Here is a 57,671-nt window from a genome sequence, read left to right on the forward strand (position 1 = left end):
TTGCGCGGGCGAGCTTGCGGATATTGCCGACCCACCCCTGGGAGAATGGCGCAGGCATCAGCTGGATCACCACTTCGCGCGAGGCCCCTTGCGCATCCGGGGCGAGCGTCATCACCAGCAAATCCTCTGGGGCAATTGTCACCCATTCAGCCTGCGACGCGGCATCAACGATCTCGTTCGGGGAGGGTGCGCCCTCCGGTGCTTCTTGGGCGAGCGCAGCGCTCGTGGGTATCGATATGGCGGCGGTAAGAAGGCTCGCGCAGAATAGGATTTGTGACTTCATAAACGCCACCGTGCCACTTCGCCGCTTGCGCGGCAAGCAGAGGGCAGCTAGAGGCGCGAGCCTGCCTAATTGAGGCGGGCGTAGACGGGCGCGCATGCGCCCTATGCGCACGCTTCTTTGTTTGTGCTAACACTTTGTTGTTTGAGCACGGTTGCGAAGCAAATTTCGCATCGTTAGGTGCATCCTGCTCGGATAGAGCATGAGGAGACGTGGCCGAGTGGTCGAAGGCGCACGCCTGGAAAGTGTGTAAAGGGGCAACTCTTTCGTGGGTTCGAATCCCACCGTCTCCGCCACCAACGTGTTTCGCTCTGTTTCCGGGTGCATCAAAATTACTTAAAATCATAGGGATGCTTGACAGGAGCGTTGCTATCTGTTTCGATCACTTCCGTTCTGTTTCATCGATGTGTGGGTAAGGATGTGGGTAAGAAGTGATGGGAAATCTTTCCGCCACTATGCTGCGCAGCTCTCTGGAAAAAGGGCGCTATCATGATGGCGACGGACTTTTTCTCAGTGTGACCGCCAAGGGGAGCCGGTCATGGATTTGCCGGGTCCAGAAAAATGGTCGCCGTAGAGATATAGGATTGGGCAGCGCAAAGAAAGTTTCTTTGGCTCAAGCTCGACAAAGAGCGGTGGAGGTTCGCTCGCAAGTTGAAGTAGGTCTAGATCCTGTGACCGAGCGCAAGAAGGCTGAGGGAATTCCGACTTTTCGAGAGGCGGCAGCGAAGGTCTTCGCCGAAAACCAGAAGAGCTGGCGAAACAAGAAGCATCGTGCTCAGTGGCTGACATCACTCGAGACCTACGCATTTCCAACGATTGGCGATATCTCGGTGAGCGAGATCGAAGGGCCAGAAGTGCGTGATGTGCTGGTTGCGATTTGGCTTGATAAGAACGAAACCGCTTGCCGGGTTCGCCAACGCATCGTTTCAGTGATCGATTGGGCCATCGCCCAAGGATATCGTGAACATCCTTTGCCAATGCCTGCGATCAACAAGTCGCTCCCACGTATCAAAAAGAAAACAAAGCATCATAGAGCGCTCCCTTTTACGGAAGTCCCTGGCTTTCTCGCGAAATTGAGAAAACGTGAGAGTGTTGGCCGCTTTGCGTTTGAAGCTTTGATCCTGACAGCCACTCGATCTGGAGAGATCCGCGGTGCGCGGTGGTCTGAGGTGGATTTGAAGCAGAGGGTATGGACCATCCCTGCGGAACGCATGAAAGCAGAGCGCGAGCATGTGATCCCCTTGTCTGACGCTGCCGTTGCGACCTTTCAGAAAGCTGTCCAACATCGCGAGACTGGCAATGATCTAGTCTTCCCTGGCACCCGCCGCAACAAGCCGATGTCGGACATGACTCTCACAAAGATTTGCCGGGACGCTGAAATTGCCGCTGTACCGCACGGGTTCAGAAGCAGCTTTCGCGACTGGGTGGCTGAAGAAACTGATTTCGATGGTGACATAGCCGAGATGGCCTTGGCCCACGCCATTTCGAACAAAGTGGAGGCTGCATACCGTCGCGGAAACCTCTTGGATAAGCGCCGCAGGCTTATGGATGCTTGGGCGGAGTATTGCGGCGGATAAATGACCTGGCAAGGTCGAGTTTGGGGGCGTGATGGCAGTTGATACAGAGCGGAGCGATAACATAGAGGTCATACCGATATTCGGCAGCTATCTCTCGTTGATAGACAGCAAACCGAACCAAAGCCCCGTATTTTTTTGGTCAGAGTTCTTTTGATTTGATGACCACACCGAAGCTAACACTAGATCCACCACGCGTTAGTACGCGAGGTATTAGCCTAGGGCTGGCGGGCGCCAGTGCAATTCTAGCTGGTCTAAAGTCGAGAAACTCGCAAGTTGCGGCACGAACACTACCTATTCTTGGAAGCGCGATAGCTGGATTTGCTCTTTGGCCACACCTTCGTAGTGCATTTCGTCGCAACCAAACAAGGCTGGAGGCAAGCCGTGAAGATCTGTTGGATGCACAGTCTAATCCAGCCAAGCAGCGGCAATTGATGGCCCTCGAAGAATTTAGGGAAAGGCTAGCAGCGCATGAATTCGAAGTGTTTGAACGCAAACCTGATGGGACGATGCGCAAACTCTCCGCAAACGAGCTTCGTGCCTTTCAAGCAGACTTCGGGCGCAATTTGATTATCTGCTCTGAACCAGACCAGCGTGAACTTGTACGCTCAACTGCCCGGCCCATAGGGGAACTATTTGTCAAAGCCAGTGATGCAAAAGCAGTCTCCATGTTTAGCTCCATCACATTGATCAACGAGCCCGATGAAGAGGTGTTCTCGGACCGTTTGAAGTGGTTGCGAGAGCAGGCGAGAGTCGCGGGAATTGACAGTGAGGGTTTCATCAGGAGTCTCGAACTGATCGAAGGTCTCCGTCATCCCGAGGTTCGGGTGGTGAAGACGGCAGCGGTCTGTGCCAAACTCAGCGAGTTAAACTTGAAGATTGCTAGCATGAGCGTGATTACAAAACTGCAATCAGGCAGCTACCCACCGTTTGAAACAGTTGTGCACAAGCTGCCCCTAAAAAGCTTACCTGGACCGCGAATGAAACGGCGTGAAAAATGATTGAAATGCGCAAAGCCTAGTTATCCACAATCGTTGAGTCCTCACTTTATAGGAGGATGATTCGATGACTGATCAAATGAATGATGGGTTACTAAAGACCGTTGATGTGGTCGCAATAACGCGGTTAAGCCGCACAACCCTGTATCGAAAGCGCCGCACTGACGCATTCCCTAAGCCATGCCAAATTGGCCATGGCCAACTACGCTGGCGCCGGTCTGACATCGATCAGTGGATCGAGCAATTACCTACTTTTGATCGGGCAGATGAAACTCTGGACTCGTCAAAAGCTATAGCAAAAAGCTCTTCACGCGCACGACGGTCAGTAAAGACCAAGGATCAACCGTCTCCCGAGCAAGGGAGGCTGTTGTGAGCAACTTTAGCTTCGGACAAATGGCGGTCGCGTTAAGTCCATCATTGCCGTGCTATTGCTTCAGTGTCAGAGGCAATTTCTCCGAGTTGTATGTCTATTTCGACGTTCTCGCTGATGGAAGCCGCCACTGCTGCGGCGGCAGTCTGCGGATGGCTGGCTCTACAATCGCACTACGTCCAGACCATGCATCGAATATTGCAGAGAGGATGCGCTACGGCATTGATGATCTGCTGTTGGGCTCAATGCCTCTTCCAACGCCAGGAGGCATACAATGACGCCTCCGAAGGACTACAGCCAGGGAACTCTGACACGGCCTTTGGTTCGGCCTATCGGCCGGCTCCGCCTAACTGGAAATCCAGATAGGTTTTCGAGGCAGACATCGCGGTTGTCCGATGGTTTCGGGATGGGGGAAGTAGGAGGGCACGCACCACGCTACGGTGTAGCCTGTTCCCAGGCTGCTGAAATCCGCAGAAATCTGCGGTTCTATGCTCGACGTAGAATTGTAGGTTGTCGCCAAAAGCTTGCTGAGTTGCAAGCGTATCGTAGAGCACCTGCCTATTCCCGCCGTAGAACGGCAGAAAACTGCGGTTTCGTTCCTAGGCCCTCACTTTTGGGAGGAACGGCATGGCCCAGGTAAATGTTGCTTATGACGATGCGCTTCTCGCCCATATCGACGCGGTCGCCGAGGACCGAGGAATGCCTCGGCCAGAGTTCTTGCGCGCGATTGCGGAAGAGACAGTTCGAGCGAATGAGCAGGGGCGTGCGATGTTCGAACCGCCCGAACTGCCGATCAATCCTGATATGGCTCTAACGCTGGCGACAAAGGTAGAGCAGATCAGCATTGATCTCGATCGGATCCTGCGTGCGGCCGAGCGGCGCGAGCACAAGATGCTTAAGGCTTTCAATGCGACTGAGGAAGCCAATCGCAATGCTGCGAAACGTCTTGGCGATGAGCTCAGCACGCGCTTTACCAATGGCGCCACGCCTTTTGCCGAGATGCTTTCCGAGCATCTCGAAGAGGTCGAACAGCTGCGCAAGGACATTCTGGCTGCTGTGCGTTCACCTGAATGGCTCACAGGAATTGAAGCAAAACTCGACGTCATTGAGGCCGCCGCGAAAGAACCACGCAGCGTGAACCGGTATGAGATTGCGCCCAATTGGAGGCTGCCCGCTTGGCAATGGTGCGCTGTCGCTGTCATTGGTCTGTTCGCTGCCGCCATGGTCATCACGACGCTGGCGCGGCTAACTCCTGACAGCTTGATCGCCACACCCATGTCGCGCGCGATGTATGGCTCAGCTGATAGAGGCATGTGCGAACTCTGGAAGGCGAAGAACAACTTTGATGCGTGCCCGGTATTGGTTGCACTGCCTGAGGAACCTGCGCCATGATGTCTCTGGGTAAAGTCGCTTCCTCGGGCGCGGCAGAGTATTATTCGCGTGATAACTACTTCTCGGTTGAGGCTGGCACCGATCTGAGCCGTTGGGAAGGCACTAGCGCGCATATGCTCGGGCTAGATGGAAAGGTCGATACCGCTGAGTTTGAGCGCATTCTGGAGGGCAGACTGCCCGACGGCAGCGAACTGGGTGCAGCGCGCGGCGACAGACGTCGAGGCCTCGACTCGACCTTTAGCGCTCCCAAATCGGTCAGCTTGATCGCGCTATTGGGCAAAGATGAGCGGGTAGTTCAGGCGTTCCGCGCTTCAGTGTCGCAAACGATCGCTTGGGCAGAGAAGAACCTTGCGCAAGCAAAAGTCTGGCAGGATGGTCGGCAGGTCACCGAGAATACCGGCAATCTGCTCGTTGCGAGTTTCTTGCATGATGTCAGTCGTGAACTCGACCCGCAACTTCATGTGCACGCGGTTCTCAACAACGCGACTCTTGCCAGCGATGGGAAATGGCATGCGCTGAAGAACGATCAGATTTATCAGCACCAGCGCACGCTTGGGGCGGTCCACAATGCCTATCTGCGCGGAGGACTCGAAAAGCTCGGTTACGAAACTGTGGCAGCCAAGAATCCGGTTTTGGGCGAGTTTGAAATTAAGGGCATCTCGCGTCAGCAGATTGAGGCGTTCTCTGACCGCCGCGCGCAGATCCTTAGTGCGCTTGAGAATGATGATCGCTCAAGTCCTCGTGAACGGGAGATTGCAGCTCTGGCAACCCGGCGTGAAAAAGAGTCCGACATGGACCGCAAAGAACGCGAAAAAGTGTGGGAGGCGAAAGCGACAAAGGTTGGGCTGAATCTGCAGCCGATCATTGCGGCGGCGGTAGAAAGATCAGCACGTGGGGAGACAATCTGGTCGCGGCTGATTGGTGGCGTCCGCGGTATTCACAACAAGGGCCTGGCAATTGCGGCAGCGATGGGACTGACACCGCGCTCGGGCGATGAATTGATTCCAGAACGAAAGGGCGCGCTGGCCCCGCAAGCTTTTGCCGCCGCGCAGGCGGTTGCTTCCGCTGTACGCGATCTGAGCGAGAATGAAGCCGGCTTCGACCGGCTCGATCTCGTACGCACTGCGCTCGAGAGGCGGGGACCGATCAATGCGGACCTTGTCGAAGAGCGCATCGCGCATTTGCACGAAAAGGGACTGCTTCTCGGCAATGAGCGAATGGTGACGCCTGCCAGCATGTTGGCGCTGGAGCGGGGTGCCGCGCGCGAGGTTGAGGAAGGGCGCGGCACGGTAAGGGCGTTTGCCGACCGACCGGTGGCGGCCTTGCGGACCCAGCAGGCGGCCATGGATCGTGGTATGCGGCCACTCAACAGCGGCCAGTTGCGCGCCGCAGTAGATATGCTTTCGACAAACGACCGCGTTCACCTCGTGCAAGGCGGTGCTGGAACGGGCAAATCGGCGGCGCTAATTCCGGTCGCCTCGCTGCTCCACGAAAAAGGCAGGCAGGTGCATGCGCTGGCCATTGCCACGCGGACTGCCCGCGAGTTCGGCGAGAAGCTGGGCGTTGAAGGCAAGTCTGTTGCTGCCTTCCTCGCGCGGCATCGTGCGGTGCTCGACGGCACTGCTACTCCAGAGCTGGCTGAAACTTCCAAACAAGAACTACGCAGCGCATGGATCATGGTCGACGAGACTTCGCTGGTGGGTACCGAACAGTTCGAGAAGCTAGCCCGCCTCGCCAATCTCGCAGGCGCAGAGCGTCTCGTGATGATCGGCGATACCAAGCAGCTGCAGGCGATAGCAGCGGGCAAGCCGTTCGAGCAGGCCCAGGAACATGGCACGCCGACATCCGCCGTCACCGAAAACCTGCGTGCCGCCTCGCCCCAAATGAAAGGCCTGGCTGAAGCACTGAATCGCGGAGATTTGCCTGGAGCATTTGCCGCATTGAAAGACCACACACTCGAATTGGAGCGCCGTGAAGGCGTCGAGACCGCAGCCGCATTCTGGGTCGGCAAGTCGCCGGCAGAACGTGCGCAAACACTGCTTCTCACCATGAGCCGCGCCATGCGAAGCGCGCTCAACCAGGCAGTACAGGAACAGCGCGCCGAAAAAGGCGAGCTTGGCGAGCGGGCTTATCACCAGACCGTACTTGACCGCGTGGCGGTCACGAAGGAAGGCGCGCGCCAGATGCGCGCCTATCGCGAGGGCCACATTGTCACCTTCAACAGTAATCTGCGTGTCCAAGGGATTGAACGTGGCGAGCGCGGCCGCGTCATCGAACATGACAGCAAAACGGTGAAGCTGCAGATGCAAGATGGCCGGATGCAGAGCTTCACGCCGGATAGGTTACCGCACAATCTCAAATACGATGCTGTTTCCGTCTTCGCCGAGAAGCAGATCGCGCTGCATGCTGGCGATCCAATTCGTTGGACTACCAATGATAATAAGCGCGGGCTCGCCAATAGCGATGTGGCGAAGGTGGAAGGCGTCAACAAGAACGGCATCAGCGTGTTGAACAAAGACGGCGAAGTGATCGGCCTCAAACATGGCGATCCGATGCTTGAGCGGCTCGATCTTGCCTATGCTGTCAACGCTCACATCGCCCAGGGCATGACCGCGAAGGACGGAATCATGGTGCTGAGTGAGAATGAAAAGATGCTCAACAGCGCGCGGGGCTTCCTGGTTGCCGCAACCCGGTTCACCGGCGAAGCCACCCTGATCGTCGACAATGCCCGCAATATCGAACGCGATGTCAGCCGCAACGCCGGCGACAAAACCAGCGCGATGGCGATTGCAGGCGGCGGAGCCAGGTTCCCCGAGCACTATCCTGGCTTCAAGGAAGACCTTAAGAAGCTCTATGAAAAGCTCGGCCCCGAGCACGCGATGTCTGTTCTGCATAAACGCGAACGCGACATCACGCTTGAAGGCCCTCTTGAGCGCAGCGGCGAGCCTACGCGGGACAAGGCTGAGCCAAAACGCCAGCTGGAGCGCGAGCGCGATTTCGACCGCGGGCGATAAGTTTGAGCGCCGCGTTGCAAAGAGGTGGTCACGTTAAATCGCTTCCTATTCCTCTTGGGCATGATTGGCAAAGAAGGTGCTGGTCTGCTCGATCAGCTCGCGCGTTACGGCAAAGCCTTGCGCTATCTCCTCGCGCCGTGCAGCGTCAAACTCCTGCACCAATGCGCCGTCATTTGCGCCCTGTGTATCCCGGCTGATCGTCTGGGCCAGCGAGACGCTGTCATCATCGCCGCCGGTGATCGTAATCCCGCCTGTCGCAATCGCGCTGAGCGTAGTGCCAGACTGATCGCCAGAGGCGTTCAGCACCGATGGTGCGCCCGCAGATAGAGTGCCGCCATTACCCAGAGCAATCCCGCCCGTGCTGCCGCCAGAACGGCTCGCATCGGCTTCTTGATTGTCATTCCGGCCAGCAGAGCCACGGCTGTTATCGCCGCCGCCAAGGCCAGCGAGAGAGCCAGACAGGTTCAATGACGAGGCATCATAGCTCTCGCTGTTCTCAATATCGCTGGCGGTCAGAGTGCCCGTGGTCAGCTGATTATCAGCCGGATCAGCGCTGGAGGCAATGACCCCGCCTACCAGATCGGTAGAGATCGGCTCGACCCTACTCAAGGTTACATAAGTGAAACCTCAGCTTTTGCCATCACTCGCCGCAAGACCCGCATTTGTGCGGGTTTGCGCGGATAGATAGCGCCAACGCCCACAAAGGCAGAACGCAACATTATTTCCTACAAAGTGCTTACGAGACGGATTGGGTGTAGCGCTACCGGAGTTCGCAGGAGTTAAGTATACTGTCCCTGGAACTTCAGAGGCACTTAGCGCCGATGATGCGCCAGTCTCGCCGAGGGGGCGCCGACCGAAAAGGGGGCTAAAAGACAAAGCTTCGCCAACAAGGTCATGAACCTTGCCAACGAATTGGCAGTTCCGGCACTTGTTCAGGCGAAATCCCGAGGCTTGTGTAGTCTTGTTTGAAGGTTGTGAAGTGTTTTATCATTCCATCACTAATCACCGAATTGCCGATCTGGATGATCTCTTTAAATTCAACGAAAGTTGATTTCGGTAAAAAGTAGGTCAAGCCCCAAGACAACTCTGAGAAAGCCAAAAGTTCCTTGGCCTGTGCTTGTGTACCGAGATCGCCATATAATTGAATGCCTCCATCATATGTATCTTTGAACAAGCAGAACCCATTTTCGTCGCCATAAACTTGAAAAAGTGGATCACAATCGAATTCACTCACTTCAAAAAATAGGCGACGCTCCGCCGCATATGAAATTGCGATCAAACTCCAGAATGCGATGTCGTCTTGAACGATGTATGAGTTTTCAAGAAGGGCACCTCCTGAAAAACGAATGATATACCGTTTTTCCTGAAATGGCAGTCTATCACTCTCGCCGACCTCTGATCTCAACCTCTCTAACAGTTCCATCTTTTCCCCTATATTTGACAGTCAGCACAGAGCCTTTGGGAAGCCTTTCAGCGATTTGTTTTCTGCAAACATTGCATGGCCCCAACGGATTGTTAATTGTGACAGTCATTTTCGTTAGCCCATTATCGATCATAATTCGAGCAGCATGTCCCTCGACATGGGTGGCAGACTGGTTGACAGGTATTTGATTGGGATCGTGATCCACCTTTCCAGGGCCTTCAACGCCAGATTTGAGATATATCGGCCCATAAGGTGTATCAATTATACCATGGGTTGGATCACCGGTGCTTCGTTGCGGAAGGCGGGGATCGACTGGTGCACCATCTTCTAATGCATGTGTTGGCTCATAGTTTGACTGGCTTGATGACCCACCGTTTTGGTTGCCTGAGTTAGCAGGCGTTTCAGTATCAGCTCCATCCGTATCAGGCGCATCGGCGCTACCACTGGGCGGATTGCTGGGATCAGTTTCGGGCGCGTTAACATCATTATCACCCACGCGGCCCGCATTCGGCGCATCAGGGGCTAAGCGCCCCAGTCCTTTCGAGCCGATTGTTTCGATACCGAGTATAGCGCCCGCTGCCAGCGCCTGTGCTTCGATCCGACCCTGTTCTTCGGGGCTGGCGTTGAGATAATCCTCGTAGCTTTGCCCGGCGCGTTCCAGATATTCGCGCACCGGAGTTTCGTTGCGAAGAACACCTTCATCAAACCCACGGATCAGAGCCTCTGCCGTCGCCGCGCCGACTTCAGCCGGATCAGCGCCCAAATCGCCGAAGAATTGCACCGAGCCGAGAATGGCTTCGTCAAGCAGGCGGTTGACCTCAGCCTCGCGTGTTTTCTCTCTTACAAAGGCATCGATATCTGCCTGCGATGCACCCTCGGCGCGAAGCTCAGCAACGCCTTCCTCGATATTCGCACTGACTGCAGCAAAGCGTTCATCTACGCTCTCTTTAAGAGCGGCAACCGTTTCGTCGAAAACGGCTTAACAGTCTTCGCTTGGTGCGCCTAATATGATCGGCTTATAAGAAAAGGACCTTTCAACGATTTCTTCAGGGCTTAGATCAACATGATAATCAATCATGTAATCCCAATAATTGGGGTCAGGCATAATCTTGTTTAGTTCTTCTGCAATATCAGATTGCCTGCCCTCTGACACTTCTTGACTTTTTAATTCCTTTATAAGCTCGACTGCTCTTTTTTTGTGTCAGTCATCATTTACCTCTTATGTGATTTAACGGTGTCCTAATCACAATATTATTCAAATCGAATACATTGCCACCTTCGGACAGGGGCTGATTGTGATCAAGTTCAAATTTTATCCGACCTCCTACTTGCTGGGAAGATACAGCAAACGGAGCTCTACCGGCTTTAATTTCGCGCAAACTATCTGACCCGAACTGCTTACTTAATACTGGATCATTGGCAACAGCCATCCAGAACTCCTGTCGGAAGTGGTCAAAGTCTCTAAACTGACGCCCTGCAAGTTGCTCAGCGATCTGCGCTGGGACTTTGCCTGCATTAGCCTGAGTTCCGCGCAGCCATGTTTCGCCTTCGCCAATCCGTGGCAGGGTCCCGTCATGCGAAGCAACGCCGGGCTGCGACCGTCGTCCCGAGGCTGTTGTACCCGACGAGGGTAATAGGCCAGAGACTTCTTCGTCAACAGTCGTGTCCGCAACAGAGTTATCAGCTCCATCCGTATCAGGCGCATCGGCGCTACGACTGGGCGGATTGCTGGGATCAGTTTCGGGCGCGTTAACATCATTATCACCCACGCGGCCCGCATTCGGCGCGTCTGGGGCAAGCCGTCCCAGTCCTTTCGAGCCGATTGTTTCGATACCGAGTATAGCGCCCGCTGCCAGCGCCTGTGCTTCGATCCGCCCCTGCTCTTCTGGGCTGGCGTTGAGATAATCATCGTAGCTTTGCCCGGCGCGTTCCAGATATTCGCGCGCCGGAGTTTCGTTGCGAAGGACACCTTCATCAAACCCACGGATCAGCGCCTAGATCTGATAAGGCTCGAGCTAATGCTGAAAACAAGGCCTTGTGGGACCACTCAACGGCAGAAGGATGCTTTAATATCAACTCCTTCCTCAGGGAAACTGTAGTCTTCCTTGATCGATGTGAGAACCTTCCGAAAATCGTCGAGGCTCATCACAACTTGCTTCTCTGGTGCAAAAACGTCGTGAATGAAGCAATCTTCGCCCCGAAATTTCCAAGCGAAGGTTTCCGAAGCCATATTGTGCGGATTGATCTTTTCACCTGCGCGATAACGATCAATTTGATCAACAATCCATTGCCCACGCTCGGCTTGCTTCATGTCATTAAAAGCGCTCCACAAGAATATTGCCGGATCAACGACTTCCTGGCCGAATAAGTGAGATTTGCTCGCATTGTTCTTGAGCCATTCGCCCCCCAGAAAATTTGATATTTTCATCATGGTCAAATCCTATTGCGGCCAATTCGGAAATGCTGTTCGCACGGAGCCATCTGGCCCAGTTCTGATTGTAACTTTTATGCCACTTGGTGTCACATAGCCGTCTTTCACACCAACAATAGGGTTTTTAAGAGCGCCAGCAATCTCATCCAAAACCCTCTGTGAATTCCATTCGCGCGGAAAGAAGGTTGATCGGCCGCCATTATTGGTCTTCTGCACGTAATTCCCCTGTGCATCGCAACAAATTTCTACTCTTGCTTGAAATACTCCGCTCCCTCCTGAATCTAGCGCGATGCTACTTTCATCAATATCGATGTTCTTAGAATTCGCGTAGTGCGCACCGGTCGAACTGCTACCACTCGCATTAACGTTACCCTCGATAATGTGTGTTTGGGTTGATGGATCAATATCCGGATTATTGGGGTCCGGCGTAAATCTTTCGGGACGCGGCGCGGGCGCACCATCACCAAGGCCCGCTTCCGCATCCGTATCCGGCGCATTGGCGCTGCCATTTGGCGGGTTGTTTGCGTCGCCACCTGTGTCAGAGTCTCCATTGGTCCGTGTATTGGGCGCGTCTGGGGCAAGCCGTCCCAGTCCTTTCGAGCCGATTGTTTCGATACCGAGTATAGCGCCCGCTGCCAGCGCCTGTGCTTCGATCCGACCCTGTTCTTCGGGGCTGGCGTTGAGATAATCCTCGTAGCTTTGCCCGGCGCGTTCCAGATATTCGCGCACCGGAGTTTCGTTGCGAAGAACACCTTCATCAAACCCACGGATCAGAGCCTCTGCCGTCGCCGCGCCGACTTCAGCCGGATCAGCGCCCAAATCGCCGAAGAATTGCACCGAGCCGAGAATGGCCTCGTCAAGCAGGCGGTTGACCTCAGCCTCGCGTGTTTTCTCTCTTTCAAAGGCATCGATATCTGCCTGCGATGCACCCTCGGCGCGAAGCTCAGCAACGCCTTCCTCGATATTCGCACTGGCTGCAGCAAAGCGTTCATCTACGCTCTCTTTAAGAGCGGCAACCGTTTCGTCGAAGATGCCAGTACGCGGCAATTCTCCTGCACGCTCCGCATCCTCATAGAGATTGCTGACATACAGGCTTACGATCTGCTCTTCGCTTAGAACGCTTTCCAGCGCCGAGATGCCAAGATCCGTTAGCGCACTGTTCTCGCCATCAGAGGTGTTGAGATCAGCCAAAGCGCGTGCGCGCACTGCATCTGGCGCATCGGCAAGTCTTTCACCCAATTCGCGAGCCAGAGGATCATCGCTATTGCGCAGTGCATCAATTTGAACTTTGGCTTGTTCCCTGCCGACGAGGTTCTGCTCGATGGCAATCAGCTCACCGATCTGCGTCGTTTCCTGAATCCGAGCGATGTCCTCTTCGCTTGCACCCAGCTCTTTCTCTCGCTCGATCAGCGTCTCTTTAAGTTCCGAAATCTTAGCATCGCAGTTTGCGTTGCCGCGGAAGCATTCTTCAAGGTCTGCTGTGGTGAAGCCAAACCGTTCCTTGAATTCCTGAACGTCTGGACGCGCTAGGAGCGCATCAAGAGCCTCTCTTTGTGTCACGCAATTTGGCCCGTCGGGTGACGAACAAGGCTGTAGAACGATACCAAGAACTTCATTATTCTCGGTTTCGATCTGCGCAGCGGTCACAGCGGCGGCGGCGTCGATGCCGGCGGCGGCGGCGATACCGCCAATGATGGTTGCGACCAGGTCTACGCGGGCCTGCTGGTCCGACAGCGTCGCATCATCGATAATCCGGCCATTCTCATCCAGCTTGACCGTATCTGGATCATACGTCGTGCTGTCTGCGTCCAGCGCGCTGTTGATCAGCGCATTGACGACCACGCTGGCCGATGCGCCCAAAGCGGCACTACCGCAATCGCCCTGACCGCTGGCCTGCGCGCCGCCGCATGCGACAATCCCTTGCAACACAGTCCGAACAGTCTCGCTCGTCTCATTGGCCGAGACCGTGACTGTACCGTCTTCATTGCGCGTTCTGGTCAGCAGGCTGTCGGCGATATCCTTCACCTCACTCACCGCCAGCGACTGAATCACATTGACCGCAGCGGAGCGGGCCAGATCGGTCAGACCGCCAGCGACATTGCCGCCAGCTGCGCCGTTAATGGCGGTGGCCGCGATCCGCGCAGGGGAGCCTGCACCGAACGTGTCTTTGATCGCATCTGCATCGCTGCGCAGCTTGTTGGCCCGATCGGTGTCGCCCGCCGCTTCTGCAGCGTCCGCTTCGGCGCGCAGGTCCGCCTCATCACTCGCACGATTGGCAAAGAAGGTGCTGGTCTGCTCGATCAGCTCGCGCGTTACGGCAAAGCCCTGCGCGATCTCCTCGCGCCGTGCAGCGTCAAACGCCTGCACCAATGCGCCGTCATTTGCGGCGTCGGTATCGCGGTTGATCGTCTGGGTGAGCGCTGCGCTGTCTTCATCGCCGCTGGTGATGGTAATCCCGCCCGCTGCAATCGCGCTGAGCGTGGTGCCGGACTGATCGCCCGAGGCCCCCAGCACGGACGGTGCGCCCGCAGACAGAGTGCCGCCATTACCCAGAGCAATCCCGCCCGTACTGCCGCCGGAACGGCTCGCATCGGCTTCTTGATTGTCATTCCGGCCAGCAGAACCCCGGCTGTTATCGCCGCCGCCAAGGCCAGCGAGAGAGCCAGACAGGTTGAGCGAGGAGGCATCATAGCTCTCGCTGTTCTCAATATCGCTGGCGGTCAGAGTGCCCGTGGTCAGCTGATTATCAGCCGGATCCGCAGTGGAGGCGATGACGCCGCCCACCAGATTGGTGGAGATCGGCTCAATCCTACTCAAGGTTACATAAGTGACACCTCAGCTTTTGCCGTCATCCGCCGCAAGCCCAGCATTTGTGCGGGTTTGCGCGGATGGATAGCGCCGGCGCCCACAGAGGCAGAACGCAACATGATTTCCTACAAGGGCTTGCAGGACGGGTCGTGTGTAGCGCCACCGGAGCTCGTGAGAGTTCAGTATACTGTCCCCGGAATTTGTTGCCCCAACTATTTCAACACCGACTAGCGTGACATTACCCGCAATCTTGCCAGCAATTTCCCCTGCTCTTCGGGACTAGCGTTGAGGTATTCTTCCACATGCGATCCAGCCTCCTCTAACGAGTCAAGAACGACTTCATCAATGTGCAGAAGAGTTTCGTCGAATAACGATGATTGCAGTGCAATTCACCCTCAAAGTTACGCTTTATAGTCTTCAAACTCCCAAGCAAAATGGCGGGCAAGAGCTTCATAGGTTTCTTCCCATGAGGGGCGTGCACATTCCGCAACCCTCTGTTCAATCATGTGCCTGATCGCCGCCGGGTCATAGTCTCGCACGATCATATGATGGCGCCCCCATTTAGGCCCATCTTTTTGTATTGCGTGATCAAACGCGCGCGGGGTGCCTAAAGTTAATTGATACATATGTCCGCCATCTACGCCGTCTTCGCCAATAAGTAGATCAATGCTACACCAAAAATTTTCCGGAATTTCCGGATTGAATTCATCAATTGAAAAGGCAGCATTGACGGAAAGTGATTTTATTTTTGGCTTCTGCAATTTAATTTCCAGTTATGTTGAGGTGACCGTTTGACAAAGTCTCACCTGTATTCGGATCTCGTGTTTGAAAGTTCGCTTGAACACCAGTTGGAGCTAAGCTCCTAGGGGAATTAGGTTTTGCCTTGGGATAACGATATACCCGAGTCCCGTCCGCGCTGATTAGTCCGCCACCATCACTAAGGGGTCTAGCGCCATCTCCAACAAAAATCTTTCCTAGGCGATCTGAATCCGCCCTTGAACCTGTGCCGATCGAAAAATTACCTTGCCCCGACAATGCACTAGCTAACCGTGCATCTTGGCGCGCAATATTTGCGAGGTTTTCCTCACGGAGTTGGTCGGACAATTGGGGAGAAGTCGCGGCATTAGCTGTTCCCTCAGCCGTTATCGGGTCGTTTGTTTCGACGTCTGGTGTCTCAGCATCAACATCAGGCCCATCTGCCCGGGTATTTGTGGCATCCGGAACCATGCGTCCCAGACCTTTTGCACCGATGACCTCAACACCGACTAGCGTAATATTACCCGCAATCTTACCGGCGATTTCTCCCTGCTTTTCCGGGCTGGCGTTGAGGTATTCTTCTACACTCGACCCAGCCTCCTCCAACGAGTCAAGAACGGCTTTATCATTGCGCAAGATACCTTCATCGATACCACGTATCGTAGCTTCCAAAGCATCATAACCGACATCACCCGGATCAGCCGTCAGGTCTGCAAAAAATTGGACTTGATCGGCAATGCCAACATTTACCGTATGTTCAAATTGAGCAATCGCAGTCGCCAATCTAACATAGTCAGCAATATCTTCGTCAGTCTCACCGCGATCACGCAAGATGTCAGCTTGCTTCTGGATTTCCGCCAAATCTGTCGCCAAATCGGCATCCTGATCGGCTCTGAAGCTCGCGATATTGTCGTCCACTGATCCGGTACGCGGGACTTCGCCGGCCCGCTCAGCGTCTTCGCGAAGATTGGCAAGGTAAATGTCGACGATATCTTCTTCGGAATAGATGCTGGTTATGAGCGAAATACCCAATTCCGTAACAATTCCCGTTTCACCGTCTGGTTCACTAAGTGCTGCATATGCGCGAGCACGCACAGCTGATGGCTGATCGAGCAGCTTCTCGGCCAAAAGTGGGTTGGCTATCTGAATCTGGGCTAAGTTGTTAAGCTCCTCATTTGACAGGTTCGCGAACTCAGCTGCACGGTCAGGGCTTGCTGCTATGATTGCATCGATGTTTTGTTGAACCGCATCGCGCGCTTCGTTGAAAACCCGTATTTGCTCCGCTCTCTCAGCAGTCGCAATCGCGGCAGAAAATGCCTTGGCCAACCTATCCAATGCGGGGTCAAAATTCACAACCTTCGAAGGGTCATCTCCTGCACCAACATATGCGTTGTAACGGGCAAGCAATTCTTCGTCAGTTTCACCATCCAAACGCGCTGCTTCTAAAGCTGCGCGAAGAGCTGGGTTGGCATCTGCAAGTGTTAAAAGGCTGAAGCTCGTTGGCACCGAACCAATGCGAACAATGTCGCCGTTGGGTAACTTGACTTCATTATTCTCCGTCTCGATCTGCGCAGCGGTCACGGCGGCGGCGGCGTCGATGCCGGCGGCGGCGGCGATACCGCCAATGATGGTTGCGACCAGGTCTACGCGGGCCTGCTGGTCCGACAGCGTCGCATCATCGATAATCCGGCCATTCTCATCCAGCTTGACCGTATCTGGATCATACGTCGTGCTGTCTGCGTCCAGCGCGCTGTTGATCAGCGCATTGACGACCACGCTGGCCGATGCGCCCAAAGCGGCACTACCGCAATCGCCCTGACCGCTGGCCTGCGCGCCGCCGCATGCGACAATCCCTTGCAACACAGTCCGAACAGTCTCGCTCGTCTCATTGGCCGAGACCGTGACTGTACCGTCTTCATTGCGCGTTCTGGTCAGCAGGCTGTCGGCGATATCCTTCACCTCACTCACCGCCAGCGACTGAATCACATTGACCGCAGCGGAGCGGGCCAGATCGGTCAGACCGCCAGCGACATTGCCGCCAGCTGCGCCGTTAATGGCGGTGGCCGCGATCCGCGCAGGGGAGCCTGCACCGAACGTGTCTTTGATCGCATCTGCATCGCTGCGCAGCTTGTTGGCCCGATCGGTGTCGCCCGCCGCTTCTGCAGCGTCCGCTTCGGCGCGCAGGTCCGCCTCATCACTCGCACGATTGGCAAAGAAGGTGCTGGTCTGCTCGATCAGCTCGCGCGTTACGGCAAAGCCCTGCGCGATCTCCTCGCGCCGTGCAGCGTCAAACGCCTGCACCAATGCGCCGTCATTTGCGGCGTCGGTATCGCGGTTGATCGTCTGGGTGAGCGCTGCGCTGTCTTCATCGCCGCTGGTGATGGTAATCCCGCCCGCTGCAATCGCGCTGAGCGTGGTGCCGGACTGATCGCCCGAGGCCCCCAGCACGGACGGTGCGCCCGCAGACAGAGTGCCGCCATTACCCAGAGCAATCCCGCCCGTACTGCCGCCGGAACGGCTCGCATCGGCTTCTTGATTGTCATTCCGGCCAGCAGAACCCCGGCTGTTATCGCCGCCGCCAAGGCCAGCGAGAGAGCCAGACAGGTTGAGCGAGGAGGCATCATAGCTCTCGCTGTTCTCAATATCGCTGGCGGTCAGAGTACCCGTTGTCAGCTGATTATCAGCCGGATCCGCAGTGGAGGCGATGACGCCGCCCACCAGATTGGTGTTGCCCGCAACAGTGATGTCAAAGCCGCTTGCTCCGGCGGTAATCCCGGCCTGCTCAGCGACAGAAGCAAAGGAACCATCTTCCCGTGTCCGGCCAACCGAAACAGAACCGCCAATGCCTTGGGATTGCCGGCCACTACCGCCCTCTGCCGAGCCAGTGTTGCCAAAGTCGGCGGAGACAGTAACGCTGATATTACTCTGCCGCGCACGGAAATCAGAGCTGTCTTGCAAGCTTTCAATGGCGAGCGAGCCCGCATCAATCTCCACACGTTTGCCGCTTACTTGGGAACCGATGATCTCCAGCGCATCTGGCGTCGCGATAGTGACTGTCTCGCCAGCGCCGACAATGCTCTCAATATTAGTGACATCACTGCCAGAGCTGTTGCCCTTGCCAAGATTCAGCGAGGCATTGGGTGTGATCCCTTGCGGGCCGAAGGTTACGCCGACGCTGACGCCGCTGCTGGAGTTGCTTGATTGCAGCGTGTCTATTTCTTGCGCGGCTTCGATCGTAATTGGACCTTGCGCAACGAGGCTGAGATCGCGGCCGGCCTCGACTGAAGAACCGGTGATATCGATCGTGCCATTTGCGCCTTCGCCAGTCGCGATGATCGCAACATCCCCGCCGCTAACCTGCGAGCCGATAACGGTTTCATCAACAGTGTTCGTTTCGCTATTCGACTTCGAGAAGCCAACTGAGACGGACACGCTCGGAGCAATTTTTCCACCAGCGAGCACATCTTTGGCGGCATCAACGGTGTTCGCCGCTGCCAATCCGCCAGCAAGACCGGCGACGGCCTTGGTTCGGTCGCTTTCGCTTGTTGCGATAGCTTGTGCAGTGTCAACAATCGCTTGGACGCCGGTGAGAACCGGAATGTTGGCAGAAGCTGTCACCCCAAAAGAGGAAGACTTGCTCTCTGTCCGGCCGATGGAGACGTCGGTAACGTTGGTGATGCCGACGCTTTCACCAATCAGCGCGACTGATCCCGGTGCCGCAACCTGACTGCCGGCGATCGATAGCGCTTCACCCGCGTTGATCGTAACATCGCCAGCGGCTGAACCGATCAGCGAGCCGAGGTTGGTTGTGGCAGTGTTTTCGGACGTATTGCGATTTTTCGATACACCGAGGAACAGCCCGCTGCCGCTGATTGACAGGCCGGATTTCTTCACCTTGACGCTCTGATTGGTAATATCCACCGTCGCCAGCGTTCCGATATCGATGGCGCCAAGAGCGGACAGATCGACATCATTGGTCGCAACGATGTTGCTACCGCGCACGTTGATATCACCGCCCGCGTTGACGACAACTTGATTGCCTTCAAGGGTAGACGCGATGGCCGTTTCGTCGATGATGTTGGTGGTCGTCGTAGTCTTCTTCGACGAGAGGAAACCGGACTTTTTCTTGCGAACGGTGCTGTCCTGCGTGGCCACATCAATGACGCCGGTAATGTTCACATTATTGGCACCAATGGCCGCAACGCCCCCAGCCGCCAGATTTGCACCGACGATATCGACGTCGCCAGGTGTAGTGACGACCAGATTGCCGCCAGCGCTCAATTCGGCGAGCTGATTGGTGACGGTGGTTTCGCTGGAGCGTGTTTTTGTCTTGCGGATATGTGTGCGCAAGTCGCTACTGCTGGTTGATTGAGCGGCCTCCAGCGTCACGCCGCCGCCTGCATCAATCGACAGATCGCCAATGGCCGCAATTTGCGAGCCGGTTACGCTCAGCTGATCACCAGCCGAGATCGAGAGATCTCCGCCAACGGCCACAGTTGAGCCGACGAATTGCGTCGTTTCCGTGGTGATCTCACCATTGTTGCGCCGCTTGCCGAAGAGCTTCTTGCGGTCCTTGTTCCATTCCTCGCTTAAGCTGCTGCTTTCGTTCGTGCCGGTAATATCGACATTGCGGCCCGCCTGAAGCACAGCGTCACCGCCAGCACCGATGGTTGCGGAAACCACATTGATGTCGCGCTGCGCATTCAGCAGCAGATTGTTTTCTGCGACGATTGAGCCGCCGGTGACAGTGGTTTGGCTGCTAGAGCTGCTTTCAAAACGGCGCTTACTCAGGCGTGTGTAAGAACTGTCGCTGGTCGTCTCGGTAACCGGCACGACCGAAATGTCGCGGCCAGCGGACAGCAGAATGTCCCCGCCTGCGATAGATGACGCACCGTTATTGATAATATCGCGAGCAGCGCTGGCGATGACGGTGCCCCCGCGAATGAGGCCGCCTTCTGAATTTACGATGTCATTGCCTGCTGTGAGGCTGACGACATTACGCGCCGAAATTTGACCGGTGTTGCGAATGTCGCCAGCAATATTGGCAACCACATTGGTGCCGGCAATGAGATGGCCGTTTTCAAGTGTTTTCTGATCGCTGGCAGCGAGATACAACACAGGCACCAGAACATCGCGGCCGTCAAGGTCAACATTGATCCACCAGACCAAGCTGGATGTCAGGTTCTCAAGTTGATCGTTGGTAAGTGCAATCCCCAGTTCAAGGCCAAGCGCGGCTTGCTGATCTACAGCGGACTGCATTAGCGCCTCAGCCTGTTCCATAGCGCTGCCATATTGTGGAAGCTGCGCCTGATTGGTTGCTTCCTGTACTTGTTGACTGATCAACTGCGTTTCAAAGAAGCCATCACCAAGCCTTAGGAAATTAGTTTCGCGGTCAATGTTCAGCTGGTCGAAGAAGAAATCGCTGTCGAAGAGGCCTGCAAGATCGCCAAAGCCCGGGTTAGTGGTGAACAGCACATCCGCGTCCGGCGCGTCATTGAAAGTGAACAGGCCGTTCCCATTGGCGAAGCCGAAGCCGCCATTGTCGTTCACAAGATCGAACTGCCCCAGGAAGCCGAGAAGAAACTCGCCTGCCAATCCATCGACGCCAAGAATGGAATTGATTGCAATGCCGCCAAATCCGTCGAGCACCATCGCTTCAGACGCCGATTGGCCGCCAGCAAGCATGCCAGCGTCGATCTGACCGGAGAGTCATTACCCCGGTTTGAGGCAGGTCCGCCATATCCGCTGACAAAATATCCGCGGCACCTGCCTGAGGGGCGGCAGCTGTAATCGACACCGCAGCCGGATTGTTGCTTTCTGCTGCGCCCTGAATTGTACCGCTAACTCCTGCGGTAGCGCCCAGAGCATCATTGGCAATAAGCGCCATTGACGTGCCCGAAACGTCAGCCTGTCCGGCAAGACCGCCAGCGGCAGATCGGTCACCAATGCCCTCGCGAGCGGTAGTTGTCACACCTAGCGGGCTCTGATTTGCGCCGCTGGTCGCGAGCGATACCGCACCCGGACCCACATTCCCGATGCCGCTGACATTGGCGATATTGACCAAGGCAGCGTCCGCCACGGTGTTGCCAGTCGCGCTCCTGCCAGCAGCAACAGCGTTGGTGCCACTTGTGAACGCCTGAGCACCCTGGCCATTGTTTTCGGTTGATCCAACTGCCCCGCCACCCAGCGCGCCGCCAATTGTCGGTGTCATGTTGCCAAGCATTGTCACCGCACCTGCACCATTGCCAGCAATTCCCGCTGCCTCACCGCTCACAAGCGGGGTAGTCTGGCCAGTAAAGTCAGGGCGGCTCCCCTGCGCGCTCGCAGCAGGTACGGACGTATCAGGCGAGGTATCGCCTCCGCCAGCAACCGTTGTGCCTTGAACAACTGTGCCATTGCCCAGTTCATTGGCCGTGATGGTGACTGTACCACCCGCCTGAATGATGGTAGGTAGTGGAACCTCTTCGATTACAGTTTCTTGGCCGGTTACTTGTCGCTCAATGACGCGATAGCGCGTTAGTAAAGCCGGTAGCGGCGCATTAGAACAGGAGCCCGGAACATAACCTGGTATTTGTGCGATGTCGGCGCATGATATGAATGCGTCTTCGACGTACGCGACCTCGACGTCCTCAACGATATCGCGCAACACCGTTTGCGTAAGCGTGCTGGCTACATTGTTCAGCGTGCCGGTGGTAATCGCAATGTTCCGTCCAGCGAGAATTGAGCTATTGCTATTCGTGATCGTTCCAGTTGCGCCGCCATTGATTGTTACGTCACGCGCCGCGACGATTTGCGAGGCTCCAGAGCTTTGAGTAACTGAGTCATTGCCAGAGCCATCAGGTGTGATCACCAGATTTTTAATCCGATTAGTGACATTACCGCTGTTAATCGTAACGTCGCCAGCCAACGCCTCTATGCGGGCGCTGTCATTCAACAGCTCTGTCGCGCTCAGCGTGATATTCCCGAAAGCTGACAGGATCAGGCCTTCGTCATTGTGGATGAGCCCGCGAGCATCCACCGAGAGGTTGTCACCGGCAAACAAAGTGCCTGTATTGATCACATCGCCGGTTGTGTTCAGCGTCAGATCAAAACCTGCTCCGATAAGGCCGCTATTGGTGATGTTAGGCGCATCGATCAGCAAGCTGCCATTGGCCACAAATGCGCCAGTATTATTGAGGTCTACGGCCTGGAAAATGCCCAGCGATCCCGCAGATACATTGCCATCATTCACAAAGCCGAACTGGTCAGCCTGCGTGATAACAGTACCGGCGGCAGTGATGCTTCCGCTGGCCCGGTTTGTTATGGTGGAGTTTGCACTTCTCAGGACAACCGACCCGGTTGAGAAGATGGTGCCGTCATTGCTCAGTGAGCCAGTGGTTTGCAGGTCGATATTGGCCGTCGCACCCTGATTACGGCCCAGCGAAATCACCTGAGCATTGCCCAGCGTCTCAATCTGTCCGCTGTTCAAGATTGTGATGGAGTTTCCAGCATTGGCCGCAACGCGCCGACCGGATTGGATCAGCCCGCCGACAGTGAGATCACGGCTTGCATCAAGAGCAATAAGGTCTCCCGCTGCGACAGTGCCTTGCGCAGTGATATCTGTCGCGGCGATAGCGATGCTGGTGTCGGAAACAAGCAGACCGGTTTCGCTGATCAAAGCAGTGCTATTGCTGCTAGCGCCCGTTATGGCAATCGCGCCGCCTGCCTGGACGCTGCCGGACACCGCAAAGGCGGGGAGGTCCGCATCTGGCGTGGTGAACTGGGCGCCATTGTTAATGGTCAGTGTGCCCGCCGCGAACACATCGCCCGCAACATACTGATTGAACGCCGTAATGCTGGCATTCCCGCCAGCGTATAGATACCCGCGATTACCCGCCGAGCTTTCGACAATAAATCCGCCTAGCACATTGACGGATACGTCCCCGCCAGCTGCCACGAAGCCGGTATCTTCAATCGTCAGACTGATAGGTGTTCCGGTCACGTTAGCAACAGGCACACCGAACGAGCCCGCATTGCTGAAATCGATCGTACCCAGTTGATAAGACTGGCTAGCAATCGTCAGATCGCCCTCAGCAAAAATCAGCCCGCCGACCGTAGTCGCGCCGCCCAAAAGGTCGATATTGTTGCTGGCCACGACTTCACCATTGATGGTGGTCGTGAGGCCGGTATTACCCGCAGCGCCTGTGAAATTGAGCGTGACATTGCCCTCGCCAGGTGCGGCGCTGATCGCTTCGATCCTTCCGGTAGCGCCGACAATCAGGGAGCTCGCATAATCCGCGGTCACCGCATCACTTGCGGAAATCAAGCCATCGACCGACAGGTTGGAAACGCGATTGAGCGTTACGTCACCGCCGAGGGCTTGCAGCGACCCAGCACTGCCCAGGGTCAGGTCTGCGTTCGCTGCGAGACCGTTATTAAAGGCGATGCCACCATCGGCAATGACGGCGCCATTGATAGCTGCATTTGTGGCTGCGCTAAGCGTGATATCGCCGAGCGCGCGTAATACACCGCCATCGACATTCAGGCTGTTGGATGACGCGCTGATATCTCCGCCATCGACACGGCCAGCAACCACGATGGCTTGACCCGCAGCGGTGCTCGTGGACAGATCAACCGCTGTCAAACCAACGACATTGCCGCTAATATCGATCGAGCCGCTGCTAGCGTTGATACCGACTGTAGCCCGGCTCGTCAGATCGCCCGCGATGGTGACATTTTGGGCCGCGAGAACCGCATTGTCAGCAGCATAAAGACTGCCGCTGTTCGCAACCGTGATCGCGCTATCGGCTGCCGAAACAGAAAGCGCACCTGTGCCATCGGACCCTGCGTCTACTGCGCCGCCAATCGTGATATTGCCATTGTTGGCCAAGAGAGTAACATCGCCGTTGGCAAGAATATCACCCGTCGCTGTGATCTCGCGCCCGGCAATAAGAGCATTGGTACCAGCCAAGGCGCTACCCGAGATAGCCACCACGCCATTGGCGCTTTGCACGTCGATGCTAGCATTGCTTTGCAGCGCGCCGCCGACGGTCACGCCGTCGCGCGCGGTGATAGTCGCATCGCCGACCGATTGAATTGTGCCGTTTGCAGTGATGGACTGCACCGCGCCTGTATTGGCAGCGAGCGTCAGCGCGCCCAGCGTTCTCAGAACGCTACTATTGTCAAAGGTGAAAGAGCCGCCCGAAATCGCCAGCGCACCGTCGCTTTCGATTGTCCCCACGACCATGCCCCCTAGCGCCGAGGCAATTGTCACACCGCCATTGATCGAGGCCAGTGTACCCGCCTGGTTGAAGCTATTGGTTGTGATATCGACCGCATTGGCTGCGACAACATCGCCCGCAAGATCGAGCGAGCCAGTCGTGACCAGGCTTAAGCCGCCGCCGACTTCGACTGCACCAGTTGCAGCAACTACACCCGTGGCTACATTGATATCGGCATTGCCAATCGCGCGCAGAGTTCCCGCTATGTCCAAGCTCTGGATATCGAGATCGAGCGCCCCATCGGACTGCAACAACCCACCGTTGCTGATGGCAAGACTGGTTCCCGCACGGTTGAGCGCAATAGAGCTATCGCTAACGACTTGGCCGCCGATAATGATCACGTCACTCTCAAGGTTCAGACCGGTCGCGCCTTGCGCGTACACTGCGCCATTCAGGTCCAGTTGCGTGCCTGAGAGGCCGAGCTGTCCCCCCGCTGCAAAGATGGTCCCGATATTGCTCAGCGACTGGCCGCTGGTGAGCGAAATAGTGTTCGTCGCTGCAATCGTGCCTGCATTGGTCAGATCGCCAGCCGCGCTGACGGTGACAGCCGAGAACTCGCTGCGCAGGGCGCCGATCGTATCAATCTGAACGAGCCCGCTGTTCGCATTTGCCGCGACTGAACCGCTGGCGTTCACTTCGCCGGTGATTGAGACCGAGCCAGCTGCATTCAGGTCAACGCGTCCATCGGTCAGGATCTGACCACTGGTGATCCCGCCGCTCGCGGTTGTGATGGCGACATCGCCAAGTGCCTCGATGCCCAAGGCGTTGCCTGAGCCATTAACGCCATTGCCGAGATTGATGAAGTCGATTGCTGCATCCGCCGAGAGGGTGCCCGTGGTCGCAACTCGGGCCGGTGTGCCGAGGGTGATTGAGCCATTGCTGGCGGTCAGACCGATGCCGACACCAGCATCGTTACCAGCCAGGATCAAGCCATTTAGCGTAATGTCATCACGCGCCGATAGCTTTGTATCGAGCGCGCTGTTGATCGACCCGGTAGCACCGAGAGCAACGGTGCCCGTCGCTGCATCCATCTCGACCGTACGGCCCGAAACTGCACCATCAAGTGCGAGGCCGCCGACATTGATCGTAACATCATTCGCGCTTCGGACGGTGCCGGTGATAAGACCGTTTGCACCAGCCAGATCAAGCGCGCCATTCGCCTCCAGCACGCCGCCAATGGTGAGATTGCCGCCAGGGTTAAGGCCTAGAGTTTCACCTGCGCTGACAAGCCCACCTGCCGTTTGGACAAAGTCACCGGCACGGCGCAAAGTGATCGAACGATTGGTCGCAACTGTTCCGCCGATGGTGAGCGCTGCGCCGCTGTCAATCACAATCGTATTGTCGCTGAGCACGCTGCCGCTAAGCGATACTCCCAGCCCAATTATGTCCACCGCTCCAGCGGATGAAATAATGCCAGCGAGATCAACGCCACCATTGCCATCTATCCGGGTTGTGCCGCCCGCAAACAGGATACTCAGAGCGGATTGCGTGATATCAGTCCCGGCAAGGGACAGCGCGGCGTTGGTCTCAATGGTTCCGTCGAGATCTAGATTGCCGTGCGCCGCGACCGAAATCGCACCGGTTGATGCGATCAACCCACCAAGGGAAGCAGCACCTGCGCTGTCCAGCGTGATGGAGGTAGCTGACAGCATTTCGCTGGTGTCCGCAGCATCAAGCGCATTGACGTTGAGGAGCAGCGCGTCTTGCGATGACAGCAGGCCAGTGAGGTTGAGATTATCGGCGGTCAGCGACAACGCATCTGCGGTGCGGATACCGCCGGAAACAGTCGTCGCTCCGCCAGTAAGGGTAATCGCCTGCAAGGCTGTGAGGTCGCCGCTAATATCGAGAGTGTCACCAGCAACTGCGCTCAATCCGCCAGCCGCTAACACATTGCCATCAACGGCGAGTTCAGTGTCCGCATCAAGCGTGACATCTGCATTGCTTTCAATCCGGCCGAGCACATTCTGGTTGGCCGCGGATACAGTGATCGCGCCATTCGCGCTCAGCGTTGACGCAGAGCCGAGGGTGAAGTCGCCCGCCAAATCAAACATTTGCGTCAGGTCTGAAAAAATCAGCCCGTCAGCCTGCACATTGCGACCCGTAAGGCTCGCCGAGCCACCAGAAATCAACTGGCCTGACTGGGTAAAATCGCGGAACTGTGCATCGATATTACCAGCGGCAGAAACCACACCTGCCAGCGAGAGATCATCAGTCAGTGTAAAATTAATCGTTCCGCCCGACAGTGTCTCGCCAGCCAAATTGCCAGATGCCGCAGCAATCGTGATGGCGCTGAGCGCCTCCAATCCAGTATCCGCCGTCGCAACAATCGCGCCATCGCTCGACAAATCGAGAGCATCGCGGCTCACGATCGAGCCGGTGCCCACTAGGTTAATCCCGCCAATGCCGGACAGCGTTGTGTCGCCCAATGCGAGCACATCGCCATCGATCTGCAAGATGTCGCTCGCCGTCAGGGTGAGCGCAACACCGCTTTGTACGCTGCCGCTATCGGTGATCGTGATCGCCCGTCCGGTTGCATCGAAGCCGGTCTGGCCGACCAGAATTCCAGCAACAGAAATGTCGCGCGCATCGAGATTGATCGCGCCGCCCGAAAAGAGGTTGCCTGTGAGAGCCAGGTCACCTGCTGTGCTGATGGCAAAATCGTCACCTGATGCGAGAGTGCCAGTGTTATTGAGCGCGCCAACAAAGCTCAAATTGAGGGCGTTGTCGCTGCTGATAACGCCCGTATTGGTTATGTCAGATGCAGAAGTGACTGTGAGGTCGCCAGTCGTGGCCAATGTGGCCGGATCTGCGCCCGCCAGCGTCTCAATGGTGACGGACCCCGCCGAGATGACACCTTCTGAAAGACCGGTCAGACGCCCGGTTACATCGAGCGCGCCGGGTGTAGTCACGTTTAGCAAGCCATTGGCCGCAACCGAACCAGCAATGCCGATCTGCGCGGCGTTCAATTCCGTGCTGCCAGCGCCCTCGACACTTCCGCCAATAGACAGCAGGTTGTCACTACTGATTAGCAAGGCACCGTTGCTGCCAGCCAGACCATCAATGGCGATGTCGCCCATGGCGTGCAGTGTTTGCGCGCCGCCCGAGAGCAGCTCGCCTGAGCCCGCGATCGTGAGGTCTTGCTGCGCTTCAACGGTCAGAGTTAAGTCCGACTGAATACCGCCCGAGAGCGACAGATTCCGGCCGGTGATGGTCAGGTTTTCGCCCGCGAGAACCCTCCCGCTGAGGCTACTGTCGTCCGAGCTTGTGAGAGCGATCGCAGCGTTGGTTTGAATAAGGCCAGCCAGATCAATGGCACCCGCATCAATGGTGATGTTTGCATTGCTCAGGACTTCTCCCGCTACGCCGCCTGCAAGGCCACCAGCAACCGATACTGCAATCGTGTCAAGCGCAGCCACACGCCCATCAAGTGATGCGCTTTCGGCTGTGATGCCAATCGCGTTGTCAGACTGGAGCGTACCAGAAAGCAGCAGACTGTTCGCCGCCGCCGCATCTACGTTGCCAACCGCAAAGAGATTGGCTGAAAGGTCAATGTCGCCCGCAATTGCGCTGAGCCGCGCCGCGCCATTGGAGACAACATCTGCCGCAATCGCGATCTCACCAGCCGTGAGCGCAAGGTCGCCCGTGGCTTCGATATTGCCGGTGACGTCAATCAGCCCGCCAGCGTCTACTGACAAAGTATCACCTGCCCTCAGGGCACCGCTGACCGCTGCATCGCCGATAGCGTTGAGGGTCAGTTCACCCACCGATATCACACGCGAGCCGAGCGCAACTGAACCTGCTGCATCAATCGTGGTGGCACCGCCGCTCAGCAATTCGCCTGACGCGTCAGTGCTGAGATCCGTGACGGCCAGCGACACACCGCCCAGTCCCAAAACGCTGCCTGTCACGGCCAGGTTTCTGGCCGTACCATCAAATGCTTGCGCCGCCTCGATAGTGCCGGAAACTGAGATATCTTCGGTCGTCGTAATGCTGATTGCGCCGGCAGAAACGAGTTCGCCAGCATTGCTCAAATTGATAGCCGAAAGCGCAATTGCCCCATCGGCATAAATGGTACCGAGATTGTCGAAAGACGCCGCGCTGTCTGCTGTCAGCGCCGCATTCGTGACCAATTGCGCAGTCGCACCAAGAGCAATCGCTCCTGTGGAGACATCAACCGCATCGACCACCGAAACGCTGCCATCAATCACAACCTCATTGAGCGCGGTGACGGTGAGGCCCGAGAGGCTGACGCTTGTCCCATCGATCAGGACTGAGCCGCCGCGCCAGTGCTGTGAGCCGCCGCTCTGGACCGTACCTGTACTGGTTAAAGCACCGCCACTTTCCAGACTGATACGCTGTTGGCTTGATACGACACCTGCATTGCTGAGTGTGCCCGAGCTCAGCAAGGACACATCGCCGTCGCTGCTCAGCTGAGCAGTGCCTGTGATCGTAATCGTATCGAGCGCTGCTACGTCCAGCGCGCCAGCACTCTGAACGAGCCCTGCCAGGCTGATTGCGGCTGCATCAAGCGCAAGATCGCCGCCAACCGAATACTGCCCTGCAAGCGAGAGCGTTTGCGCCGCAGCGACGCTAAGATTTCCGTCGCTTTGCAGGATGCCAGGGCTGGTAAAGTCTCCGCCAGATGTCAGGGTCAGACTGCCCGAACTGGCAATCGCGCCATTGCTGACAAAATCGCTGGCGGCGCTGATCACCGCGTCACCTGCGGTAAAGATTGTCCCGTCATTGACGAGAGAGCTGAGGTCCAGTGACAGGCTCGACCCGCTGGTGATGCCCGCATTGCTGCCGATAGCCAGGGCAGATCCATCTGAGGCACTAACGCCCGCTACGCCCAGCACATCGCCGCTTATGCCGATAGTGTCCGCCAACAGGGCAAGTTGAGCGTTGCTTTCAACTGATCCAGCAAGGGTTAGGTTACTTGCCGACACAAGTGTAATGTCGCCTTGCGCAGCTAGAGAGCCGGAGTAGTCGATACCGCCAGCAGCCACATCGGCCAGAAGGTCAGCATTGCTAGTGATCGCGCCTGCGCCAGTTAGGGCATTGGCGGTAAGCAGGACGGCACCATCGGCCAGGATCTGACCATCTTGAACTAGTAGACCCTCCACGGAAATAGAGCCCGCTGCGCCCAGCGTAATCGTGGCATCGGTCAGCAAATCGTTGCCGACGTCCAAAGTGGCAACATCGACGGACACAAGCGAACCGGAGAGGCTTGCGGAACCAGTTGTGCTTAGCGCGAATACGCTGCCGCTTTGCACATCACTCGATGCCGCAAATTCCAGCGTATCGGCGCTAATGGAAATGCCAGTGCCGCCGATGACACTGCCGGAGTTCCGCACACCGCTAGTGGCCGTGATAGTGAGATCTTCAATGCTTTGAAGGATCGCTGCGCTATTGAGTTCACCAGCAGTAAGGCTCAGCGTATTGGCACTGAAAAGGCCGTCCAGATTGACCGTGCCATTGGCTGATACCGCGATGTCGCCACTGGCAATAAGGCGGCTGTCTCCACCGGTGCCTAGCAACGCCGTATCGACCACAATCGAGCCAGCACTTTCAACAGTGCCATCAATAGTGATCGCTGAAACGGTATTGAGCGAGATCGATCGGCTAGCATTAAGATCGCCGCTAACAGTGAGGGTGTCGGCGCTGATATCGAGCGTGCTGTTGGTGGCGAGCAAACCGGGAAGCTCGGTATTCTCTGTGTCCACCGACACAGCGCCAAGGGCAGTGACGATGCCGTCCAACACTGCGCTATTGCCGGCAACCAGCGAAAGACTGTCATTCGAGGCAATCACGCCGCTGTTTGTCAAATCAGTGGCTGCGATTACGATCTCGTCCACCCGCCAAAATGCTGCCGGTATTGTCCAACCCTGTATCTACAGTGATCGTCAGTGCGTCGTCCGCAATCAAATCGCCTGCGAGAGATGCCATTTCAGCTTGCAGGGACAAAGTACCGCCAGCCTGCACCGCGCCGTTATCACCAAACGCGCCCAGGACCGTCAGATCGAGAGCCCCGTCCGAGGCAATCTGACCGAGGTTCTGAAAATCACCATTGATCGCCAGTGACAGCGCCTCTCCGGCAAAAAGAAGACCAGCATTGTCGAACTGATCGAGATCAAGCGTGATCGCCTGGGCAGACAAAAGCGCGGCATTTTCACTGATTGACAATCGATCAAGGTCATTGCCGGTGAGTGGGCCGAGCGCACTCACGGTGCCATTTACAAGCAGCGCGCTGGCGGCGAAATCAATCCCGTCATTGCTCTGTACAGTGCCGCCTACGGTCACTTGATCGGCGGCAAGCGTAACTGCGCCGTTGGCCGAAATTGTTCCATAGTTGGATAGCGTGCCGGCTGCAGTCAGCGATCCTGAAGCACCAAACGCGATCGTCGCGTTCTGAACAAGATTGCCAGCTGTCTGGAGGGTTGCATCCCCGACCGAGAGGATATTGCCCGAAAGTGTCAGGTCGTTATTGGTAGCAATGGACAGCGCCCCGCCGCTTTGCAGCTCGCTGCTTTCAGCAAGTGCGAGTGCCGATGCGTTCAGCGCGAGGTTTTCAACTGCGAAAACACCCCCGCTGTTGGCGATGCTGTCCGCGCCGATTTCAACATTGCGGCCGCTCAGCGTGCCCGAAATATCCACGAAGTCCTGCGCTGTAATCATGAGCGCATCATTCGTGGCGATAAAGCCTGCAATGTCGGTTTGCGTGCCACCTAGGCCAATTGTGCCGTTGGCCTGCAATTCGCCTGCCACCGAGAGGTTCTCGCTCGCGGTTAGCGTCGCCTCGCCGCCAACCGAGGTGACACCTGCAAGTGCAATATTTGTGGCCGCGAGATCGACATTGCCATCGGCCACTTGCACCGAGCCAGCATGACTAACAATGCCGGTGGCGCTCTGCATCGACAAATCGCCACTGGTCGAAATCTGACCTGAAAGAGCCACATCAGCGGCCATAAGATCGACATTGCCAACGGCTGCAACAGCACCGCCAAGGTTGGCTGTGCCATCGGTTTCGAGCGCAATCGCGCCATTTGCGCTGATAACACCGTCAGAAGACAGCGCCGCTGCCGCATCAAGCACAATATCGCTACCCGAAAGCACAGCACCGGCATTGCTCAGCTGACCTGTGGTCGTAAGGGCTACCCCTCCAACACCGAGCAGAGTGCCCTCATTGGCAATACTATCCGCGCTGCCATTCAGAACGCCGTTTGTCTGAGCCGACGCGCCATCAGCAATATCAAGAGATGTGCCTGCGCTAAGCGAGATAGATTCGAGTCCGATCGCATCGCCGGTAAGGGCGATGGCATCGCCGGAAATCGCGAGATTGCCATTGCCGGTGACTGCGCCCGCAAGGGTGATTTGATTGCCTGTCAGCGTCAGATCACTCTGCGATTGCAACTGGCCACTGATCGCCAAGTCGCCATCCGCGCTCAGCGCCAACGTGTTGGCAGACAATATGGCATTCTGACTAAAATCAATTGCGCCTGCGTCGACTACGGCGGCACCCGTTGCGAGAATCCGAGTCGCATTGACCGTAAGCGCCCCGCCAGCGGAGATGTTCAGCGCGCTTGTTCCATCGAGCTGACCCGATGGGTTGAGGCCTGCGTAAAGCCCTTGAGCTGCCAGATCAGTATTGCCGCCAGAAACAAGCGCAATGTTGCCACCAGCACCGACAAAACCGCCGCGCTGGGCAATATTGTCCCCGGCATTCAGCGTTAGATTACCAGCGCCATAGAGGCGCTCGTCAATAGTGATGTTGCCGTCTGTCGACCTTAGTTCCACGTCACCAGCACTAACCGCATTGCGTACAGCGATCGTGCCGTCAGCGGTGATCTCAAGCGGGCCGTCAAGCGCAGTCAGCGTTCCGCGAAGATTGATACCCATGCCATCGCCGGTACCGATCAAACGGATACGGTTGGCAAACATACCGCCAAGCAGGCTGGAATCGATCACTACTCGGGGCTGGCCAGTGCCGTTGCCAGATGCGGTGCGAGCATCGTAGTCAAATTGGCCATTCCCTGCCGCGATCACGAGATCTTGAGCAAACAAATCGGCGTTGAGGCTACTTGACGCGGTAACAATATCGAAAAAGTCAATATTTCCAGCCAGCAAACCGTCCCCTTCGATAAGCACGTCGCCGCGAGACGTCACAAATCCCGTAAACGATCCGTTCTCATCAAAGGTAATTCGACCCGTAGATAGAGAGACACGATTGATGTTGATAAAGCCACAGCCATTGCACGTGATGCCTGCTTCATTTGCCAAAACAAATGCGGCGGTCGGTCCAAAAATTTCGATCGGCCCGAACAGGTCAGAGCGATTGGAGCTGACAACCTCGCTCAGGATTAGTGAGGCATTATCGCTGCCGCGCAGATTTGGGTTTGCCAGCAACTGGCCACCCAGAACAGTATCGCCAATCTGCTTGCTATTATTGAGGATCAGCCCTTCGCGGTTGACGTTGAAACGATCAAACCGGTTGTAAGAGGTGCCGTCGCCATCTGGGGGCGCGATGTTGACAATTGGTGTGCCGGTCGGCGTGACATCCAGCGTAGTAGAATCATCGGCCGGTGCCACTGGCGGAGTAGCAACCGGAGGCGTCGACTGCGCACTGAGGCTGGCGCCCAGTCCAAGTACGAGGCCCATGGCAGTTGATGTTTTGAGAAACTTCATTGGTATGTAGCCCCGTTCAAATTCCAAGCCGCGCCGAAAACGCGAGTTCGACGTCTTTGCGCTCGACAAAGACAGGTGCGCTCAACGGTCGCGATGCAGAAAACTCCAAAATGACCCAGCGGCTCGCGTAGCGCAGGCCCAGGGTCGCAGAGTGGAGGAAGCCGCGCTCAAAACTGTCTTCGCCGCGACTGAATATGCCGCCCGCGTCGTAGCCGACATAAGTCGACAAACGTCCCTCCCAATCAGCGTTGTCAACAAAGGCAGTAATCACAGGCACTTCGGCTTGCTGGCGCACGGTGATGCCGCTGCGCCCGCTCAATCCGTCATCGCGAAAGCCGCGCACGGTTGAGCTGCCGCCCAGGTTGAAACGGTTTGCAGAGAACACGGCGTCCAACGCCGTTTGCCCGCGTGCGAAAGCCGAATAGCCAACTCGCAGATTGCCGATTTGAAACGGCTGGCGATAGCCGAGTGAGGCGTCGAGCACGGTAAAAGTCAGTCCCGGTCCGCTAGATCCAGTATCCGCGGCATTGGCGCCCAGAACGTCGAGCCCGCGCGTGATCCCCACACTCGCAGTTAACAGGCCGCGCTTGAGGAGCTGTTGTAGGCGCGCATCGACTGATCCAGTTGCCAAGCGAAATGAGCTGGTTGACAGGCGAATGCCCTGAATACGGTTTTCAGTGTCGGTGACCGCCAGCGTTGCAGAAACCGACGCTTTTGTGTCGGCGTCGCGGTAGACTAAGCGGTCAAGAGTGGCGGATGCGTTCCAGCTATCACCATCGCTCACAAAGCTTTGGCCGTTGGCATCGAGCACGCTTTCATATTCGAACCGTCCGGCATTGGCACTGAGCGTCCAATAACCATAGGGCACCGATACAAAGCCGCCGAACCCCTTGCTCCCACGGTTGCGGTCATCTTCGACAGATCGGGTCACATACAAAGACCAGAAGTCGGCAACTCCAAGAATGTTGTCGGCATCAAGGGCGATATTGCCCTGTATTCTGCCAGTCGCGATTGAACCGTCGTTGTTGGCAGATACGGATGGACGAATGATCGGCGCGAGCGCTTGTCGTGCTACTTTGACAGCGCTCGTACCTGGTAAGTTTCCGGGTTCGATATCGATTTTCGCTTCGTACGAGGGCAGCCGCGCGAGCTGGTCTACGCCTTGCTCAAGATCGCGCAGGTTGAGCAGATCGTTTTTGCGGCTTGGGAAGGCCGCACGCAGAGCAGCATCGCCATATCCATTGGCCTCTGCATCGCCAATGCCATCAAGCGTGCCCTCAACCACGGTGATGTCGAGCACGCCATCATTCAGATCTTGCGGGCCGACCACTGCTCGCGAGGTGATGTAACCATCCTCGATATAGGTGTTAGTTATGACGCGAAGAGCTTCGTTGATCGTGCCAAGGCTGGTGCAATCGCTGATCATCTTGGCCAGTTCTCTGGCAAACTTTGCCTCATCGTAAATCGTCATGCCGACGATGTTGACTTTGGTAACGGTGATGCACTGTTCGTTGTCATCAGTCGCAACGTCCGGCTGAGTAATTAGTTGTCCAGAAGGCGCCGTTTGTTGTCGCTCAAGTAGATCCTGCTCGCGCGCTCTCTGGCGCTCCAATTCGCGTTCTTGCAGCCGCTCAGCCTCGCGCACAACCGCGTCCGGCTGCGCCTGCGCAAGGGCTGGCCCTGAAAATAAAAAAAGCGCGCCAACCGGCAGAAAAATCCCAATAAAACGCACAGCGACCTCGAATTACTTTTATAACTCGAGCTATGCCGTTTTCAGTCTAAGAATTCGTAAATAGTTTTACGTGGATCTGTGTTTACCTGAATTAAACTATGATAAACGGGATCGGCCCATGGAGCGGCCCCTGTCATATCTCGGATTTCTTGGCGTTTGTGTGCAGCCTACCAGATATGAAGATGGTACTATGTGTACAAGGCGGACTCTTCTCTTGAGGGTTTCGAGGCCCCTACCTTTACCACGTCTCCAGTCGAGGGGTTCTGCCATTCAGCAAATTTGGCGGCTGACTAGGCTCAGAATTCGTAAAACTGTCTGCATAGCAGTGTTATTATTGATTCAACGGCTTTTCATATGAGTGCTGATTCCAGCCAACTTGACTCGTGTGCCCAACCGAGATTGCACTGGCCCTCTTTCCTACCTGACCGGTTTTTCACCGATCAGCCCCAAAAGCTGACAGTCCGGTTACGACCCAATAACGGACATGAGAGGTGAGCCCGTCCGGTTTCTTGACCGAGACGAGCTCCAACCGCTCTCGCATCAAAACTCTCCTGCGACACCTGCACGCACGCTGGTGGAATTGCCGCCTGCATAGGTAACCCCAGCGGTGATGGCGAAGTCGCCCTCGAACCGGTGCATTAGGCCTGCTGAGAAACCGACCTCGCCGCGGTAGGTCGCGACATTGGAGGTATAGCTGGTCTTACCCGCTGCGCTTGGGAAGTGCGGGCTGGCTTGCGCTGCGATGGAGGCAATGCCGCGCTGCGCATCACGGTCGATTGTGTCGGTTAGGTCAAACAATGTGCTGACCCGCCCGCTAAGCGCATCGAACTGCGCGGTGGAGACTTGAGCAACGGCATTGAGCGCCACACGGACATTGTCGACCGAGGCAGCGGTGGCCACGCTCTGTCGGCCCAGAGTGCCGTTGGCATCCACCGTAACGACGTCGACCGGCCCCTGCTGGGCCGCTGTGGAGGCATCGATATCGCCAATGCGCACCGATGATCCCGTACCGCCCAGCGCAACTTGGTTGGCCGCTGTCGTGGTCGCCTGAAAACCCACGGCGGTTGAGAAGTTCTCCGATGCGTTTGAGTTTGAACCCACCGCTGTGCTGTTGGACCCGGTGGCTGAGGCGAGCACGCCAACGCCGGTGGAGCGGTTGCCCGCTGTGCTGGCAAGGAAGCCAACCGCAGTGTTACCTGCGCCCGCTGCAGCGGCCTGAGAGCCAACCACAACCGCCTGACCGCCGGTGGCATTGGCCAGCTCACCAATAGCCGTGGAGTTGATCACCGCCGATGAGCGAACCCCAATCGCCACCGCATCGGTTCCGCCAGCATTGGCGCGGTTACCCAGCGCCGTTGCGTTCACGCCCAGCGCCTGAGCATCCGAGCCAAACGCGCTCGCACGATCAAACGTCGCCTGCGCGCCGCGGCCATCAGCATCATTGCCATCGCCGCCCACGGCAACCGCACCGATCCCCGTCGCATCAGCCCGCGCGCCCAGCGCCAACGCATCCTGCGCCAGAGCATTGGCATTGTTGCCGAAAGCCGCCGCCCGAACGCCCGTGGCATTGGCCAGCACACCAGTGGCAATGGCATTGGCTTGATCAGCTATCGCACCGCGACCTTGTGCCAACGAGCTAGCTCCAGAAGCCGTAACATCCACGCCAATCGCAATTGCATTAACGGCGGTCGCTTGCGCGCCCAATGCGTCCGCATCGTCGCCATTACTCCCAACCGCGATCGCGCCAACGGAACTGGCTACGGAGCCTGCACCAACGGCCACTGCGCTCGCTCCTGATGCAGTAGCGCTCGGACCGAAAGCACTGGAAAAGTCTCCACTTGCGGTTGTCTGACTACCGACCGCTGCTGAAGCGAAGCCTGCAACTGTTCGTCTGCCAAGTGCAACCGAACCGGCTCCGGTTGCACGCGCCGCTGCGCCCAAAGCAGTTGCTTCAAATCCATTCACTTGAACGGACGTTCCAATTCCTATGGCTTCGGTGCCTACTACGCTCGCTACGGACCCTAACGCCAAAGCTTGTACACCGTCACTGGAAGCTTGTGCACCGAGACTAATTGCGCTTGTGCCGAAAGCGACCGCATCCTGGCCGAATGCGATGGCGAAATTACCTGATGCCGATGAGTTGGCACCCACCGCAACGCTACCATCAGCAGTTGCTTGAGCGTTATTACCCAGTGCGACTGCTTCAACATCTCCTGCAATTGAACCAGTGCCAAGCGCGATTGAGAGGAAACCAGAGGCGTTGGCTTCTTCTCCAAATGCGGAGCTAAAATTACCCGACGCGATGGAACTAGCACCTACCGCAACAGATCCATTGGCAGATGCGAGGCTGGCAACTCCCAACGCCAAAGATTGCCCACCTGTGGCCTGAGCTCTGGAACCAACAGCGACTGTGTTTTCGTTCAAAGCTAAGGTTTCATCGCCTATTGCAATACCGTTGAAAGAATTGGCCTCAGCGTCCAAGCCGATGCTGATTGTCCGGTTCTGACTGGCGATAGACCCAGCTCCAATCGCAATTGCCGAAAAGCCACTTGAATTGGCAAGCTGACCGATAGCGGTACTGCTCGTACCAGTCGCGCTGCTATCCCTGCCAATAGCAGTAGCGCCAGAGCCAGAACCTCTTGCATCGACGCCGATCGCAATCGAGTCCGTACCGCTGGCCAATGCTCCAACGTCAAAGTTGTTTGACGCATCGCCACCGTCACCGCCAATCGCGATTGCGCGCAGCCCTGTACCACTTGCGAAAGAACCTATAGCGACTGCCTGATCATTGCGGGCCTCGGACAGCACACCGACTGAGACACTAAATCTTGAGACGGAATCCGATAGCTCTCCAATCGCGATTGCGGACTCTCCCGTTGCTTGGGCGAAAGTACCCAGAGCAAGGCTATCTATTCCTTCGGCCTGAGCCTGTTGTCCGACAGCGACAGCTCGCGTCGCAGATGCTTCCGAGCTAACGCCTATTGCAGTGGCTGCGCTGCCGCTCGCCAATGAGAATAAGCCTATCGCTGTGGCTGAGCTTTCCGTTGCTCGTGCGCGCGAGCCAACGGCTATCGATGATTCTCCTGAGGCAACCGTGGCACTGGTACCGCCGGTCGCATCGCGATCACCGCCGATGGCGGTCGCAAAGTCTGCTGTGGCCTGAGCGCCGCTGCCTACCGCCGTGGCCCCTTGCTGCGTCGCATCGGAATCTTCGCCCACTGCAACGCTTTCACCGCCGCTCGCTGTAGCGAATTCGCCCACCGCCGTTGACGCTACGCCGCTTGCCTCGGCATCGCCGCCAACTGCCGTTGCTCCATTGGCTCCGCTGGCATCTGAGCCAACTCCGCATTCAACCGACTGGCTGCCGCCAGTTGGGTTTGTGTTGCATTCTGCCGTACCATCGGCGCGTGCTTGCGGGGCGGCAATCACAAACGAGCCCATCACGGCCAGCATCGCAGTGCTGGCAAAGAACATTGTCTTCGTCATTGTTCATCTCCAAATTTTTAAGAGTTCTCAGCGCTGGCTCGGTTCGAGCATTTCGCCTGGGAACTGCGCATCGTCGTCATCGCTCAGCGAAGGATTTTCGTCCGGCGTTTGATCCGGGATCGTGATGTTCTGCCCGCTGGGACGCTGAATGACAGGACGCTTGGGTGATAGCGCTAGAAGCGCGGTAGGGGCCGTACCGCTGCGCGAAGGCAATCGCGATTTGCGCGGCACACTCATGCGCGCCTTGCTGCCCGAGAGGTATCCTACTTGAGTGCTGGCCGTCAGTGCCCCATTCTTCGAGAACAGGGTGCATTCAGCCGGTGCCGCCTTGGGCAGAACAGTGCGCGGCTTGTAAGTAAAGCCAGTGCAGCTTCCATCGCGATAACACGCATCGGAGCACGCGATGAGATCATCATTATTGATCTTCATCGTTCCCATGACTGTTCCGCCTGTAATGGCTCGACCTGGATAGGGATTCAGCTTTGAAACATTGGGAAGGAAACTCAGCTTCGTGCCCGAAACCGCCTGAATGTAGCCGTGGCTACGCGTCGCCCTATGAGGCAGTGCGATCATACGCAATTGGCAGATCGGTTTGCGGTTTGATGCTTCCTGAACATAGGAATATGCGTTGCAATTACTGTCCGCGTCGCAGGCCTTGCGGCATGTTGCGGCGTTCTGGCCGCTATTGCTCATCGTGATCGTCTTGATGATATTGCCAGAACGAACGAGGTTGCCTTCCTCGATATAGCCGCTTGAAACTGAACCGATGGTCTGCGCGACAACCGCGCCGCCTAGCCCGATGCCGATAAGCGCCAAGCATAGTGTAAGAAACTTACGCATGATTTCCTCCCTTTGAGGTGAGATCTATTGCTTTGTGATTTGAACGTTTGTGTCGCCGGTCATCTGCGCTTGAGCGACAATCCGACATGCGCCCTGATCACCAAGTGTGAGCTGAATTTCAGCAAAGCCCGGAGGGCCGCTAGCCTCAGCGCTGCCGCCGCGTGTTTCGGCCGCAGCCGTATAAAATGCAGCGACCTGTTCGGGAGTGCTGGCAGTCGTGAAGGTCTTTCCCTCGACATTCATCGGCTGCGCGCTGCTCGCATCGGGGAGCGCGGGTAGATCGCATGGCATGTCGCCGCCTTGCGATGCTGCCTCACGTAATTCCGGCGAGAGCTCTGTTGACGCCTGTTCAATGCCCGCCGCCATATCACTGGCGTCGTTGACTATATCATCGGCAGACGGCTCCGCGCCGTTGCAACTGGCCATTAGAATGGCCGGAATACAGCACAGCAGAGTGCAAGTCTTTTTCATCGGTATTTCCCCTGAACAGTGTGATGGATCACGACCTTGTTTTGTGGGGATGCCAATTGGAGCGCGCGGCGAGCGCTGTCATACACCAGATGGTGTATGCGCGTATTTTCCTGTAGTTTGTTGAGCGGTGGCTGCTGCTTTGCGCAGCGATAGCGCTGGTTTAGTCGGCGGCTGCGTGGGCCGGCACAGGCTTAGAAATATAGCCAGGACAGCTGGCCTCAATATGCTGGATCACACGGCGAGCGATCTCTTCTGAGCGTTTGTAGAAATACATTTCACCGCAATCGGGCAGCTCGGCGAATTGCGCCGCGTCGCCAAAGCTCAGCCCTTGCTGAAAATCCTCAAACGGGTGCACGCGGTCTTGATCCGGCACCAGAAATAAAGACGGGCATTGGCCCTTCTCAAGCAAGCGCAGGATAGGATCGCGCGAAATGGTGAGCTCCCGCGTGTAGACCTCCGGCCCTTGAACCAGCAGATGGTGCGAGGCCGCGCGGATCAGGCCGGCGTTCTTGCCGCTGCGGAAGAATGCCCGGTCAACGCCGTCATCCCCCATCAGCTTATCGATGTACCAATCCACCCCCACGCTTTGCATATTGCGATAGGCGATGCGGCTGAACGCCTTGAACAGGCGCGGTGCGCGGTGGGACACCCGAAACACCATCCTTTGGTAACGGCGCATGCTGGGGTCGAGCGGCAAATGTGCAAACCAAATGTATCCCAGGCTGGTCAGCGAACTGATCAGATCGGGGCGCTGCTCGACAGCTAGGCTGAGGGAAACAAGCCCGCTGCTCGCGGTGATGGCGGGCACTTGCTTCAGTCCCAGATGCTCACAAAACTCGGTGATCGCAAAGGCGCTGTCATCCGCTGTGCTGAGCTCAGGATCATATTCGCTGTGACCAAACCCGGGGCGCGAGGGGATCAGCACTTTCAGACCGGCATCACGGAACAACCGCTCGGCTTCCGGCGGAAAGATATGGCCCAGAGTGTGGCCATGGATAAACAGAACCGGCTTGCCGTCTTCAGCGCCTTGCCAGCTGTAGGCGATCTCTCGGCCATCGCTGCGCGTGAATGTGGCTTCTCGCCCGATGGGATTGGACCAACTAGCGAGCCGAGACTTGGTGTCGATAGCGGCGCGTGCGCACAGCAGGGAGAGGATCTGGAGCAATTGCGCCTGACTAGCGGATTGCGTCTTGCCAAAGACCGATTTCAATTGGGTTTGCACCGTCGCCAAAGTGGTGCCGCGATGGCTTGCAACGGCGCCAGTGTCACGCAGCTCGTAAAACTGACGGGAGATTTCGCACTCGGCCCGGGTTAGGCCAAAGGCTTCCTGCAATTGCAGATCGACCGTGCCCGTCCACGGAATATCGAGCATGCGCAGCGCGATGCAGCCATGATCGCGATTGGTGGTCTCCACAATGATGGCTTCAGCCAGTTGCAATGGGCCCGGTGCATCGTCGTCTTCGGCGTCGCCCAAGCTGTCGAGTCGCAAGATGATCCGCCGGCCATTGCCCTTTAAGCGAGCGCTGGCGGTGAAGTCGCGAAACTGCGTGCGATAGGCCGGGTCGATCATGTCAAAGTCGAAGCTTTGACCGGGCCGGGCGCCAAACAAATCCGCGCCATATTCGTTGGTGAGGATGACCTTACCAAACGGATCGATCACGATTGCCGCGGTCGGCACTTCCTCGACCGCCCGCTCCAACGGATCACGCGAAAGGCTATTCGATTGGCCATCCACAATGGTCTCGATCGTATCGAGTTCCCGAACCACTGCGTCGCGCAGGCCTTCACCGTTCACAGGACTTTGTGAATTGTAGCGGCTCTCCAACGTTGCAACCAAATTATCGAGGGCGTCTGGCTCACCGGCAGCGCGGTACAAAGCAGACACCAGAGCAATATCGAGCTCCGCCAACAAGTCTTTGTGATTACTGGCTTTGGCCCTCATCCGGCGAGACTATAACGCCGCCGCGCAAATACAAGGGCGAAGGGCACTTGTTCACCGATTGGGAACGCGTGCTTAACGGAGTGTGGTGTCAGTCTAATCGCAATTAGCCTTTTGCTGGCGCTGCTATTCCCTACGCCTTTCAGCTCACGCCATCAGGGTTTGCCACCAAACAAGGTTGGTTGAAAGGTCGGCCTGGTAGGTTTCTCCGTCAGTCAGGCGTAAATGCCCGTTCAACAGCAAGTATTGAGCACGGAAAGCAGCCTCTTTGCGCTCAATCAAGTGCAGCTCCATGAGTTGATCGACTTTTGCGTTGCGTTTGCTTGTGACTGGCTGTGCGCCAATGTAGAATAGAATTTGCCAACGAAGTTTGGCGTTGCATGTCCGCTTTCACCCCCAAAAGCGGACGCTGGGTCATGCGAGTCCAGCGCCCAACTCCAGTCAGATCTCGGTCTTCTCAGCAAGTGTGAGAGCGTCTTCAATATCGACGCCCAGGTATCGGACCGTATTTTCAATTTTTGAATGACCAAGCAAAATTTGGATCGCTCGGATGTTACCTGTGGCCTTGTAGATGATCGAGGCCTTCGTTCGACGAAGCGAATGTGTGCCATATTCCTCTGGACGCAGGCCAATCGCTTCAACCCACTCGTCGACAAGTCGAGCGTATTGCCGGGTGCTCAAATGACGGGTGTGATCAACACGGCTGGGGAAGACAAAGTCCTCGACGTCACCACCCCTAAGTTCCAACCAGGCAAACAGGCTTGCACGCGCGTCTGATGCGATCTCAAACTGAACAGGCCGACCGGTCTTTCGCTGGGTAATTGTCGCTCGCGTTCTGATTTCCGGACCACTCACCAAGTCAGCGATCTTAAGCTCGACGAGATCGCAGCCTCGCAGCTTGCTATCAATCGCCAAGTCGAACAGCGCCCTGTCTCTGATACGCTCTTCTCGATCCAGGAAGAAGCGGATCGCCCATATTTGTTTCTGATTGAATGGCCGCTTGGGGCCGATCTTCGCGCCAAAGTTCCACGGCACTCGGTTCTGAGTAGCAGGGTCAAAGTGTGAGTAAGTCATTGTCATTCTCCTTGGCCGGAATGGCCTCGGGGAATGTCTGCTTTCGGACGCTAAGATCTCGAATGGCTATGTCTTGGACTGGGGCGCAAAGCGGACGTATCTGAGAACAGCGAGTTAGTTGGCGAAGAGCAAGCGTTGCATTTGATGGCCATCGCTTGGTTTCGGTCATCTGCCTACTATCAAAGTATGCGTATAAATTCGGACAAGTCGCGTGCGGTTGCCCGTAAAGCTTTTGAGCTGTTCGGTCGCAGTTGGACTGAGATACGTAAGCACGCTGTCCGTAAAGATGGTGTGCTGATTATCAACAGCTCAAAAGCACCAAAAAGGCGCAAAAGGAACCCATAGTCTGCACCAGTAGGATGGCGTGAACAGGTCAATAGAGGCCTGCGCTTTTGAGGCGGCTAGGCGCATCTTGATCTCTAGCCAGTGAGTAACGCCATACTAGTGTGCGTTCTCTGATTGCCACTTGCCCATACAATTGTAATCGGACATGGAAGCACTGCCTGCTGGTCTGTCCCGGCAGGTGAGGTGTGGAAACCTCAGATCGTCATCGCCGTTCAGCAAGTATGCTGGCCGGGTGGCCGTCGCGTATGTCCAAGGTTCCGCCTAAAGGTGGCGGCGCCTTGTGGTGACGCAGGGTTTCCAACACCCGGCTTCGGGCCGCCTCCGATCCTTTATGGAGGTTGTTAATGAACGAGACGCCGGTTTTTACACGCATCACTTATGCGCCTGAAAGGCCATCCACCGAACCTCTTCGCCAGGTTCACGCAACGAAAGAAGAAAACGCGCGTCTAGATCGGTCTTTGAGGAAAAAACCGGGTCGAAAGCCGAGCCCGCGCACGTATCAGATTCACCCGAAGCTGGTTCCTGAAGTAGGCGAAGCTATCGTAGAGGAAGCAGCGAGGAGGGGATTACTCAAGGCCATCTCATAGAGATGCTCTGGCGCGGCGAACTGGAGCGCTAAATACGAGAACTAAAACCTAGGGAGCCAAGGTCACATCTTATTTCATTCCAAAGGCCTGATGCGGCAGTAGTTCGCGGACCGCGCCCTTTAGAAAAGGGGACGCAACCGTTACAGCGGTGCGTCCCCCGATGATTACCTAAGCAACCTCCAATGCATTTTTCTGTTGGCGTGAAATCGATTGCATTGCAATCAAATTATAAGACTCGACAAGCTCTTGCGTGAGTCAGTCATCTGATTAGAACTGTAACTGGAGTTTTCCAAGCAACCCACAGGGATGGCCTTCCCAGCGCTTCAAGCAAACTAGGTTGAATTGGCCTCTAAAGGCCTTGTGAAGGCACAAGTGTGCTTCAGCAGCATATCCCGACTTCTTCAATCGGCCCCTTTCTCATCTTGTCAGTGAGGACTATTTGACTAACTTGGATTCTGATATGCCCCCACAGATCGATCCAGAAGAAATGACGCCAGAAGAGCAGATGGCAAGCATTCGGCGATGGATGGCTGAAATCAACCATCGATGGACCGAGGAAAATGAGGAACCGTGGAAGTTCTATGCTTGGGGCTTGATATCCGGTGCTGCTCTTGTTGCGGCGTCGGTGATCTTAACAAAGCTGTTCTTATAATGGACTATCCGACGAAACTATGGAGAACGGCGCGGGAGTTCTCAGCTTCCTTCTAGCGCAGTTTCTTTCGGCGCAAGTTTGTCATCCGATTATTTGGCTGAGGTGCGGCCTAGTGGCCAACCAAGCCGCGACGGTAGGACCGGATCTTGAATTTGGGCACAACGTCTGGAGATTGTCCGCTGCTTATCAATCGATGGAAGCAGCTAAAGCTCGACGCTCAATGCAGTGAAGCGACTCGTGTTCATTAGAGCCTGTTTCGGTAAGAGTCGTCAGACAGGCTAGAATCAAACGGTGATGGACGCTTATGCACAGGTAGAGAAGTGGAGCCTATAGGGAGCCTAATTCGAGATATTAGGCTCCACAAATCAATTGGGCAGCTAAGAAGGTGTATAACATTTTGAAATTATAAGAGTATTTGGTGGACGCACTAGGGTTCGAACCTAGGACCCGCTGATTAAGAGCCAGAGCAGCAGTGGGCCCAGATATGTAACGAGACATCATCGCAATTCTATGAAACTGCTTGAAACATGTTGGGGCAATTACGAGCTCCTTGGATCTCGATTGCGTGAAGTTTGAAAGCCTATGTCGCATAGTTTTGACGAAACAATGCAAACCCGCTGATTGCGATTGGCACGTTAACTGACGCACTTGCTACCGCCTTGGGAAAGTAACTCAAGGCTCTTGTGCGAACGAGCCATGGCGCGATGTGGGGAAATTCGTGGGTTAAAAAATAAAAGATATCGAAATTCAGCTATAATTCAATTTATTAAAAGACATATTAGGAAGACACCGTCTCCGCCATTTCTCTATGAGTGTCCAAGAGATACAAAGCACCCATTCCGCATTCGACGCAATTTTCGGATCCTCAACCGTACCCTTGGCAACGAGCAAAGAAGGGCACTTCAAAAGCCATCTACAGGGTTCCCGATAGTAATGACGCCATCGCCCGCGCGAACGGGTGGTCCTCGGAGGCCATAAAGAGCATATCCGTCTATGGGTGAATGCAGGCGTTCGACTTCGCGCCCTGAATAGTCGCGGATCGTGCCGATCAGATCGCCTTCAAAGAAATAGCGACGTTCCGGGTCGGCCGGATAGAAGAGACCAGAATGTGACGCGCTAACACCAGTCGTGCTCTCAAACAATCGCAACACCGGTGGCACGTTTTGGCGCGGCTTGTTCCAGATGCCCAAGGTCCCGAGTGCATTCTCAACCCCGGTCACAATCGCCTCAATATGCTCTTCCTTACGGCTGCCATTCTGTCCGATCTCCACCAGGATTGTTGGAATGCCGGCAGCGACGCCCTGACGGTTGAGCGAGCGGCGTGTGTCGACTTGCTCCTGCGTGTTCATTTTGTAGCGCACGACATTTGGAAAGCCGAAGCCACGCGCCACTTCCAGCGCTTGCTCGAAATCGGTTGATAGAGGACCTCCATAGACACCGATGAACGCCTCCAGGAATTCTGCGCCGTCACCGCTGTGTATGTCCATTAGGAAGTCGGCGTGGGCTATGACCTCGCGCGACAACATATCCGCGATCCGTTCGGTTGAACTGCCTTGTGCGCTGCCGGGAAAGGAGCGGTTGAGGTTTTTTCGGTCGATCGGGTTCACATAGGGTGATCGCGCTTCAAAAGCGGGGATATTGGCGATGCGAACGATGATCAGCGTGCCGGAGAGGTCTTTGGGATCAATTCGATCGGCCAAGCGGTCCGCCGCAAGGATCGGCGCAAACTCGTATCCATGCACACCGGAAACTGCCGCGAGTACAGGCCCGTCTTCGTTGCCATGAATGACCGTGATGGGGATGAAAGTTGCTGGCTCATCCTCCGCAGCACCGATTGCCAATCGCAGGTCCACCCGCGATCCTGGCTGGACTTCTTCTTGCCCAATTATAAATGGAGCCGCCGGAGCAGCCAATGCGACCGATGCATAAAGCGCTAAACCAGCGGCAGCGACCAATCGAGAGACAAAACCAATCATGGCGACCCGTTACGACGCAGGAGTATAACTGGGCAAGTCATCCAGTAGCTCGCTATCATACGGCTCCTCAGGAAACATCAGCGGATAGTAAAAGGCCCGCAGATCAGCGTGGTAATCGCGAACGCGGTCTTCATATGCGATCATGGAGCGGGCATCGGTCTCGGCCAGCTGCTCAAAAGCGCGCTCGACCAGCGACGTTGGGGACAATAGCGAAGCGGTCCCGGCCTGCCGGTCCCGCGTGAGGCGCGCATCGCGGTATTCCTTTACGAGCGGTTCTGTCACTTGGTCGCCGACTTGTTGAAAGGCGTAGTACCACTTCCATTCAAAGCCTTCTTCGATCTCGGTGTGGTCAGCGAGTTCGGGATGCCGCTCAACGAAGGGCTTCATCGTTGCTTCCTTGGATAAATCCCACGCATCGTTCACCATCTCGCGCTGTAGCAGCAGAATTTCGCCGCCGTCGGGCACAGGGTTGCCCGCTTCGATGGCCGCCTTTGAAACAGCAGGAATGACGATCGCGAGTGCAAGCCACAGGCCGATCAGTGACGTCAGAAGGATGGATGGCGACGCGTCTACGCGGCTAACCAGATCAACAATCAGCCACCAGATCAGCAGTGAGCCGACCATTATGACCGTCGCCTGCAGAGCAAGCCCCATTGCAGCCCCTTCGATCAAGGTTCCTATCCAGAGGGGTATGAGCAGTAGCAATGCCAGCGCAGCGACACGCACCAGCGCGCGCGGCAGCCAAAGCGATCGCGGTGATCCGGCGGTCGCCACCAGCAGGTCGTGGCGACGCATGGTCCGCTCCGATGCGCGCAGGTCATAGAGCAGTAGGATCAGCAGCAGCGGGGCAACCGACGCCGCAAGGAAAGCGAAATCGAACCGTCCGACGAGTCCAAAATCCGCATTGCGTGTATCGGCCTCATGGATTTGCCCTTCCAATGCGAGCATGCGCACGCGGTGCTTCCACGGGCTGCTATCGCGCTGCCCCATCGCTGCAAATGCAAAGTCAGATGGTGGCGCATAGGTCAGGTGGAACGCGTAATAGGCGGCGCTGCCCCAATCTTCTTGCCCTTCGAGTGCATTTGCGCGGTCGGCCGCGTCCTCTTCGAGCAGGGCCGCGATGGTTTCACGTTGTTCACGAACCTCTGCGACGCCGAAAGACACCGCCACGACCGAGAGGAGGAAAGCGAGAAGCAGCCAGAAAATTGCGCCGCGATCCTTTGCGAGGAAGCGGGTTTCGCGGATGAGATTTCTAACCATCAGAGCCTCACTCGGCGTGCTGCACCATACACGATCCCGCCAGCAGCGGTGAGCCAGGCGAGCAGTATGACAAACGATAGCAATGCCCGTTCCAGGCGCGCGTCTGCGCCATCCGGCTCAAAACGGAACTCGTCGAGTACCTGCCATGCACCGGCATTTACGCGCGCCCGGCGGGAAGCCTCAGCGTCAGCGTTGCGGTTTATGTCCACCGCATAATCGAGCTCTGTCGCGTGTTTTTCATTGAGCGCCTGAACGAAGCCAAATCGTAGCGCCTCGCTTTCGCGAAGAAACCGGTGGTGGGTGGCGAGATCAGTTCCAGCCAGCGTGCGCGAAGCCGAGCTGATCGCGATGGTCGGCGACGCTAGCCCGAACAGTCCGAAAATGCGCGACTGGCTCGCCTCTAGCCCCATGCGCTCTTCAGCGTAGGAATTGAGCAGATCGGTCAGTTCAGCTTCCGAATAGGAGGCGACGACGCCGCGCCAATTGATCGGCAGTTCCTCAATGGTCTCCACATCATATTGCTCCAACACCTCAGCCTGAAGCTGCATGAAGGCGGGGTCCGCGGCATTATGCCCGTCACCCAGCTTTCGCTGCTCGGCGAGCATCACGAGGTCACTCTCGATCTTGCCGGGAGCATCGATAGCAGCGCTGCTGGCGTTGATTGCGAAGCGCGGCACGATGAGCGCAGCAAACAGCCACACAAAAATCAGAGCGCCAAGCGAAACCGAGCGCTGTTTGAGCAGGATCGAGGCGGCAAGGACAATCGCGCCCCAAATACAGAGGTAGACGAAGTATCCAGCGACCATTGAGCCCGCGGCGAGCGCGCTTTCGCCGAGGCTGATCGAATAGACAGCCACAAAGACCAACGGGACCATGAATATGGCGATCACAGCAAGCAAAGCTGCGGCCTTACCCAACGCAAGCTTCGTACCTGATTGCCCCTGCGCGAGCATGACCGCCAGTGTCCCGCTCTCCCGCTCGCGCAGGAACATGGCATGCCCCAAGACAATCAGCAGCAAAGGTAGAAGCAATTGATACAGGCTTGCCGGGGTCAGTGCCGCAAACCCGCCCAGATCGGCCGCCGCCTTGGTGTCGGCGAACATGGCGGTGTTCTGGCGGTGTCCTTCTAGGAAGATTGATTGACCTGTTACCGCATCCACGCCCGGCTCGAACACCGCGAGTGGGGGCGGCGGACGGAATGCATAGTGGCCGTAGTGGACCATGCGGTGCGGATGGCGGTCCGGTTGCGCGAAGAATGTTTGCTCCGCTGCGATCTGTTGCTGGGTGCGCTGAGACTGCTCATCGGCGATGCGGCCCGCCGTCAGCATGCTGGTGGCAGCAATCAGCACCGCGACGATCAGCGCGGCAGCGACCACAACCCGTGAACGCAGCCATAGTCGCCATTCCTCGCGCGCTATGCGCGTGACCGTGCTCATACCGCTTGCCTCTCTGCGAATGCAGCATGCACCGTTTCTGTATCGATCCGCTTGCCGTTCTCTGCCGCGAAGCTGCCGACCAGCTTGCCGTGGCGGAGCAAGCCAACCCTATCGGCAACCTGGCAGGCCCCATAAACATCGTGGGTCACCATCAGGACGGTCTGCCCGCCCTCGGCCAGCGTCTTCACCAGATCGTGAAATTCATCGATCGCAACCGGGTCGAGGCCAGACGTCGGCTCATCAAGGAGCAGGATCGGGGTCTCACGAAGCAAAGCGAGGGCGATGGCGGTCTTTTGGCGCATCCCCTTGGAATAGGATTGCAACCGGCGGGTGCGAGCCTCTTGCGGTAGAGCCACGCGATCAAGCGCGGCGTCGATCTCATCCATGCTCGCCGACTTCCCCGCAAGATCAAGGAAATAGTCGAGATTTTCGTAGGCTGTCATATGTCCATAGAGCGACGCGGCCTCGGGAAGGTATGCGATCGCATTCCGGGCGGCGGCAATGTCACTTGTCACGCTTGTACCATTCACCAACACTTCGCCGCCGGACGGGTCAAGAAAGCCGAGGAAGGTGAGCAATGTGCTGGATTTGCCGGCACCATTGCCGCCGAGCAGAGCAAAAATTTCGCCTTGCTCGGCTGTGAAAGAAACACCGTCGACCACGGTGTTCCCCTCACGCACCAAGACCAGTGAACGGGCTTCAAGCGGAGATGTCATGGTCAACCTTACCTGTGCTTAGAACGAGAACCGTGCCGAAACGCGCGCCGTAGTAGGGGCGCCAGGCTGCACCCACACATCGGCGAATGAATTGGTGAAATAGGTTTCATTAAACAGGTTTTCGATGTCCCCGCGAATAATGAAGCCATCGGCAACCTCGACTTCTCCGAACAGGCCGAAGATCGTGTAGTCAGGCAGGAAGAAATCGAAACCGGTGAAGCCAAGGCGTTCGCCCACATGCAGCATCCGGCCGCCGATCGTGACTGGCACGTCCGAAACGTCAAAGTCCTGGCTCATCAGAATGCTGAGCTGGTGATCAGGGAGTTGATCAGCGGGTCACCAGCCTCAATCAATGCGCCAAAATCGGCGTCGGGCTGCGACGTCTGGAAATCGGCGTCGGTGTAGGCATAGGACAGGAAGAGATTGAAACCGCTGTCGAAGGCGAGATTGGCGTCGAATTCGATGCCTCTGCTGCGTGCTTCACCCGCATCGATGGAAAAGAAGCCTGCTGCTGTCGCCGCCGGACTGTCATCATTCACCAAGATATTGCTCTGATCGACTTGGAATGCGGTCAACGTGACAATTCCTTGGACGTTATCGAGATAGGTGCCGAGGTCGGCCTTCACGCCGAATTCGAACGATTCGGTGATGTTCGGCGCGAACTGATTGCCTTCAAAGTTCGAGCCGGTCTGTTGGCGGAAACCCTCACCGTAAGACGCGTAGATGCTGAACCCGTCGTCGACTTGATAGACCGCGCCAACTTGCGGAGAAAAGCGATCATCATTGGTCGTGATTGTGGTTGCTGGTGTCGCCCGCAGATTGGTCAGGTCCTGCTCAAAATCATCGAAGCGCCCACCGATACGGATCTGGAAGCGATCGGTAATCTCAATCTGATCCTGGATGTAGAAACCAAAGCCTTTGAGCACTTCCTCTCGGTCCGTGTTTGGTCCCGGCACGGGCGTCGGAAACTGGCCAAAGACCGGGTTAAAGGCATCGAGCAGCAGGAATTCTGCCGGATCAAGATCGCTGATTGGTCTTCCACCGATGCTGCCAGACCGGAAACGCAGGATAAACAGGCTGTTCTCGAAGCGGTCATAATCCGCACCAACGATAAGGTTGTGGCGGAGCGAGCCGGTGTCGAATTGACCGGCCAGCTCCGCCCGCGCGACGAAGTATTCGGAGTCGAAATCACGGAATCGGAAGAAACGCGAAATCGTCTGCCCATCGATGAAAAAGGTTTGGCGGCCACCGAAATTGTTTTCAGAGGCGTTCCCGGTGAGCGAGGTGTCGCGATAGCCAATACCCGCCAGCAAGCTCCAATTGTCCGAGAAATTATGTTGTAATTCAAGTTGATGGCCGAGGACTTCGGTCTCAATCGGACCGTCGCCGGGTTCGCCTGTGAAGGTGCGGCGCGGGCTGAAACCGAACTCATCTGAGAAAACGACGCCTCGATCAAATGGAATGTCCTGCGCGGTGTATTCCAGTTCGTATGTCAGCGCGGTGCTCTCGCCCAGACGTGCTGTGACCGACGGATAGATGCCAAAGCGTTCGGTCTCCACTGTCTCACGGAAACTGCCCGCATCCTCGTAAAAGCCCGCAACACGGACGCCGACATTGTCACCCAATGTCGTTTGCAGATCGACATCGCCGCGATAGAAATCGAACGAGCCGCCTTGGAACTGCACGTATCCAGACGTCTCGAACTGTGGGCGCTTGGTAATCAGATTGACCGTGCCCCCCGGTTCGCCGCGGCCATACAGTGCAGAGCGTGGCCCCTTGAGGACTTCAACCGCTTCGATACCGGCCAGATCACGCGGACCACCAAATCCGCGTCCGGCATTAAAGCCATTGACCAGGAAGCCGCTCGGCAGATTGATGTCACCCTGGAAGCCGCGAACAGAGAACGAATTCCATAGCCCGCCGAAATTGTTTTGACGCGCGACTGAGGCCGATAGATCGAGCGCCTGGCTTAGATCGAGCGCGTTGGCATCCCTAAGCAGATCTTCATCAATGATCTGGTCCGCATTTGGCGTTTCCAGCGGCTCAAAATCGCCGCGATACGCCCGGCGATCGGTGACGATGATCTCGCTGCCTTCCGCCTCGGCACTTTCGGACGTCTCAAAGTCCTGAGCAATCGCCGGAGCACTGGCCACGCCAAGGATGATGACCGAGCAGGAGGTAAGAAGTCGATTGATACGCATTAGAATATCCGTTCAGAATTGAATTAGTGATTTCGGGAAAGTCGATAGAGGTGCGCGCCAGCCAAAAGCATGGCGCCGGAAACTGTTGGAGCGGTTTCGCCCAGGCCCAAAGATTCTGAGACAAGCGCAAGCAGCAGCAAGCCAATCCCGATAGATGCTGGAATCATGAAGGACGGCGCGCGCGCATCGTGCGCGATTAAGGCAATTGTGATCGCTGCAAGGATTGAGAGCGACACAAATAACCAATGGACCCACTCTGCGTCCGCCAGCAAGCCAAGCATTGGCAGGCTGATCGCGGCCACGGGTAGGAGCGCGCAATGCACTACACAGACCAAGCTAAAGCCTATCGCCGCCCGGTCGATCTTTGCTGTGCTGTCCATGTTAATTGTCCTCTGTGGGATTGAGGACCAAAAGGAGGCGCTTCTCGCCCGTTCCGGCGATCGGTGGTGAGCGGTGAATGGCTGCGTTGGTCGTTGCAAGCTTGCCCTTGAAGATGCCAACATCGCCCGCCGACATGGAGTTGATACGGACGGGCTCCGCTTCGTTCTTGACCCGGTCAGAATCTGCAGAGTTCAACCATTGAGTGCCAGAGCCAACATAGGTCGTGATCAGGCGTGCTTTGACATAGTCAGCATGCCATTTGCGGCAGGAATTGGTGGTTACAATCTCAAGCCTCACCTCGAGGTCACTGAGACTAAGGGCACTGCAATAGTGGCCTGCCAATATCACAATGTCGGCAATCAATTCATCTCGTTCAATCTGATTTACATATCCGGCGTCGCTCAAGGCTTGTTCGAGGCGGTCGCGTAAATGCGACAAGGATGCTTCGAAACGCACATCGTCCAATTCATCCGACAACAGGTTTGCTAAGCTGCTTGAGGTTTCGCGTTCCCAGATCGCCAGATTGCACTCGGGGTCACGCACCGCGCTAAAAACGTCGCAGGAGGCAGAAACCGCCGCGTAGGATTCCAATATTTCGGACAATTTGGAGATTAGCTCTCATACAAAACGTTACAACATATCATTTCGGTTAACCCAGAGAATTGTTCCTTGCAAATGGTTTCTTGGCAGGATTGTCCTTTTGTCATCGCGAAGGGCGATCTCTCCGGGTGAGAGCGCACTTGAAGTCAGCAATCTGACCGGCCCAACCGCGTTGTATATCTGTGGGCATGCCTCTGGTCTCGCCCTTCACGGTTAAACAGACGAACTGGTGGTGTTGGCCGCGCCTACACTCCATCACTTGCTAATGCAAGTGATTCGCATTTGCGATCCTGGAAGGGGGTGGCGCAAACGAATGGCGGTCAGGGTATCGCCAGTTGATGGAGCTATTTATGCTTGATGGTGGGGCGGCGGGCAACGTGGCGACGGACAATCTGCTGCGTGCAGACTAGCATTTACGTTAGGTTTGAACCTAAGCCTGTCGGTGCTGGTCATCGATCGGGCTTGGTCGCTAGATTGAAACTGGACTAGCCTATTCGTCTCACTCCAGATGCCCAACGCCACACACTCTCGCGATATCTTTGTTGTCACCCCCGCCCATCATCAGAAAGCAAATTGCTCTTGATGCAGTTTGGATTCGTTGACGCCGAGCTCGCGAAGCGCGTCCTTGCTCCAGTCCATCAAGGGATCCGGCCCACACAGAAATACCTCTGTATCGGTTAAGCCCTTGATTGCTTCTAAGTCAGAGAGTTGAACACGCCTTTGTTCAATGTTCAACGGAGCATCGGGGAAGCCCTGGATTAGGGTATCCAGCGCAGTTTCATCCTCGGACGAGGCATGGCTTGCGCTTTGGAAAGCGAGGATGCGAAGGTTGAGGCTTTCTGGCAATGGGCTGCTGGTCGCCAGAAAATGCCTCAAGACGTTGATGTCATCGCCGCGTCCAGAAAATACCAAAACGATTTCGGAAGACATCTGTTCTGGGTGCACTTTTGCGACACTCTTTATCCCGTCCCACATCGCCATGAATGGCGTGATACCAACGCCACCCGCAATCCAGATCATCTTCGCCGGTATAGTTAGGGCTCCGCCCGCAGGATCTGCAGTCAGGCAACTGAACCCGACGCCAGCGCCTTTAAAGTCCACCTGCATTGGTTGCTCGATCTGTTGGGCCACGTACTCGTGTAAGAAGTTGGACATGAGGCCGCCGCGTTTGCGTTTGACCGTGACGCTGACCTGATTGGCCCGCCGGAACAGGTTTTTCTCTGCATCAAATTCTGGCGTGCTTGAGAGGGTCCAGGTGCGAACAAAGTCTTCGTTCACCAATTGAGGATTGGCCTCATTCATATGGCTATACCCAGAATCCAGCATGCTGGAAAAATCGAAGATGCCGAATCCACCGGGAATGGGCGCTTCAATCGTTTCCGACAATTCAAAGGTGAACGTGCGAATTGTAGCGGAAATCTGCTCGGTTGAAACGAGCGTTGCTCCAATCGGGTTAGACGTTTCGAGCGCGTCAATCGCATGGCCCATCGCGTCCAATTCAGATCGAAGATATCGTACTGGCGGGTTGTAAGGAGAATACTGTTCTTCTGACACTAGTCGCAAGTTGAGCGCGCCTTTTACAAACACCGCTCCGGTCACTTGGATGCGGGTCAGCAGGCCAACCCTCGGCATGATTGCTTCTGCTTCTGTATCGTACAGATTCTCAGCATCGCCGGTAACATAGAGAACATCACCCGTGGTGAAATCCGGGAACGCCAACCCGACCTGCTTGTCAGTTTCGATATTGCCCAATGACTGATAAAAACGGTTTCCAGAATGGTCTGGTAGGATCAGATAGGTGGTGACGCCGTCACCGCTCGTTTCTTCATACATCCGGACAAAACCTGGCGCCCCGCCGCGGTGATTGAGGCCCATATCGCCTTGGTCCAGAGACGCATCCTCAGCGTTCTCACGGTGTTTTGTCGCCAGAAACACGGTGCTTGCCCGAGCAATCAGGTCTTTTGAAGCCTGTGGCAAAGCCGCGGTGAGCGCATCAAAGCTATCGAGGGCCAGCTCAGCCTCCCGGCTTTCATGCACCAGCGAGCGAACCGTGATATATTTGGGGCAATTGCCCAGATGCTGATCGGAGATCAGTCGCAGGCTAACTTTGCCGATAGTGCTGAGTGAAATGGGCTCGATGAGTCCTGCCAGTTTGTTGCGGCGACTATTGGAGAAATCGACCCCGACTCCGGCAAAAAGACGGCGATCATTGTCGGCGGGTTTCTGGTCCGGTCCCAGTGATTGAACAAAGGGATCATAAGGGTTCACCTCGGCGATAATATCGGTCTGGTTGGGGCCAGATGTTGTGATGCCAATTGAAGGATCACTATCCGACATGGTGACCAGAACACTCACCCACGGCCGCCCCCGCTTATCCAGCGTCGCCAATGGCAGGTAAGGCAGTCCAGCAAAGAACTCCGCGTGCTGTTGCGGCATATCCCTTTCGATATAATCTGGCACCGAGAGTACAATGTTGCTCGGTGTGCCACGGCGCTTTTGAACCAGCGCCTCGCCATTATGCCATGGATGCCCTGCGGTCATTTTCGATCCTTTCATCGGCGATGTTGGGCGCGGCTGACCGTGCGATCAGCCGCGCTCGCGAGGAAATTAGCCCTGATTGGCTTAAGCCGCCACAGGAATGGGCGACGTTGCCATTCCGACGAAGCGATCCTGGGCTTCAATCCTGCCAAGCCAGGTGCGGATGTTGGGGTAGGCATCCAAGCTGACACCACCTTCGGGTGCATGCGCGATATAGCTGTAACCAGCGACATCAGCGAGCGTCAGGCGTTCGGCGACGAGGAAGCTTTTGCCTTCAAGATGCTTTTCCATAACCTCAAACAGGGCATGGGACTTTGCAATGCAGGCCTCATGATCGAACGGCGCTCCAAAAACGGTGACGAGACGGGCACAGCATGGGCCAGCGAAAATCTCACCCGCTGCGACGGAAAGCCAGCGCTGGATCTGGGCCGTCTCGACCGGATCGCGCCCGGCCCATTCAGCGGTGTCGCCATAGCGGTCTGCCAGATAGGCAATGATCCCGTTGGAATCCGACAACATTGTGCCGTTATCGTCGATTGCTGGAACTTGCCCGAATGGGCTGATGGCAAGAAATTCAGGTGCTTTGTGAGCGCCATTCGCCATGTCCACTTCAACCGTTTCGTATGGCAGGTCGAGAAGGGCAAGCATCAGTTCGGCCCGGTGGCTGTGGCCAGATTTGGCCACGCGGTGAAGCTTGATTGGGGCTGCGTTGGCAGGGAAGTTGGTGTTCATAGGTAATTCCTTTTTCAAAATGTTGATTGGTTGACTGGTTAAAGGCCAAGATCGGACAGGCCCGGATGGTCGTTGGGTCGACGGCCAAGTGGCCAGCGAAACTTGCGGTCTTCTTCAGCAATCGGATGTTCGTTGATGCTGGCGTGGCGCACGGCCATGTATCCGTTTGCATCAAACTCCCAGTTCTCGTTGCCATAGGCGCGGAACCAGTTGCCGCTATCGTCGCGATATTCGTAGGCATAGCGAACAGCGATGAGGTCCGTATCGAATGCCCAGAGCTCCTTGATCAGACGATAGTCGAGCTCCTTGGCCCATTTTCTGGTCAGGAACTCTTGGATTTCCTTGCGGCCTTGCGGAAACTCGGCGCGATTGCGCCATTTGCTATCGGGTGTGTAGGCAAGGGCAACCTTCGCCGGATCGCGCGAGTTCCAGCCATCTTCAGCAAGCCGGATCTTCTCGATTGCGGTCTCACGCGTAAACGGTGGCAGCGGCGGGCGAGGTGCTTCATTCTGTTTCATGGTTTCACTCCTGCATTGGGCGAAAGGGGGAGGGAGGTTCGCGGTGGAGGGTGAGGGGAGGGGAATACCGCGAACCTCCCAACGGGGTCAGGCCGCGCGGGCCGCCTCGACAACAGGGAAATCGATCTCCGTATCGAACACTTCGTTGAGGTAATTGGTCAGAATATTGTATCCAACGTGACCAACGATCTCGACGATCTCGGCATCGGAAAAGCCGGCGAGCCGGACTGTGGCAATATCGCCTTCGGTCACACGGCCGCGCTCTTCCGCAATCTTGAGTGCGAACTGCACAGCAGCATCGGCTTTGGCGTCCGTAGATCGGCCGGAGCGATTGGACGCGATCTCAGCTTCATCGAGCTTGGCGACGTTCTTGGCGAGATAGGTGTGCGCACTGTTGCAATAGCTGCAGCCATTATAGTTGGCGATGGCCAGCGCGATGCGTTCACGGGTCGCCGCGTTAAGCGAGCCCTTGGAAAGCGCGCCATTCATACCGAGCATGCCCTCAAGCGTGATGGGGCTGTTGGCAACCAGGCGAAAGAGGTTCGGCACGGAACCGAGAGAGGCCTCAACCGCTTCAAGAAGTGGGCGAGCAGCCTCTGGGGAGTCTGCGATCGTAGCGGGGGTGGGGATGCGTGACATGTATATTCTCCATTCAATTGAGCAGATGATCTGCCGATGCCGATGGAAATAAGTTCATCCGGCTGAGAGAAGAATGGCCTATTTTGGAAATGGATTATTTCATATTCCTGCTATAATAGGATTGCCATATGGACAGGATTCAGGCTCTCGAAGTGTTTGTAGCGGTGGCCGAGGCGCAGAGCTTTGCTGGTGGCGCGCGCAAGACAGGCCTCAGCCCACCCTCGGTGACGCGCGGGATAAACTCGCTCGAAGAACGCCTGGGCGCACGGTTATTCACGCGCACCACGCGGCGCGTGCGGCTTACCGATGTTGGTCAGGCCTATCTGGAGGATGCACGGCAGATATTGGAGCACTTGCAGGCGGCAAATGATGCTGCTGCGGGCGCGGCAACCAATCCGGTTGGGCAGTTGCGGCTAACCTGTTCGCATGAATTCGGCCGCATCTATGTGATGCCTGTGCTGACCGAATTTCTCGATCTTTATCCTGATGTCTCCGTCGATGTGGTGATGGTCGATCGTATCGTAAATCTGGTGGAGGAAGGATTCGATATCGCCGTTCGG

37 protein-coding genes and 1 tRNA gene (2 of these 38 only partly in view) are annotated in these 57,671 nt (G+C 56.4%); 8 read left to right on the forward strand and 30 right to left on the reverse strand.

Annotation, left to right across the window (positions count from 1 at the left end; genetic code table 11):
- Positions 1-283: the beginning of a peptidylprolyl isomerase gene (locus AC0V6O_RS03710; RefSeq protein ID WP_486141643.1), read on the reverse strand. Its footprint begins 782 nt before the window's first position; the window shows 283 of its 1,065 coding nt (coding positions 1-283); the start codon lies at positions 281-283; its stop codon lies beyond the left edge, outside the window.
- 203 nt (positions 284-486) lie between these two features.
- Here AC0V6O_RS03710 and AC0V6O_RS03715 point away from each other — a divergent pair.
- From AC0V6O_RS03715 to mobF, 6 genes are all read left to right on the forward strand, one after another.
- Positions 487-576, forward strand: a tRNA-Ser gene (locus AC0V6O_RS03715).
- 159 nt (positions 577-735) lie between these two features.
- Complete coding sequence (locus tag AC0V6O_RS03720) at positions 736-1,857, forward strand: tyrosine-type recombinase/integrase (RefSeq protein ID WP_486145488.1); 1,122 nt, start codon at positions 736-738, stop codon at positions 1,855-1,857.
- 431 nt (positions 1,858-2,288) lie between these two features.
- Positions 2,289-2,855 carry a hypothetical protein gene (locus tag AC0V6O_RS03725; protein WP_486141645.1) on the forward strand — a complete coding sequence of 189 codons (567 nt, stop codon included), beginning with the start codon at positions 2,289-2,291 and terminating at the stop codon, positions 2,853-2,855.
- A gap of 76 nt (positions 2,856-2,931) precedes the next feature.
- On the forward strand, positions 2,932-3,225 hold the full coding sequence (locus AC0V6O_RS03730) for a helix-turn-helix transcriptional regulator (RefSeq protein WP_472640875.1): 294 nt from the start codon (positions 2,932-2,934) through the stop codon (positions 3,223-3,225).
- 624 nt (positions 3,226-3,849) lie between these two features.
- Positions 3,850-4,614, forward strand: coding sequence for a hypothetical protein (locus AC0V6O_RS03735; RefSeq protein WP_472640764.1), 765 nt, complete (start codon positions 3,850-3,852; stop codon positions 4,612-4,614).
- Entirely contained in the window at positions 4,611-7,628 is a 3,018-nt protein-coding gene (gene mobF, locus AC0V6O_RS03740) for a MobF family relaxase (protein WP_486141647.1), read from the forward strand. The genes AC0V6O_RS03735 and mobF overlap by 4 nt, the downstream gene beginning before the upstream one ends.
- Before the next feature lie 45 nt (positions 7,629-7,673).
- On the opposite strand, the gene AC0V6O_RS03745 is transcribed toward mobF, so the two are convergent.
- The 17 genes from AC0V6O_RS03745 to AC0V6O_RS03825 all read right to left on the reverse strand — a co-directional run bounded on the left by AC0V6O_RS03745 (position 7,674) and on the right by AC0V6O_RS03825 (position 42,530).
- Entirely contained in the window at positions 7,674-8,237 is a 564-nt protein-coding gene (locus AC0V6O_RS03745; RefSeq protein WP_486141649.1) for a hypothetical protein, read from the reverse strand.
- Positions 8,238-8,520: 283 nt separating this feature from the next.
- Positions 8,521-9,051, reverse strand: a complete 531-nt coding sequence (locus tag AC0V6O_RS03750; RefSeq protein ID WP_486141651.1) for a hypothetical protein — start codon at positions 9,049-9,051, stop codon at positions 8,521-8,523.
- Entirely contained in the window at positions 9,008-9,832 is an 825-nt protein-coding gene (locus AC0V6O_RS03755; RefSeq protein WP_486141653.1) for a DddA-like double-stranded DNA deaminase toxin, read from the reverse strand. Before AC0V6O_RS03755 ends, AC0V6O_RS03750 begins: the two co-directional genes overlap by 44 nt.
- Positions 9,833-10,259: 427 nt before the next feature.
- Complete coding sequence (locus AC0V6O_RS03760; protein ID WP_486141655.1) at positions 10,260-10,820, reverse strand: hypothetical protein; 561 nt, start codon at positions 10,818-10,820, stop codon at positions 10,260-10,262.
- A 278-nt stretch (positions 10,821-11,098) separates the two neighbouring features.
- Positions 11,099-11,482 (reverse strand): hypothetical protein, encoded by a 384-nt coding sequence (locus AC0V6O_RS03765; RefSeq protein ID WP_486141657.1) that lies wholly within the window; start codon positions 11,480-11,482, stop codon positions 11,099-11,101.
- Between the two features lie 9 nt (positions 11,483-11,491).
- Positions 11,492-14,299, reverse strand: a complete 2,808-nt coding sequence (locus AC0V6O_RS03770) for an EndoU domain-containing protein (RefSeq protein ID WP_486141659.1) — start codon at positions 14,297-14,299, stop codon at positions 11,492-11,494.
- A gap of 392 nt (positions 14,300-14,691) precedes the next feature.
- Positions 14,692-15,051, reverse strand: coding sequence for an immunity 8 family protein (locus AC0V6O_RS03775; protein ID WP_486141661.1), 360 nt, complete (start codon positions 15,049-15,051; stop codon positions 14,692-14,694).
- A 1-nt stretch (position 15,052) separates the two neighbouring features.
- Positions 15,053-20,731 carry a hemagglutinin repeat-containing protein gene (locus tag AC0V6O_RS03780; protein WP_486141663.1) on the reverse strand — a complete coding sequence of 1,893 codons (5,679 nt, stop codon included), beginning with the start codon at positions 20,729-20,731 and terminating at the stop codon, positions 15,053-15,055.
- The gene (locus AC0V6O_RS03785) at positions 20,703-30,161 is read right to left on the reverse strand and encodes a beta strand repeat-containing protein (protein WP_486141665.1); all 9,459 of its coding nucleotides are present in this window, start codon (positions 30,159-30,161) and stop codon (positions 20,703-20,705) included. Before AC0V6O_RS03785 ends, AC0V6O_RS03780 begins: the two co-directional genes overlap by 29 nt.
- Positions 30,133-32,988 carry a two-partner secretion domain-containing protein gene (locus AC0V6O_RS03790; protein WP_486141667.1) on the reverse strand — a complete coding sequence of 952 codons (2,856 nt, stop codon included), beginning with the start codon at positions 32,986-32,988 and terminating at the stop codon, positions 30,133-30,135. The genes AC0V6O_RS03785 and AC0V6O_RS03790 overlap by 29 nt, the downstream gene beginning before the upstream one ends.
- A gap of 16 nt (positions 32,989-33,004) precedes the next feature.
- Positions 33,005-34,633, reverse strand: a complete 1,629-nt coding sequence (locus AC0V6O_RS03795) for a ShlB/FhaC/HecB family hemolysin secretion/activation protein (RefSeq protein WP_486141669.1) — start codon at positions 34,631-34,633, stop codon at positions 33,005-33,007.
- Between the two features lie 627 nt (positions 34,634-35,260).
- Positions 35,261-38,206 carry a hypothetical protein gene (locus AC0V6O_RS03800; RefSeq protein WP_486141671.1) on the reverse strand — a complete coding sequence of 982 codons (2,946 nt, stop codon included), beginning with the start codon at positions 38,204-38,206 and terminating at the stop codon, positions 35,261-35,263.
- Positions 38,207-38,233: 27 nt separating this feature from the next.
- Positions 38,234-39,046, reverse strand: a complete 813-nt coding sequence (locus tag AC0V6O_RS03805) for a PAN domain-containing protein (protein ID WP_486141673.1) — start codon at positions 39,044-39,046, stop codon at positions 38,234-38,236.
- Between the two features lie 24 nt (positions 39,047-39,070).
- Positions 39,071-39,517, reverse strand: coding sequence for a hypothetical protein (locus AC0V6O_RS03810; protein ID WP_486141675.1), 447 nt, complete (start codon positions 39,515-39,517; stop codon positions 39,071-39,073).
- 160 nt (positions 39,518-39,677) lie between these two features.
- On the reverse strand, positions 39,678-41,459 hold the full coding sequence (locus AC0V6O_RS03815) for an alpha/beta fold hydrolase (RefSeq protein WP_486141677.1): 1,782 nt from the start codon (positions 41,457-41,459) through the stop codon (positions 39,678-39,680).
- A 144-nt stretch (positions 41,460-41,603) separates the two neighbouring features.
- Positions 41,604-41,738: a hypothetical protein gene (locus AC0V6O_RS03820; RefSeq protein WP_486141679.1), complete on the reverse strand. Its 135-nt coding sequence runs from the start codon at positions 41,736-41,738 to the stop codon at positions 41,604-41,606.
- A gap of 159 nt (positions 41,739-41,897) precedes the next feature.
- Entirely contained in the window at positions 41,898-42,530 is a 633-nt protein-coding gene (locus AC0V6O_RS03825; RefSeq protein ID WP_472640779.1) for a tyrosine-type recombinase/integrase, read from the reverse strand.
- Between the two features lie 1,392 nt (positions 42,531-43,922).
- On the opposite strand from AC0V6O_RS03825, the gene AC0V6O_RS03830 reads away from it, so the two are divergent.
- Complete coding sequence (locus AC0V6O_RS03830; protein ID WP_472640781.1) at positions 43,923-44,114, forward strand: hypothetical protein; 192 nt, start codon at positions 43,923-43,925, stop codon at positions 44,112-44,114.
- A 902-nt stretch (positions 44,115-45,016) separates the two neighbouring features.
- Here the strand turns inward: AC0V6O_RS03830 and AC0V6O_RS03835 are convergent.
- The 12 genes from AC0V6O_RS03835 to AC0V6O_RS03890 form a co-directional block, all read right to left on the reverse strand.
- On the reverse strand, positions 45,017-46,090 hold the full coding sequence (locus AC0V6O_RS03835) for a M14 family metallopeptidase (protein WP_486141682.1): 1,074 nt from the start codon (positions 46,088-46,090) through the stop codon (positions 45,017-45,019).
- A 9-nt stretch (positions 46,091-46,099) separates the two neighbouring features.
- Positions 46,100-47,350: a DUF3526 domain-containing protein gene (locus tag AC0V6O_RS03840; protein WP_486141684.1), complete on the reverse strand. Its 1,251-nt coding sequence runs from the start codon at positions 47,348-47,350 to the stop codon at positions 46,100-46,102.
- Positions 47,350-48,786, reverse strand: coding sequence for a DUF3526 domain-containing protein (locus AC0V6O_RS03845; protein ID WP_486141686.1), 1,437 nt, complete (start codon positions 48,784-48,786; stop codon positions 47,350-47,352). Before AC0V6O_RS03845 ends, AC0V6O_RS03840 begins: the two co-directional genes overlap by 1 nt.
- The gene (locus AC0V6O_RS03850) at positions 48,783-49,502 is read right to left on the reverse strand and encodes an ABC transporter ATP-binding protein (protein ID WP_486141688.1); all 720 of its coding nucleotides are present in this window, start codon (positions 49,500-49,502) and stop codon (positions 48,783-48,785) included. The genes AC0V6O_RS03845 and AC0V6O_RS03850 overlap by 4 nt, the downstream gene beginning before the upstream one ends.
- Before the next feature lie 18 nt (positions 49,503-49,520).
- Positions 49,521-49,799, reverse strand: coding sequence for a hypothetical protein (locus AC0V6O_RS03855; RefSeq protein WP_472638015.1), 279 nt, complete (start codon positions 49,797-49,799; stop codon positions 49,521-49,523).
- On the reverse strand, positions 49,799-51,703 hold the full coding sequence (locus AC0V6O_RS03860) for a TonB-dependent siderophore receptor (RefSeq protein WP_486141690.1): 1,905 nt from the start codon (positions 51,701-51,703) through the stop codon (positions 49,799-49,801). The genes AC0V6O_RS03855 and AC0V6O_RS03860 overlap by 1 nt, the downstream gene beginning before the upstream one ends.
- A gap of 23 nt (positions 51,704-51,726) precedes the next feature.
- Positions 51,727-52,083, reverse strand: a complete 357-nt coding sequence (locus AC0V6O_RS03865) for a MerC domain-containing protein (protein ID WP_486141692.1) — start codon at positions 52,081-52,083, stop codon at positions 51,727-51,729.
- A 1-nt stretch (position 52,084) separates the two neighbouring features.
- Positions 52,085-52,687, reverse strand: coding sequence for a DUF1826 domain-containing protein (locus tag AC0V6O_RS03870; protein WP_486141694.1), 603 nt, complete (start codon positions 52,685-52,687; stop codon positions 52,085-52,087).
- Between the two features lie 558 nt (positions 52,688-53,245).
- Positions 53,246-55,225: a hypothetical protein gene (locus tag AC0V6O_RS03875; RefSeq protein ID WP_486141696.1), complete on the reverse strand. Its 1,980-nt coding sequence runs from the start codon at positions 55,223-55,225 to the stop codon at positions 53,246-53,248.
- Positions 55,226-55,306: 81 nt separating this feature from the next.
- Entirely contained in the window at positions 55,307-55,954 is a 648-nt protein-coding gene (locus tag AC0V6O_RS03880; RefSeq protein WP_472638020.1) for a glutathione S-transferase family protein, read from the reverse strand.
- 38 nt (positions 55,955-55,992) lie between these two features.
- Positions 55,993-56,472 carry a nuclear transport factor 2 family protein gene (locus AC0V6O_RS03885; RefSeq protein ID WP_486141698.1) on the reverse strand — a complete coding sequence of 160 codons (480 nt, stop codon included), beginning with the start codon at positions 56,470-56,472 and terminating at the stop codon, positions 55,993-55,995.
- An 87-nt stretch (positions 56,473-56,559) separates the two neighbouring features.
- Positions 56,560-57,111: a carboxymuconolactone decarboxylase family protein gene (locus AC0V6O_RS03890; protein WP_486141700.1), complete on the reverse strand. Its 552-nt coding sequence runs from the start codon at positions 57,109-57,111 to the stop codon at positions 56,560-56,562.
- Positions 57,112-57,239: 128 nt separating this feature from the next.
- On the opposite strand from AC0V6O_RS03890, the gene AC0V6O_RS03895 reads away from it, so the two are divergent.
- Positions 57,240-57,671 carry the start of a LysR family transcriptional regulator gene (locus AC0V6O_RS03895; protein WP_486141702.1) on the forward strand. The gene runs 465 nt beyond the window's last position, so the window shows 432 of its 897 coding nt (coding positions 1-432); it begins with the start codon at positions 57,240-57,242; the stop codon falls past the right edge of the window.

Source organism: Erythrobacter sp. JB2-19, assembly GCF_057365005.1.

Coding starts and splice junctions, on each gene's coding strand:
- AC0V6O_RS03720 (WP_486145488.1), top strand. CDS start 736: ATGCTGCGCAGCTCTCTGGAAAAAGGGCGCTATCATGATGGCGACGGA.
- AC0V6O_RS03725 (WP_486141645.1), top strand. CDS start 2,289: ATGGCCCTCGAAGAATTTAGGGAAAGGCTAGCAGCGCATGAATTCGAA.
- AC0V6O_RS03730 (WP_472640875.1), top strand. CDS start 2,932: ATGAATGATGGGTTACTAAAGACCGTTGATGTGGTCGCAATAACGCGG.
- AC0V6O_RS03735 (WP_472640764.1), top strand. CDS start 3,850: ATGGCCCAGGTAAATGTTGCTTATGACGATGCGCTTCTCGCCCATATC.
- mobF (WP_486141647.1), top strand. CDS start 4,611: ATGATGTCTCTGGGTAAAGTCGCTTCCTCGGGCGCGGCAGAGTATTAT.
- AC0V6O_RS03750 (WP_486141651.1), bottom strand. CDS start 9,051: ATGGAACTGTTAGAGAGGTTGAGATCAGAGGTCGGCGAGAGTGATAGA.
- AC0V6O_RS03765 (WP_486141657.1), bottom strand. CDS start 11,482: ATGATGAAAATATCAAATTTTCTGGGGGGCGAATGGCTCAAGAACAAT.
- AC0V6O_RS03780 (WP_486141663.1), bottom strand. CDS start 20,731: ATGCTTGCTGGCGGCCAATCGGCGTCTGAAGCGATGGTGCTCGACGGA.
- AC0V6O_RS03790 (WP_486141667.1), bottom strand. CDS start 32,988: ATGAAGTTTCTCAAAACATCAACTGCCATGGGCCTCGTACTTGGACTG.
- AC0V6O_RS03800 (WP_486141671.1), bottom strand. CDS start 38,206: ATGACGAAGACAATGTTCTTTGCCAGCACTGCGATGCTGGCCGTGATG.
- AC0V6O_RS03805 (WP_486141673.1), bottom strand. CDS start 39,046: ATGCGTAAGTTTCTTACACTATGCTTGGCGCTTATCGGCATCGGGCTA.
- AC0V6O_RS03810 (WP_486141675.1), bottom strand. CDS start 39,517: ATGAAAAAGACTTGCACTCTGCTGTGCTGTATTCCGGCCATTCTAATG.
- AC0V6O_RS03815 (WP_486141677.1), bottom strand. CDS start 41,459: ATGAGGGCCAAAGCCAGTAATCACAAAGACTTGTTGGCGGAGCTCGAT.
- AC0V6O_RS03825 (WP_472640779.1), bottom strand. CDS start 42,530: ATGACTTACTCACACTTTGACCCTGCTACTCAGAACCGAGTGCCGTGG.
- AC0V6O_RS03830 (WP_472640781.1), top strand. CDS start 43,923: ATGCCCCCACAGATCGATCCAGAAGAAATGACGCCAGAAGAGCAGATG.
- AC0V6O_RS03835 (WP_486141682.1), bottom strand. CDS start 46,090: ATGATTGGTTTTGTCTCTCGATTGGTCGCTGCCGCTGGTTTAGCGCTT.
- AC0V6O_RS03840 (WP_486141684.1), bottom strand. CDS start 47,350: ATGGTTAGAAATCTCATCCGCGAAACCCGCTTCCTCGCAAAGGATCGC.
- AC0V6O_RS03845 (WP_486141686.1), bottom strand. CDS start 48,786: ATGAGCACGGTCACGCGCATAGCGCGCGAGGAATGGCGACTATGGCTG.
- AC0V6O_RS03850 (WP_486141688.1), bottom strand. CDS start 49,502: ATGACATCTCCGCTTGAAGCCCGTTCACTGGTCTTGGTGCGTGAGGGG.
- AC0V6O_RS03855 (WP_472638015.1), bottom strand. CDS start 49,799: ATGAGCCAGGACTTTGACGTTTCGGACGTGCCAGTCACGATCGGCGGC.
- AC0V6O_RS03860 (WP_486141690.1), bottom strand. CDS start 51,703: ATGCGTATCAATCGACTTCTTACCTCCTGCTCGGTCATCATCCTTGGC.
- AC0V6O_RS03865 (WP_486141692.1), bottom strand. CDS start 52,083: ATGGACAGCACAGCAAAGATCGACCGGGCGGCGATAGGCTTTAGCTTG.
- AC0V6O_RS03875 (WP_486141696.1), bottom strand. CDS start 55,225: ATGACCGCAGGGCATCCATGGCATAATGGCGAGGCGCTGGTTCAAAAG.
- AC0V6O_RS03880 (WP_472638020.1), bottom strand. CDS start 55,954: ATGAACACCAACTTCCCTGCCAACGCAGCCCCAATCAAGCTTCACCGC.
- AC0V6O_RS03885 (WP_486141698.1), bottom strand. CDS start 56,472: ATGAAACAGAATGAAGCACCTCGCCCGCCGCTGCCACCGTTTACGCGT.
- AC0V6O_RS03890 (WP_486141700.1), bottom strand. CDS start 57,111: ATGTCACGCATCCCCACCCCCGCTACGATCGCAGACTCCCCAGAGGCT.